The organism is Paenibacillus sp. S-12 (assembly GCF_030363895.1).
Lineage (GTDB): Bacteria > Bacillota > Bacilli > Paenibacillales > Paenibacillaceae > Paenibacillus_B > Paenibacillus_B alvei.
The window spans coordinates 1-57671 of sequence record NZ_JASIUF010000016.1 but is presented as its reverse complement, the minus strand read 5'-3'; the positions used below and the strand labels follow the sequence as shown (position 1 = coordinate 57671).

Below are 57671 nucleotides of genomic sequence, written 5' to 3'. Positions count from 1 at the left end.
ACGCGCAAGTTTCTATTTGTACAACACGGAAGCAGACATTGACCGGTTGGCGGAAGCCTTGCGGGAAACGAAGGAGTATTTCAGCGATGCAATTGGATGATCTGTATCGCCGAGTCATCATGGATCACTACAAAAAGCCGCGCAACCGCGGCACGTTCGAGGACGACACGGTTACCGTTGACCTGAACAATCCGACTTGTGGTGATCGCATATCTCTGCAGCTTAAGTTGAACGATGGCATTGTTGAGGATGCCAAATTCACAGGCGAGGGCTGCTCGATAAGTATGTCTAGTGCATCAATGATGACGGAAGCGGTCAAAGGTAAAACGTTGGAGCAAGCACATGAATTGGCTGAGCGCTTCTCTGCCTTGGTAAAAGGCGAGAACGCTACGTTTGATGAATATGAAGATATCGAGGCTCTATCTGGTGTAAACAAGTTCCCAGCCCGCATTAAATGTGCGACATTGGCTTGGAACGCGCTTCGCAAAGGGATCGATAAGCCTGAATAGGCGATCAAGTGCGACGTTCGCACAGAGGAGGTACAACAACTATGGCGAAAAAGATGCCTGAAATGGAAGAATATAAATATGGCTTTCGCGATAATCACCAAGCAGTCTTCCAATCCGGTAAAGGGCTGACGCCGGAGATCGTTACTGAGATCTCCCGTATTAAGGGCGAGCCTGACTGGATGCTGGAATTCCGCTTGAAGTCGCTTGAGCAATTTAACAAAATGGCAATGCCTCGTTGGGGCGGCGATTTGGATGAGTTGGACTTCAACGACATTCAATATTATGTGCGTCCTTCTGAGAAGCAAGGTAAGACATGGGAAGAAGTTCCGACTGAGATCAAGGAAACATTCGATAAGCTCGGCATTCCAGAAGCGGAACAAAAGTTCCTTGCTGGTGTATCGGCTCAGTACGAATCTGAGGTTGTTTATCACAGCATGCAGAAGGATCTCGAAGAGCAAGGCGTTATCTTTATGGATACGGACACTGCACTTCGTGAGCATCCGGAGATCTTCCGCGAGCACTTCGCATCTGTCGTTCCTCCGGCGGACAACAAGTTCGCTGCATTGAACAGTGCAGTATGGTCGGGCGGAAGCTTTATCTACGTGCCAAAAGGCGTAAAGTGTGAAATTCCGCTTCAAGCATATTTCCGTATCAACTCCGAGAATATGGGTCAGTTCGAGCGTACGCTCATCATCGCAGATGAGGACAGCTTCGTACATTATGTTGAAGGTTGTACAGCACCTATCTACAGCACGAACTCCCTTCATAGTGCGGTCGTTGAGATTATCGTGAAGAAAAATGCGCGTGTTCGTTATACAACAATCCAAAACTGGGCGCCGAACATTTACAACCTGGTTACGAAGCGTGCTGTTGCGGAAGAGAATGCGAACATGGAGTGGGTTGACGGCAACATCGGTTCCAAGCTGACTATGAAATATCCAGCAGTCGTATTGAAAGGCCGCGGAGCAAAAGGCTCTGTACTGTCAATTGCGGTAGCAGGTAAAGGTCAGCATCAGGATGCTGGTGCGAAGATGATTCACCTGGCTCCAGATACAACGTCGACCATTATTTCCAAATCGATCTCCAAGCATGGCGGTAAGGTTTCGTATCGCGGCTTGACATCGTTCGGTCGTGATTCTGACGGTGCAAAATCAAACGTAAAATGTGATACTTTGATTTTGGATAACGAATCTACGTCTGATACAATTCCGTACAACGAGATCCGCAACGACAATATTCAATTGGAGCATGAAGCTACTGTATCCAAGGTATCCGAGGATCAGCTCTTCTACCTGATGAGCCGCGGCTTAACTGAAGATGAGGCGACTCAAATGATCGTTATGGGCTTCATCGAGCCGTTCACGAAGGAACTGCCAATGGAATATGCGGTTGAGATGAATAGATTGATCAAATTCGAAATGGAAGGCTCTATCGGCTAAGGATTGCTTCGGCAAAGAGCCAATCAGCCTTGTTTCGTTGAAGGAAGATACGTGCCCTTTTTGCTTGATGTACGATGTGCATCAAGCAGAGGGCACGTATTTTTTTATAAAGAAGTTTTTGTTTTTCGCTCATTTTCTCCGTGTTTGTCCCCATTTTGCTTTTATCCGCATGGTACACCCCAAAATTGGCATACTAATCCTTATGCTGATGTTCAACTTGCTTGCAGCGGGTTCGCATCTATGTTATCTCATCACGCAACAGGAGGATTGGAAATGGTTGACCCTATCCAACAGGAGCGAAAAATACGGCATATTTGCCGTAAGCACAGATTCTGTATCATGATGCTAATCGGATGTATGATTTTAAGTGTATTTGCACCAGTTAAGGCAAGTGCCATGTCCGTAGCGACACAAATAGACACACATCATGAGAGTGCGCCAGCTCGCAGAGATCGTGCCTATTATGAAGGACGAGGAGACATTGTGTGGGAAGTGCCGTCTGCTGGCAAGCGGATTGCACTCACTTTTGACGATGGCCCTGATCCAACCCGTACTCCGGTTATCTTAGACCTGTTAAAGCAGTATAATGCCAAGGCTACCTTCTTCGTCGTAGGATGGAGAGTAAAGTCGCACCAAGAATTAGTAAAGCGCACAGTTCGTGAGGGACATGAAATTGCGAATCATACGTACCACCATAAGTATTTTCGCAAAGGGGTAACGAAGGCAGAAATTGAAGAGGAAATCATGAAGGCGCATCGAGTCATTGAAGAGGTGACGGGCACGCCGCCCCAATTATTCCGACCGCCAGGCGGGTATTATAATGAACGGCTTGTAGAAATTGCACGGGAGAAGGGGTACCGCGTTATTTTATGGTCGTGGCATCAAGATACGAAGGATTGGCGTTCACCAGGAGTAGATCGAATTGTCAATAAGGTGCTGGGACATGCAAGAAACGGTGACATCGTACTAATGCACGACTTAGTAGAGGGAAGCACACAGACCATTCAAGCGCTGAAGAAAATACTGCCCGAATTGAAGCGGCGGGGCTATTCATTTGTCACCGTTTCTGAATTAATGGCACATCGGGTCAAAGCGAAAACATCCTGAGCGCGTCTTATAAATACGTTAATCATGACGCGCTTCACTTGAAAAAGCAGGCTGTAAACGAATAAATCTAGTACAGCAACTTACATGTATACCTTTTCAATATGCAGATTGCGGAATTGCGTTAAATCAATGAATTGATTATCAACTTGCACGAGCGGCCGGAAAAATTCAGTATGATGGTTCATGATGATTGTTCCGGTTCGCCCGTCGCTTAGGCGTGCCTGCTTATGAACGAAGTTAGGCAGCATGTGGCGAATGAAGGTATGGACGATTTTGGGATCAAGTCCAGTATAGCTCAACGTATGAAGCTCTTTCAGAACCGTAAATAAATCCTGCTTGCTCCGATAAATTCGTGTGCTTGTCATCGCACTATATATATCTGCAACGGTAATGATGCGAGCAACTGGATGAATCTCAAGATCAGAAGTGCCATAAGGGTAACCGCTTCCATCAATGCGTTCATGATGCTGGAGGGCAGCGACCGCAAGCCATTCATCATCATAAGCAGCACGAATAATCTCATATCCGAGAACAGTATGAGATTTCATTTGTTCGAATTCGGAAAATGTCAGCATCTCTGGTTTGTGTAACAGGTGTCGATCAATTTGGGACTTGCCGATATCATGCAAAAATCCAGCCTTGCAAATACGAATCGCTTCTTCTTCCCCGTAATGCATCCACTTCGCAATATAGTAGGACAGCATACCGACTTGCACGGAATGCTGATACGTATAATCATCCTTTGAGTCCAGCAGAAGCAAGAGGGAGACAACATCATGCTGCTTCTCCATCTGTTGAATAAGCGGTGTGATGGATTCTTGAACAAGCTCATCTTGCACAAATCCATGTTGGACGACATCTTGAAATATTTTCTCGACATTGTGAATTGCCGTATTATAGCTGTTCTGCATCCCTTGATGGGCACTGTGATAGGTTTGCTGCCCTTCATTCGTAGAATAAGGGGACTCTACTGCAGGTTCTGTGCATGCTCTGCCCTCGATATTGATCATTTCCAAATGATGACGAATGAGAAGAGCAATGTCCCGCTGCTTCATGACGGTTCCTGCAGACAGCACCAACAGACCATTATCATTGAAAATATCCTTCGAGAGAATGTCCCCTTCTTGAATTTCTGTGACATGTATCCGCACGAAATGTCACACCTTTCTAGTCATATTGACCTACATGTATCTTTTATCATACCAAAGTCTGACAAAAGATAACAATAACATTTTCCAGAATATTGTGAAAAATTGGTGCTGAAATTCATCCGCTGCTCGTATACAAAGAACAAGATACTTTGTCCGATTTCGGAGTGCTCGCATTAGATGAACTCGAGTAACTTCGTATGAGGAGGAAAAGAGGGATTTATCCATGTTCTATGTCATCGTTGCAGTTGTTCTTGGTATTGTTGAAGGATTAACTGAATTCATACCTGTATCCTCGACAGGCCATATGATATTAACAACGAAGCTAATGGGGATTGAGGAGCAGGCTAGCTGGCTTAAAACGTTCGAGATCGTCATTCAGCTAGGCGCGACACTGGCCATGATGGTCGTATATTGGGATCGGATCATGGGGATGTTGGGCTTGCGCAAACGAACCGTTCAGCAAGGGAATGTCGTCTGTCAACGATTGAATCTGCTCCATGTCGCCATTGGAATAGCTCCCGCGTTAGGTGTGGCCTACCTAGCAAAAGATCATATTAAGCAGTTGTTTGACAGCACCTCAACGGTATTGTTGGCGCTTGTCGTCGGAGGCGCATTTATGTGGTTCGCGGAATGGTACGGTTCTCGCAGAGAGCCATCAGCGAAGACGATGGATGATATTAGCTATAAGCAAGCCTTTTCTATTGGTTTGTTTCAAATTCTGTCTGTGTTGTGGCCAGGCTTCTCCCGCTCAGGATCTACGATGTCGGGAGGTATGCTGAGCGGCGTTAGCTACCGAGCTTCTGCGGATTTTTCCTTTCTCATCGCGATCCCGATTATGTGTGCAGCGAGTGGATATGAGCTGCTTGACAATTATAAGATGTTTACCCTCGATATTCTCGCTTTTTTTGTGCTCGGTTTTTTAGTATCTTTTGTGGTAGCCTATGTAATTGTTGTTGTCTTCCTCAAGCATATTCAGCGGATTAAACTTCGCCATTTCGCAATTTATCGCTTCGTTTTGGCAGCGTTATTCTGGTACTTCATCATGTAGCTGCTGTTCCTGATTGACAGGGGCAGGACATTTTGAAAATTTTATTTTAGGAAAATTCAGAAGTATGCAAAAGATGTATACTTTTATTCATCCGAGATCCATGGATAATAGCGGAGATCGCCAGCGAATTCTGCCAATTTCCCAACTTAGATAAAGGAATGTATGGCAGTGACTCGCTAGTCTAGCGAGAATTTGATATGATTAATTCGATGCATTTTAAGTGAATGTAAATATCATAACTTCAGGGGTTGACTCTGCTTGCGATGGGTACCTATACAAGCGTGCCGAGCCGGCATGCGATTAGCAAAAGAAATATATAATGAAGAAGGTCTTGTGCTGCTCAAGGAGCAAGTCGAGCTTAGTACTGCGTATATTCAGCGCTTGGAAGCGATGGGCGTCTCCTATGTGTACGTGGAAGATGCGCGGACAGAAGGTATTCATGCACCGAATGTGTTGAGCGGGGATACGAGAAAACTTGCCAACGCGACGATTCGCAAGCAATTCAAACGATTGATTGAAGAAGCAATGACGCGTAAGCGTTCAGCTTCGCACACGACACTGAAGCGGGAGTTTTTTGAGGTGTTGGATGCCATAATAGGCGATTTGTATGGTCACCATAAAGCGATGGTTATGCTGAATGATATGCAGACGACAGATCATTATTTGTTTCGACATTCCCTGAACGTGTGTGTATATACGACTTTGCTAGGGCTTCATCATGGGTATCCTCGAAATGAACTTCGGACATTGAGCATGGGTGCGCTCCTTCACGACATCGGCAAAACGCAAATTAATCTGAACATATTGAACAAGCCAGGTTCATTATCGAATGATGAGTTTGCACAGATGAAGAAGCATACAGAGATTGGATACTACATGTTGAAAAATGAGCCGAATATTCCGCTGCTGGCGGCTCATTGTGCTTACCAGCACCATGAGCGATTGAACGGTTCCGGATATCCACGCGGCATCAAATCGGCGGATATTCATGAATATGCGAAATGGGTTGGAATTACAGATTCTTATGATGCCTTGACAACGCATCGTGTGTATCGTAAAGCGATGCTTCCTCATGAGGCGCTGGAAATTCTTTATACCGGTTCAGGAACGCAATATGAGCAGCGTATGCTGGAACTGTTTCGAGACCGTATGGCTGTTTATCCGATAGGGATGTCGATTCATTTGAATACAGGTGAGTCAGGTGTTATTGCCCGCATACATGCTGAATACCCACAGCGTCCTGTTGTAAGAATACTGTACGATGCTGAAGGCAATCCATTGAAGATCCCCCATGAAATTGATCTATCCAAGAAACTTCACGTTATGATCGTGGGCTATCACGCAACCGATTAAGCGCTTTGCGAACATCATATGCTGCGATGCTATTTAAGCTATTATTCATTATTATCATCCCTTCATTCAGTCTACTAGCGAGCAGGAGGTTCGTCACGTGAGGGAAGCAGCCAGACAAGGTTGGTTGTGGCATTGGGGAAAGTGGATGTATCGATGGCGTCATGCAGTATGGATCATCTGGACGATTTTGTTTGCATTGACCTCCATACTGGCCGTACAAGTGCCTTCCATGCTCAAGAATAATGGATTCACGCCGACTGGCAGTGAATCTTATACAGGTTATGAACTGCTGCGAGATGAGCTTGGCATTTCTTCCACGACGATGGATATTGTCTATGAGAGCAGGGACAGCAGCTCCTTGTCCACGAAAGATTCCATCCAGCAAATTGAGCGCTCACTTGCAGATCTGAAGCGGGATTCGGCCGTCGGAAACATTCAACTTCGGACACAGGATCGAACGGGCAAGCGGAGCGATGTTATTGCAGCTCATGTCCGTATCAATATGGACACGGATGAGGCGCTTGATCGATATCCCGATCTTCGCAAGCTTATAACGGATATTCCGATCGCTAAGGCCTATGTGACAGGCACTACGCCGGTCTACTATGATATTCAGACAGCGAGCAAGAACGATATTGTAAAGTCTGAACTGATCGGGCTTCCTATTGCGCTGCTCGTCCTTTTGTTCGTATTTGGAACATGGCTTGCAGGAGTGCTGCCGCTTATAATTGGGCTTTTTAGTGTTACGACGACACTGGGGATTATCTATGGAATTGCCCAAATCACTGACACGCTCAGTAACTTTTTGCCGAATATGGTGTCTATGCTGGGTCTAGCCGTTGGCATCGATTATGCGTTGTTTATCGTAAGCCGATTCCGTGAGGAGCTTGCCAAGCAATCTTCTGTAGAGCATGCGATTGCGATGACTGCGCAAACTGCGGGCCAGTCGATTGTATTTTCGGGTGTTGCGGTGCTGATTGGCTTAATTGCGATGCTTTTTATTGATTTATCTCTATTTCGTTCGCTGTGCATTGGCGGTGTCATTGTGGTCATGATGTCGGTCACAGCGGGAAATACACTTCTACTGTCACTATTGAGTCTACTTGGCCATAGGGTGAATCAATTCCCTGTCATTCCTGCACGATGGAGACGCAGCAAGAAGGCAGAGGGCAGTGAATTGTGGAGCCGCATTGCATATGGGGTTATGAGGCATCCTGTATTGATTGTGCTGCTGCTCACTGCAATCCTGGCTGCTTGTGCTTGGCCAATCGGCAGCATGAAGATTGGGATACCAGATGCAGAGATGCTTCCGCCCAAGTATGAATCGCGCTATGGTGCGGAATTGATGAAGGAAGCCTATGATGAGCAGGCATTGAATCCAATTCAGATCGTCGTGCAGACGGACAAGCCCTATTTTTCTGTGGATGCAATTCGATCGATAGAAGGTCTTTCGACCCGCATTCATAACCTAGATGGCGTCCAACGGGTCGACAGCTATGTGAGTGCATTGGCGCAATTGAATATACAGGGAGCTGAAGCGCAGGCTGCTGCGTTGTCTCATCCAGAGCTGCGCAGCCAGATGGAGTTGAAGCTGCCGCTTCGTGACAAGATGCTGGTTATCCAAGTCATTCCGAAGCCTCACACGAAGGGCGACGCTGCGTTCCAGTTAGTGGACGAGCTGCGTCAAATTGAATCTGGTTCGGGACTGAAGGGGAAACATGTAACCGGCGGCCCGGCAGTTCAACGGGATATCATAGAACGAATAACAGCTGCACTGCCGTTCGTAATCGCGTTTATTCTTGTCGTGACGTATGTGGTTCTCTTTGTCGCGTTTCGATCGATTCTTCTGCCACTGAAGGCGGTTATGATGAACATGCTGAGCTTGGGAGCAAGCCTTGGCATCGTCGTTCTTGTCTTCCAGCACGGTCATTTGGCTGACCTTTTGCAGGTCACCTCAACTGGTATGGTGGTGGCGATGCTTCCCATCATCATTTTTTGTGTCGTCTTCGGCATATCTATGGATTATGAGGTGTTTCTGTTGTCCCGAATTGCTGAGGAGTATGATCGCACGAAGGACAATGAACACAGTACCGCACAAGGGTTGATGAAGACAGGAAGTATTATTACAAGTGCGGCCTTCATTTTGATTGTTGTTGTGGGTGCTTTTATTTTCACCGATAATGAGATGATGAAGGCTATCGGGCTTGGGCTTGCGGTATCGGTATTTTTGGATGCGACGCTTATTCGGGTGCTGCTTGTTCCTGCATTTATGAAGCTGATGGGCCGTGCCAATTGGTGGGCGCCAAGAATGTTTCGACGCAAGGAGCGGCGAAGTATGCTATAAATATGTAAGCAATTATTTTTTCAACGAAGGCTGAAAGCAGGCAACTAGAAAGTTAGGTGGAATGAATCATGAATCAATTGCAAGCGGAGAAGATAGTGAACACGGAGCAAGGAGGGACAGCAGGACTAAGAACAATTAGTCCAGCCTACGATCCATGGGATCCGATTCGTTCTTTGCAGCAATATGGCCGTCATGTATTGACAAGTGTGGAGATGACTGTGGCGCAGGCGTGCAATATGCGCTGCGAACACTGTGCGGTTGGATACACACTGGTCGCAAATGAGCCTCCCAAGCTGTCGCTTGATCTGATGCTGCAGCGTCTCGAAGAGGTTGAGCATTTGGAGACGATAAGTATAACCGGCGGTGAGCCGATGTTCCATGAGAAGACGGTTAAGGAGTATATCGTTCCCCTGTTGCGATATGCGCGCGAGCGCGGGGTACGTTCCCAGATCAACTCCAACTTGACGATGGACATGCGCAGATATGAAATGGTAGCACCTTACTTGGATGTCATGCATATTTCGTTCAACTATACATGTATGGAGGATTTCCATGCGGTTGGATTCACGCATAGCAGCCATGAGGTGAAGTCCGGTGCGGCAGGCCGACTGTATGAGCGCATGATTGAAAATACACGCAAGTTGAGTGAAGCAGGCATGTATATTTCCGCTGAATCCATGGTCAATTATCGGACACACGACAAGCTGAGTGAAATTCATCGACTCATCGATGAAATGGGATGCAAGCGCCATGAGGTTCATCCGATGTACCCGAGCTCCTTTGCGGAGAACTTGCCTGTGCTTCCAATTGAGCAGCTGCGCGCAGCTATTCATAAGCTGTTGGATACTCGCAATAAAGAGATGTGGATGCTGTTCGGCACGCTGCCTTTCTTCTCCTGCAATAGGAATGAAGAGGATCAGGCATTGCTGCAACGTCTTCATAAAGAACCAATGGTGACTGTTCGCAACGACCCGGATGGCCGTAACCGATTGAATGTCAACTTGTTTAGCGGGGATATCTATGTAACGGACTTCGCGGATATTCCGGCGTTCGGCAGCATCTATTCCGGCAAGCTCGATGACACATTCAATGCTTGGCTGAATGAACATCCGCTTTCCAGAACGGTGGATTGCCATTGTCCGCAGGCTTCCTGCTGCGGGCCGAATTTGCTCGTTGCCGATATGTATTATCGGGGAGTGAACTTCAAGGAGCGGACGGCTGTGCTGTCCTAGATCATTCATGAAGAGGCGGGTGGGTTGTTACCCACCCGCTGCTCTTAACGGGATTGCTGCTTCAAATGATCAGCAATTAATTTCCCATGATAGCGGCCAGACTCAATGAATATCTCGTTGGCATCTCGCCCTGATGAGATAACCCCAGCTACATATAATCCAGGCACATTCGTCTCCATTGTCTCCGGATTGAATACGGGCTTTTCGCGGTCGGTTTGCAGCTCAATTCCGCTTGCAGTCAGCATCGTGCGATCCGGTCTGAATCCGGTCAAGGCGAGAACGAAGTCGCTTGCGATGACTTCCGTGCCCCCCTCATTATGCTCAATATGTACCCGATCTGGTTCGATTCGAACGACTCGGGAATGATATTTCATTCCAATGACTCCCTTTGCGATCATGCTGTCAAAGATCGGACGAACCCAAGGTTTGATATGAGCAGTCAACTCATCACCGCGGTAGACAACCGTAACTTTAGCTCCGACTCGCATTAACTCAAGTGCAGCATCAACAGCTGAATTGTTTCCGCCAATAATCACGACATTCATGCCCGCATAAGGATGGGCTTCTTGGAAATAGTGAGATACGTGCGGCAGGGACTCTCCCGGGATGCCAAGCATGTTCGGATGATCAAAATAACCTGTAGCGACGACTACATAACGCGCACGATGTGTGATGGATGAGCCGCTGCGTGCTGTAGAATGAATTGTAAACGTTCCGTCTTCTTCTTTGTGAATAAACTTTACCTCTTCATAAGAACGAATGCGGAGCTGGTATCGTTCTGCTACCTTGCGGTAATAGACGAGTGCTTCATCTCGGTATGGTTTGTCGTGTGGGCTGGCAAATGGCATGCCGCCGATTTCGAGCATTTCCGGCGTACTGAAAAATTGCAGATGGGTAGGATACCGATATATTGAGTTCACGAGACAGTGCTTCTCAATGATGAGCGGATTCATACCAATCCGTTGTAATTCTATAGCAGCAGATAGTCCGCATGGACCTGCTCCGATAATGATCGCCTGTTCCAATTGATTCGCCTCCGTATGACAAGTTGTTTGCTGTGTAATTCGATAATCTAGTCTCTAGTATATTCCACATACTTATCATATCGAACGGGAATGGAATTGGCTATCCTCATCCTTACATATGGATTACAAAACATTTACAATATTGCTAATGAATCATGGATTGATGTTGTGTACAATGATGTATAGTCTGTGCAATGACAACTATAGAATTGGAGGGAAAGGAATGACTACTTCTGATGTATCTCGTTCCACTGGCACGTTGAAGCGCCCGGAGGCGATGATTTTTGATATGGATGGTACGTTGTTCAAGACGGAGACGCTGTTGATTCCAGCGTATCATCGTACGTTTGATCAGCTTCGAAATGAGGGCTTATTCGAAGGGCCAACCCCGCCGGAGGAGCGCATATTAAGCTCTCTTGGCATGCTGCTTGCAGATATATGGAAGCGAGTAATGCCGGAGTCCAGCGAGGAAGCAAGACTGCGTGCGGATGATCTGCTGCTCGAATATGAACTGAAAGGCTTGCAGGAAGGGGAAACGGAACTGTATCCGCAGGTTAAGGAAACACTTGCCAATTTGCGCGAATCTGGTGTAAAGTTGTTTGTAGCCAGCAATGGATTGGAAGAATATGTGCAAGGTGTGTCCGATGCGCACGGATTGACTGAACTGTTCACGGAGCTGTATAGTGCCGGAGGGCGCCAGACTTCGACGAAGGTGGAGCTTGTAGAGCTTCTGTTGAAGGAACACGGCATTTCCTCGGCGTGGATGGTTGGTGATCGCTCTTCGGACGTGGAGGCCGGCAAAGAAAATGGACAAACGGTTATCGGTTGTCAGTATGCTGGTTTCGGTGCGGATGAGGAATTGAAGGGTTCGGACGTTCTGATCCATAACTTCGATGAGCTGCTTGATTTGTATGCTTCATCGCAATAATAACAATCTTGAAGGGAAGACAGTAATGAAGAAGTAACGTCGAATTGTATCGTGGTGGGCCAGACCGCCTCCATTGCTTCTAGTAGTTGAAACAAATGCGTACGCGCGTAACTACTTAAACAATATGGAGGCTGATTCGAATGAGTAAACCTGAAATGAATGTTGCTATTGTGTGTGGACCGGATTGTGATATGGAGACGCAAGCGCTTCGAGCTACTTTGGAGTACTTTGGAGCTCGGGTGTTCATGTATTGGGTGGGAAGACCAAACGATTTTACTGACGTTCTGTCTGGCAAGGATTTGTTCCCCGACACCGATCTTGTCATCTTAAATTTCCATGGCGACGAGGGCCGCTTCGTGATGCCTGAGATTGGAGACGATGTGTATGATGACGGGGAGCCGCGCGGCGATTTCAGCAGCGAGGAAGTTCGGAAATTCGCCAAGCTCGATGGCCGGACAGTAATCGCCAACGGCTGTGATCTGGGCCATAAGGAAATGGCCGAGGCATTCTTGGACAGTGGCTGCCAAACGTATATTGCACCTAACGATTATCCATACGGGAACAGTACGTTAATGTTTGTTACCCGTTTCTGTTATGAGCTGATCCAGAACCAACGAAGCATTCAGCAGGCTTATGATCTCGCTCGTGCCGCTGACGAGGATACATTGATGTATCAACTGTATACGAAGTAAGGAAAGCCGACACCGCATTGATTTGCGGTGTCGGTTTTTTATGTATGGAAAATATAGGATTGACTCCTAGTTGCATCAGGAATAAAATTAATGGAAATTTAGGAGGTATTTATATGCTTAAGCCAAAGCGACTGCAACGTGGCTCTAAAATTGCAATCATTTCCCCTTCGAGCGGCCTTCCTTACTTATTTCCGGATACCTATGAGCTTGGTCTGCGCAATTTACGAGAACTGTTCGGTCTTGAAATTATAGAAATGCCGACTGCTAGAATGGAGCCGACGGAGCTGTATCGCCACCCTGAGCTGCGCGCGCAGGATATGAATGAAGCCTTTGCTGATCCGAGCATTGACGGCATTATTTGTTCCATTGGAGGATATGAATCGATTCGGATCTTGCCCTTTTTGGATATTGAACGGATCAAGAATAATCCGAAAATGATCATGGGCTTTTCGGATGCGACAACCTTTTTATCATATTTGAATCAGCTTGGCATGATCACTTTTTATGGTCCTTCGATATTGGCAGGAATCGCGCAGCTGAAGCATTTGCCCGATGCGTATACCGCTCATCTGGATGCACTATTGTTTTCAAATGATTATCCATATGCCTATGCGCCATACATGAAATGGACGAATGGATATCAGGATTGGAGCAACCTTGATACGCTAGGTCAATGCCAGGAGTTCATCTCGAATAAGAAGGGATGGATCTTTCTGCAAGGGGAAGCCGTCCAACAAGGGGATTTATGGGGCGGCTGTATTGAGGTATTGGAGTTTATGAAGTCGACTCCATATTGGCCGGAAGCTTCGTTCTGGGCGAATAAAATTCTCTTTTTTGAAACCTCAGAAGAGAAGCCGTCGCCAATGCAAGTTGGCTACATGCTGCGCAATTACGGGATGCAGGGTGTATACGCGAAGGCAAAGGGGCTGATTTTTGGCCGGGCGAAGGACTACAGTGAGGAAGAGACGCGGCGGCTGTATGATCTTATTGTCGACATCGTCAAAGGGGAGTTCGGCGCCGGGGAATTGCCGATTGTGGTCAATTTTGACTTCGGTCATACAGATCCGAAGCTTATACTGCCGCTCGGTGGTCAAGTTGAGCTTCGACCAAGTACGAATGAAGTTGTGTTACTTGAAAGTCCATTTAAGGACTAACTGTAAAAGGAAGCACCACCGTGTCCGCATTGCGAGGATTACGGTGGTGTCTTGCAGAACTTGAATCGATAAGCTGTTTACCGTCGTCACGATTGCGGTCTAGGCACTTGAATCTATTTACTCTGAAGTTGAAGGATCGGTTTCTTCTACGATTGATATTGTCACATCCCCATGACGTTTGCCTTTTTGGCGATGCAGCCAGGCTGCGTATTCAATTGGCCGGGAGATAGCAGCCCGATACGTCTCCCGATCTCCAATCCGACTGAATACTTCTCGTGCAGGTTTTGGGTTCACCTCAAGCAGCCATATGTGGCCCTTGCGATCAATGGCGAGATCCAGCGCCAATTCACATAGAGCGCCATATTTTTCTTCAAGATATTGAGCAATTTCAAGGCTGATTCTTTCTGCTTCTTCCTTCACTTCGGTAATGCGCTGCTCGTCACCAATCCATTTTTTAAGCAGCTCATCCATACGTACAGCTTTCCCGCCTCCGTGGAGATTCGAAGTGATGCTCCGATTGGCCCCCACTCTACCCGCACAGCCGGTCACTTCCCACTTCCCGTTACCGTTCTTCTGCACGAGCATGCGATAATCGTGTACGCGCCCATTCGACAGCTTCAAGGATATCCCTTGCTGCACCAAGTAACGATCCACGGCTCTCCATGCAGCTAGCTTCGTGGCCAGTTGGTTAAGGGTCAGTTTCTGTGGCTGTATAATTCGCCGTTGATGATCGCGGCCTTGAACGAATACGGTGGAGGGACTGCTCAGCGAACGTTCAATACGCAGGATGCCCCTTCCTCCAGTCCCGTTGATAGGTTTCAGGTAAATTAGGGAGTTTGTGCGCAGCATGCTTTGCAAGTCTTGAATTGAACGGTATAAGCGAGTGTTGGGGAGGTGTGGCTTAATGGAAGCTACCCCTGACAAGACTTGATGGATCGTCCACTTGTTGCGTAAAGGGCGATTCAAGAACAGAAGATGTTTGTATTTGTTGCGAAAGCGGCAAAGCTGCTTAAAGCGATAGCTATTTTGGATGCGGCACCTGTCAAATATCATGTGGGGAAATCGAGTCCATTTTCGAGTCCAGCGTCCTGTCTCTGGATTGTAGCACATCGCGTTGATGCGGCGTTGCTGTTCATCAACATCCTGTGGAGTGAACACATATACCTCGAGTCCCACTTTTTTGCCAGCTGCAATCATCTTCTGATACACGGGCCGTTCTTCGAGATGACGCCGTTCATTCAAATACAATGTCAATATACCTAGTGTAGGTTGACTCAAGCGTACTCACCTTCTTCCTGTCCATCATCCGCTCTGCTTTGCAAGATATTGGCAGTATTGAAATATGCGCTCAAGCGAACGATGCCGAATATGAGGCTCATCGAACTTCATTGGCTTTGCGTTTGCCTCGAAGAACCAGATGCTGCCGCTTGCATCGACACCTAAGTCCATTGACATCTCGCCATGTAAATGACCTGAGGCGCGCTCAATCTGCCTTGCAATAATAAGTGCAGCATGTCTGGCTCGAGTCATGATGCGCTTGGACTGTCCAGTACCGAACACGGAAATAAGGAGCTTTTCTGGATCGTCTATGCTTCCGCCGCGCGGTACATGTGTCGTAATACTAGATGAACCGGCGACACGCGCGCCAACGCCTGTAATTTCCCAATGTCCCCGTCCATTTTTCTGAATAAGGACTCGAAGATCGAAGGGACGTCGATTGCTGGCGGCTAGTGGAATGCCTTGTTGCACGATATAGTCATGCATTCCTGCCTGCTTCTGTATCCGACTCCATAGCTTCGTAATCGTTGCACACTTGTAGGATAGACTTTTCTTTTTATCCTGAATCTTAAGGCGGTATTTCAGTGCTTTGGTATGGTTCACGCGGAGAGTCATAATGCCGGCACCCGCCTTGCCGGATTCCGGCTTCAGGAACAAATATGGATGCTTATGCAACATTTTTCCTAACGTACTGGATGTTTTTAGCCGCTTCGTTGATGGAATATACTTTTTCGTGATCTTGGATTTTTTTAACCATTCAAATAAATTCCATTTATTGAAAAAATAAGGGTTAAATATGCGTATAGTTGGATGGGCGAGCACTTCCTTGATTTTGCTGCTCACTGCAGGCAGACTTTCATCTTCCCGAAGAGGAATGCGATTGTAAATGACATGCGGAAGCGGGAACCACTCCTGCTTCCACATATTGTTGTCGTTAATCGTATATCCGATGACCCGCTTGGCATTAAGCTTCAAGTCTTTTACGGTAAGGAGATAGACGATAAATCCCATGCCTCTTCCAGTTTGAATGATGTCGGCAAAATTATCGCGATTGCCGCGGAAATGCTCTTTGGCATCATCCATTGTTAATATGGCGACGACCGGCGTAGGTGTTGCTTTCTCTTTGCCGCTCACACGATCTCCCCCCTGCGGAATTTACTTAGGTACAGGCAGTGATCCAATATGTGTTCAATCGATGCTTGCCCTTCATTCTTAAGGGAAGGGTGCTTAAAAATGGAGCGTCCAGGTTTGGCGTTTGCTTCGAACATCCAGACATGCTCGTCACGATCAATGCCGATATCGAATCCGAGCTCTCCCAGCAAATGTGGATGATTGCGTTCAATGGCTTCTGCCAAAATAATGGCAATCTTTTTCGCCTTCTCAAGGACTTCGTCTGAGCGGTTCCCGAAGGCGCGTTGAAGTGCCTGCGAAGGGGTCATCAGTTTGCCGCCATTTTTAACATGTGTGGTTACACTGCCCTTGCCTGCCTTTTTGGCACCGATGCCGACAACCGCCCATTTATCGTCTCCGTTCTTATGCATATGGAAACGGAAATCAATCGGACATCCGTCAATTTCAATTAAGCGAACACCTTGCTGAATCACATAATTGCGAAGGTTGCGGCCATGTCTTGCTTCCAGCATGCGCATCAGGCTGGCAAAGGTTCGAAAGCGGAGCAGTACGTTTTTTCCATTTGTTGTATAGCGTGCAAAATACCCTTTCTTAGGCAGGTAGGTAAGTCGATAAATGCCGATTCCGAGGCTGCCACCGGATGGCTTATAATAGGCAAATTGATGACGTTCCAGCATCGAGCGTATTGTATCGGTTGAGGGATTCATAACGGATTCCGGGACATATCGATTCGCTTCTATTTCATCCTTCAGCAAGGCATACACATCTGATTTATTGAAGAAGCTCCAATTGAAAAAAGGTATCTTCTTACGGGTAAAGCGTTCCCGAATCATATTGTAAGAGCCAGAGGTTTCGGCTCGCCTGCTTGGCAAGCGGTTGTATACGACGTCGGGGAGCGGGACGGTTCGTCTTACCCAGCCTCCGGAAGGACCTAGGAAGTAGCCAAGCACGGTTTCGTTTTGCCAATTGATATCGCGTGGGGCAAAAGCGAACACATAAGCTTTTTTATTGCCTGTTCGCAATATTTGTCTAATGAATCCTGTTCGGTTACCGAATGGAGCCACAGGAGATCTTGAAGCTCCGTCTGACATAATGCCTATAAGGGGGCCGAGCTGCAGATCACCCTCTGTTTCACTAAACAAAAGCACGGATCCTGACTTAGGGACGCGAATTGAAGAACGCAATCCAGCTGTAACGTAGAGATGCTTGCCGGGCCTACGGATCGGTTTGACCAATGCTGGAGTGACTGATTTGCCGAGTTTAAGCCTTACCGATCGTTTGCCTGTAAGCTTAAGTTCTTTCAATAGCGAGTTAGAGACATATAAAAATTTACCGGAATTTGGCGTCAAATGGACGTTGCATACCGTCAAACTCATGAACTGACCCTCCTAAGGTACCGAACCAACATGTGGCGTGCGTACAAAATCGGATTTTCCACTGATTTTAAAGCGGCTTCGTGCTCACCCGTTTGTCTGAAGACAGATCTGCCAGGTTTGGAGTTGACTTCAAGCAGCCAGAGGCGAGCATCGAGGTCGATACCGAAGTCGAGGCCAATCTCGCTTATTCGCCCATACTGAGCCTCCAGAAGCGGTGGAATGTACTTGCTATATTGACGTAGCTGTTTGATAAGCCGCTGTCCGTGATTCGGTTCAAATTGGCTTGCCAAGAACGGAATGACCGGGACGGCTCGACCGCCCCCGTGCAGGTTCGAAGTGACGCTGTTAGGCTGGCCTATTCGTGCAGCCATACCCGTGAAATCCCAGCGCCCATTTTCGTCTTTTTGCATGAGAACGCGTATGTCGAACGGCTCTCCCTCTTGGGTGGCCAATGATAAATAGGGTTGAATGATAAACTTTCGATTGCCTACAAACCGTTCAATCCAGGCGAATCCCTCTTGAGGATAAGGGAAAAGATGATGGATCGCCTCGTTGTTGTCATCTCGTCCTCGCAGTTCCAGCGGAGAGGATATGAGTTTCGAACCTGTCTCCTCCTCGCTGTTGCGGTGGAGGTGAATATGGAGTGTAGATTTCCCGTGAGTTCCACCATGCGGCTTCAGAAATAGTCCTTCTTGAAAACGACTCAACTGATCAACGAGGTTGGCGACGCCTGTGAACAGCCGAGTAGGGGGCAGTATGGGAGATAGGTAGGAGTCATTATGCAAGGAACGATAGATCTCCCATTTGCCTCGTAAGCCGACACCTAGCAGCCTTACATTTGCTTGCTCCATCATGCGAGCTATCGCTGCCCGTGTTTTTCTGTATTGGCGGTTATCGGTGTAGGTGCACCTGTCGTAAGCGAGCGCAGGCAGGGGGAGATTTTGGCGTTCCCACCCCGATTTGGTATATACAAATGCATGTACGGTATGGTTATTCCAATGGATCCATAGCGGGGAGAACACCATAACATGAATGCCGTGCTTGCGTCCGGCTATGGATAATCTGCGGCAATACGCTGCCTCCGTGAATGGCAGCACGCCTTTCGCTTCGCATTGCAGAACGCCAAGTGTCGGATATGAAGCTTCTGAAGCGTTCATTGCTGCCACCTCCTTAGATTCCGGTCAGAAAGCGAGCGTAGTCAACGATTTTACGTACAGACGGACGGATCTTGTTATCGCTTAATGGGGTGTTGTCGTTTTTGGATGGCTTAGAATTGACTTCAAGCAGCCATACTTTACCAGAATTATCAACAGCGAGATCAATCCCTAGCTCGCCGAAATGAGCGGGGATGTGTGTATCTATTCCTTGGGCGATGTCAAGTGCTGCCCGCTTCAGCCGCGCACTTACATCGCTTTTCACCGAAGTAGGCAAATTGGAACGATGAATCGCTTCCCTTACGGTGCTAAGCGAACCGCCGCGTGCCAGATTAGATACAAAGTGTTGATTACTTGCGATGCGTGCGACGATGGAGGTGATGGTCCATTTTCCAGATGCATTTTTCTGTACGAGTGCGCGGAAATCGACGGGTCGCTTGCTATGATCAATAAGGGTCAGACCCTGTTGAATTTGATAGCGATTCGACTTGATCTTGCCGGATAGGCTGGAATATATCTTTACCAAACTGCTGAATTGCTGGCGCTTTGTTCCGTTCAAGGTGGTATACAAGGCTTGATAGCTGTGGTCTGGCATGCGGGTAATGCGAATTATTCCTTTCCCGAGGCTGCCGCGAGCTGGTTTTAAGAATACCGTTGAGTAACGGCTGCACATGTTTTTTAAGGTAGAGTAGCTGCGGAGTGAATAAGATTCTGGTAAATATTTTGCAAACTCGGGGTGAGGCCGTAACGCCTCGAACACTTCTGTTTTATCCAGAAATTTTTCGTTAAAGACGACAGACTGATAACGTGATTTTACTTCTTTCATAAAATGCTGTACGCTAGGTTTGTTCTCCAGCTTGCGGGATGTCAATCGGTTGTTAATAATGTCTGGAATTGGCATCGTTACTCGCTGCCAGCTGCCATTGCTATGAACCCACGCTCTTACGTTGTGGAGATCTTGAATATGATCGGGTGTGAAGAAGCACACCCACGCCCCTTGTAGCTGGCATGCATCGACCAACTCTTTGCAAAAGGATGTTATTGACCCGAATGGCTTATCAGGCATACTAGGATGATCGCGGCTTATTAATACACCAATTAGCGGTCCAAGGCTCAGGGTTTGGTTAGACGTTTTGTAGGCGGCACGCAATGACAGGCCGTTAATAAGTCCCATCTTCCGTGCAAGAGAATGACTCATTCTCAGCCCATCGAAGCGGGTGGCGGATATTACTGTTATGCGCTGCCTAAAGGAACCGAACTTTACCGTCAACGGCTGATTGACAGGAACCTTCCACAGCTTGGCGTAGGCCTCTCCCAACACGAGCACATCGTCTTGCAAGATGCTGGAACTGATCAACTGGAGCGTCGCTTTTGATTTAGACATGGAGGTTCTCCTTCCAACAACAACTTGCAGTCATTCATACGATTCCATCTGCATGGGTCGATACAAATAGAACGTATACGTTAATTCATCATATGAGGACATATTTCCCTTGGTGATTGACCTAGAGAAGGAAAAAACAGGAGGGGATGAGTATGCCGGTTTGGCTATTTATTAGTTTTAGTGTTGCCGTCGCAGCAATCGTAGGCGGGGTAACGAACCATTTTGCGATTAAAATGCTCTTTCATCCACGGAATGCTATATATATTGGGCGCTGGCGAGTTCCATTCACGCCAGGGTTGATTCCGAAAAGGAAGGATGATATTGCGGCTTCCTTTGGCGAGGTCGTATCCGAATACTTGGTGACAAGTGACGGTCTTCGTACGATGTTGAATCGTCCAGAAGCCCGCGAGAATGCCGTTCAAGCGGTGCTTCGGATGACACGTGATTGGTCTGAAGACGACAGAACGGTAAAAGAGTGGGCAGCACATTTGTTCCCGGACAAGGAGTGGGATGAGATTCGGGATTATTCTGCGAGTCGATTGAATGAATGGACGAGCAATGGGGTTAAGAAGTGGCTGGAGAGGAAAGGCTGGGATGAGCGGCCTCTTGTGGAATGGTTGCCGGCAGGCTGGGAGCAATCTTCTGCAAAATGGGCGGATAAAGCAGCTGCTGCGATGCTGTCTTCATTCGAGAAGGAGTTAACATCGTTTCAGGGACAGCTGCTCATGACGAAGCTGGCTAAGGAAGTTATTGATCGCGCTTCCGGATTTTTTGGCGCGATGGCAGCCATATTCGTGGATGAGGATAAGCTGGTAACGAAAATGACGCCTATTCTTGTTGAGCAGCTGCGTTCTCCGAAGATCCGTGCAGCTGTTGCAAGTTTCATGTTGACCAAACTTAATGAATGGCTTCAAGAAACGCCTTCTCAACTCGTACGCTCTTGGGCAGAGCTTCCAGAAGAGGCGAATTCGCTTGATTATATCGTAGGTCATGCTGCTGAATTCATTCAGTGGCCTAAGCAAATTGAGCGCCTCGGTGCAGTTCAACCAGGCCAATTAGTCGGAAAATATGAATCCGTATGGAAGGAATATGTCCCCAGCGTGGTGAAGGCTGCCTTTGGCTTGCTTGATCGTAATCTGGATTCTATCGTGCGGGCAGCACGTCTAGAGGATGTCGTGCGTTCACAGGTGGAACAGTTCCCAATTGAACGTCTGGAGACGATTATTTTAAGCGTGTCAGGCAAGGAATTCCGGGCCATTACATGGTTAGGGGCGCTGCTTGGTGGTATTATCGGGTTAGTGCAGTCCTTTGTTTTATTAGCTGTCGGATAAACGCCATATTTGGACGAGGACAGCAGTGAGGAACTATGTTATGCTGAAGATTGTATTTTTTTGCGGGAGGTAATGGATGATGAGCGTATATGACAAAGCGCACGACTTGGCTCGTGCATTGCAGGCTTCTGAGGAGGCCAAGGCAGTAGAAGAGGCAATGAAGGCAGTGGAAGCGAATCCTGAAGGCAAGCAGATGCTGGATGATTTCCGCGCGCGTCAAATGGAATTGCAGCAAAAGATGATGACGGGTGAAATGCCAGAGCAGGATGAAATGGAAAAAATGGAAAAGTTATTCCAAGTGATTAGCATGAATACTGATATCGCTAAGCTTTTCGATGCAGAACGTCGACTTGCTGTCGTCATTCAAGATGTGAACAAGATCGTCTCCGAATCGCTTGGACACCTTTATCAATAGGACAAGAAAGAAGTCATGGGATTCATATAACCGGCATACGCTCTAGTATAGGACAAGATTAGAGATGGTCTACCGAATGGCGGCTCATCTCAAGTAAGGAGCGTAACGGAATGAAAACGGAACAAAATAAGGCAACTGCGAAACCACGGAACAACTGGAAACACGTAATATCCATCATACTTGTTGTAGCTATGCTGATTTATGTACTGCCTACGTTGAACTTTAAGGAGGGCTGGACGCCTTCCTCTACGTTTGGAGTAGTATGGATTGCGTTTGCCTTGCTGATCGTGGCTGCTCATCTGCATCGCTTGCTGCGTGTGGACGAGGAAATGGAGCAGCGTCTGCGGGAAATCAAGCGCGAGAAGTATAATCGCCTTGAGGCGCGTTTGAAAGGTCAGCCTGCCAGATTGAAATAATCGTACTTGCTTGGGAATAGGGCCCTCCACTAGGAGAGGCTCTATTTTTTATGTTCTGAAATCCAGTGGACACACATAATTGTGTCAAGATAGGGTTGCTTTTAATCGGTTGTTTGACTGTTTCTAAAGGCGGAACAGACGTGTTTCATTGGTAGGTTGTTTTCTTGTATAGTAGGTTGGATTGGTGTAATAATTGGAAATTGAAATACTCAAAATGGTGGGTTATAATACTCGCATCTGTCAGATGAGAACCACATTAATAATTTGGTCAGTCGGTCAATAAGGAGGTGACAGCGTGAAAAGTATTCGTTTTTTCTGGTCGGAATTCGTCGCGAATATCCGAACCAAAGAGGTGCTTGTGCCTGTTTTGGGTCTGCTTATCATCCCGCTGCTGTACTGCGGTGTATATTTGGTTGCGAATTGGGATCCGTATAGCAATGTCAAGCATCTGCCTGTCGCTGTCGTCAATGAAGATCGACCGGTGATGTACGAAGGAAAGGAGATTGCGATTGGTCGGGAATTGATCGAGAAGCTTCATGATAATGACAAGGTTGCCTTTCATTTCGTAAGCAGGCAGGAAGGGGAACGGGGGTTGAGTGAGAACAAGTTCTACTTGATGATTCGCATACCAGAACAAATGTCTCATAATGCAACGACGATCCTTGATCCACATCCGCAACCGATGAATCTGATTTATACAGAGAACAGCAGCTATAATTTTATTTCTGGTCAAATTGCAGATAAAGTTGTACAGAATATAAAGGCTGAATTGTCGCAAAAGGTTACGGAAACCTATGTAGAGCAAATGTTCAACGCACTTGACAAAGTAGCGGATGGGCTATATGCGGCAAGTGAAGGTGCAAATCAAATCGAGCAGGGGCTAGGCAAGCTTGGGGAAGGTATTGAGAAGTTCAGAGATGAACTGAATGCTAAGGTGGATTCCAAAACTTCGCAGGCTGGAACATTGGTCGAACGCGCTCTGGAAGATAACAAAGAAAAGCTTGATAAGATGATTCATAAAGAGATCGATGCAGCGATCCGTAACAACAAGCCGAAGATGATGGATAAGATTCATCGGGAAATTGATGCACAATCGGATAAATACTACGATATTGTACACGATTCGCTACATACCAAAATTGATGAACTCATACGTTCGAAATCGATGCCGGCGAAGGAAAAAGTGCATCAACAAATCGACGAGCAGGCTGAGCAGTATGGCGAGCAAATTCGAGAGAACATGCATCGGGAAATTGATCAGGCTTACGATGCAAATTTAAACAAGGTGCTCGGAAAGATAAGCACTGAGCTAAATGATTCGCTTACGGAGATGGAGCCTGCAGCCCGTGCCAAGATGCATACTATCATCGACAATGAATACAGCAAGCTGGACAGTACCATTCGTTCCTCTATTTACCGGTATATCAATGAGAAGGTTGATGCTATTTTTGACGGTACAATTCAGCGGGGCAAGGATGAAATGAACAAGATCCAAGAGGATCTGAAAATGCTTGAAGAGAAGCTCAAGCCATTTGAAGATCAAATCCCGCCTAACATGAAAGCACCTTGGGATGAGCTCAAGAAAAAGCTTGTGGATGTGCGAACGAAGGTGGAGAACCGGCTGAACGGTGAACAATTGTTGGCGTTGAAGGAGAAGGTGAAGCAGGATCTTACCGAGCTTGCAGATCGAGAGCTAAACAAGGTAGGGAGCTCGCTCGTTAAGAAGCTGCACGAGGCAGCAGATCAGAAGTTTAGTGAGGTCTTTCCTCAAATTCGTGCATTGGCCAATCGTATGGTGCTGACGAAGGCGAATGAGCTGGCTCCTCAACTGCGGGATAAGGCGCATGAGCTAGCGGACAATATGTACCAGCAGAAATCGAAGCAGCTTGTGGATAAGCTGCATACACTGGTCGACGAAAAGTGGAAGCAATACGAGCCAAAAGTTGTGAACGGCATTCATCACAAAGTAAATGAGGAGCTAAACCGCTTGGCTCCGGAAATTACGAAGAAGCTGCATACGGCGACAGATGACAAAGTAAATTCGCTAGAGCCAATGGCACGCGACATGCTGCATAATTTGGCTGATATGAAGCTGGATGAGGCAGGGGGGCATATACAGAAGATCATGTTCCAGAAGATGAGCGATATGCTGAATCAAGTGGATAAGGCGAAGGCCTCCATCAACAATGGATTTGCAATGCTTTTGGATGGTCAACAGCGATTGATGAACGGCGGGGCTGAATTGCGCGACAAGCTTCGAGAGGGAGCGCAAAAGGCGACTCAAAACCCTACCGACAAAACGTACGAGATGATATCATCGCCGGTTGGCAGCGACAAGCTGCAGAATCATGATGTGACTACCTATGGAGTCGGAATGGCCCCTTATTTCCTGTCGCTTGGCTTCTTTGTGGGTGCGCTTATGTTCTCTATGGTTTATCCGTTGAAAGAAACAAGCGCGAGACCACCGTCCGGAATGGCGTGGATGGTCAGTAAATTTGGTTTCATGACCGTCGAGAGCATGCTACAAGTGATTATTTGCGGTACAGTCGTTCTGACGGTCATTAAGCTGCCTGTAACGAATCTTCCAATGTTCTTTCTAGTATGCTTGACGACCAGCTTGACCTTCTTTGCTCTGATTCAATTTTTCATAACGACATTTGGCAATGTAGGCCGGTTTATTATTATCATCCTGCTTGTCCTACAGTTGTCATCAACGGCTGGTACTTTCCCGATTGAATTGACGCCGCCATTTTTCCAAATGCTTCACCCATGGCTGCCGATGACCTACACGATCCGGGCCTTCCGCGGTGTCATCTCATTAGGAGATATGAGCTATGTTTGGATGAATGTTGGATTTCTATCGGTATATATTGCATTGGCGCTGACAGCGAGCAGCGTATCGTTCCAATTATTCTATCGCAAGCTGGTGAAAAAAGAAAAAACAGCCGTCGCATCTAATGTAGCTTCAGGATGACATTTGATAGCTGCTCCTTCCTCTGCACATATAGAAACATCACAAGTTGGTATTTGCAAAGTCAAATGCCAACTTGTTTTTTTTGCAGTTTATTATAAATATATGGTAAACTAAGCACAGAATACAACAGTTCGGAATATAGGGGTGTAACAGATGGATGGCCATGATGCGACGCTAACAAAGCATGAACAATTGCTTCAGCATATTGAGAGCTTGAAGCCAGGGACTAAAATATCGGTTCGTAAGCTGGCAAAGGAAATGGGAGTTAGTGAGGGAACCGCCTATCGTGCCGTGAAGGAAGCGGAGAGCATCGGGATTGTCGTTACGAAAGAGCGGATCGGCACAGTTCGGGTAGAGAAGAAGCCGCGCAATATGTCCGAGCAGCTTACGTTTGGCGAAGTTGTTGATATATTAGGCGGGCATGTACTTGGCGGTAGCCGCGGTTTAATGAAGACGCTGAACAAGTATGTAATCGGAGCGATGAAGCTGGATGCTATGGCTCGTTATATTGACGCTGGGAGCCTGCTTATCGTCGGGAACCGTGAGGATGCCCATCGACTTGCGCTTCAACATGGTGCAGGTGTACTTATTACGGGGGGATTCGGGACAAGCCGAGAGGTGAAGCTTCTTGCAGATGCGCTGGATTTGCCAATCATCTCATCGAAGTACGATACCTTTACGGTTGGTTCTATGATTAACCGTGCGTTGTTCGACCGATTAATTAAGAAGAAAATCATGATTGTAGAGGATATTGTCACCGCAAAAGACAAAATGTTCGTTCTGCGACCATCCAGCACAGTAGATGACTTCCAGCGACTGCGTGAGGAAACAAACCACACGCGGTTCCCAGTAGTAGATGAATGGTATCGGGTAATTGGGATGATCACATACAAGGATGTGCTGGGAGCTGAATCGGGTACGAGCATCGATAAGCTCTATACGAGGAGCCCGATAACGGCAACGCTTCAGACAACACTAGCTTCGGCTGCCCATACTATGGTATGGGAGGGGGTCGAATTACTTCCGATCGTTGATCGCAATCGCAAGCTGATCGCAGTAGTAACAAGACGACAGGTGCTGCAAGCGATGCGTGATGCCCGCAAGGAGCCGCAGCTTGGGGAAACCTTTGATGACCTCATTTGGCATGGGTTTGAAGAAGAGCGAGATGATAAGGGACAGCTTTATTTCCGTGGCGTTATCACACCGCAGATGGTAAATGGATTCGGCTCTGTATCAGAGGGGATTTTATCCACAATTATGACGCAGGGCGCTTTGAGGGCAGTAAAGGACGTTCGCAGCTACGACCACGTTATGGAAAATATGACGACCTATTTCGTTCGCCCTCTTCAAATTGAGGATATCGTTACCATGCACCCAGAATTTATCGAAATGAGCCGCAAATTTTGCAAGCTGGAGATGTCTATTCGCCACGGCGAACACCTCGTAGCCAAAGCCATGATGACTGCGCAGTCGATTGATCACGACTAACCGCCTGACCAATATTATGAAGTTATGAAAATAGCTTCATACAAACTTCAAGAAGGCGGGAAGCGTGTGTCGTCGTGAGAGATTAACATATTAACCATAACCTATAGCGGGTTTTGATAAAATCTAATGAAATTGATAAAAAAGGGATCGCTTTTCTACCGTTACGCGGTGGAGAAGTTGCAATCCCTTTTTGTTGTTGATGTAGTGATTATTTTTTACCTGCTGAATAAATGGCTTGATAATGACTGTGGTTCCGTATTCCTGCGAATAAATTGAACAGTCCGATTACGAGCAATACAGCCCCTACAATAACTCTTACGGTCGATGCTGTGAACATGAAAATTTGAATTGATGCGATAAACAACAACATAAATCCCATACAAATATTCATTTTAGCCGCATACAAGCCACGAAGTGCCGTAGCCTGCTCACGTCTTGAACGAAAGCTGAAATACACAGACAATCCTGATGTCATACAAATCAAGATAATTAGCACCCATTGGATAGTTTCCATCGATTAAGCAACTCTCCTTCTACGACAATAGGGAAACAAAACAACACTAAAGCTCCTTTATATTACCATATTCAAAGGGACAGTCCTACAAGATTTAACAATCCAATATAGGAAAAGACCTATTAGCTTAGTGCCATTACTCGAAGATTGCTATTCAAAGATTGCTGCTCAAACATCGCTACTCAAACATCGCTACAAAATCATCGTTATTCAAATATCGTTGCTCAAATGTCATTACCCAACCCAAGTGTCTTCAGACTTATTGTTGTTTTGCAAAAACAGCCTCTTTCAATCACCCCAATTTCTAGGTTCTTTTTTGCCCTTTTCACCACTATCCCATTGGGTCAGTTATCGTTTCGTAATCAAATTTAAAAGCAAGACAAAGCATTAACGGTTAAAGGCCTTGTTGTTGACGCGAGCAGAAGGATAAATGAGTCATAAATAACATCAAAGAATAGACATAAGAAAAGCACAGCGAAATTTAGTGTTCCGCATGCTTAGTTTAGAACATCTAAATATAAAAACGTGTAGTAAATGCTGCAATAGTCTTTATAAATCTGTACAGCAATGTCTGAAAACGTAAAAGTAATAGCAGTAAAAGGCGCTACAAAAGCAGTAAGCAGTAAAGAAAGAAGAAAGGCAGTAAAAGCAGTAAAAGAAAGAAGTAAAAGAAGTAAGTAAAAGAAGTAAGTAAAAGAAGTAAGGCTGTTAAAACAGTAAATGCTGCAAAGACTGCAAAGGCTGCAAAGGCTGAAAAGACTAAAAAGACTAAAAAGACTAAAAAGACTAAAAAGACTAAAAAGACTGAAAAGACTGTAAAACATATAAAATCCTATAAAAAATGTAGCAGCAACCAAGTAGAGTGAACGAATCGGGAGACAAAATGTGTATTAATAAACTATGAGCTGGGTATAAAATGGTCAAGGGTTTGGTGAAAACAAATTAAAACAAATTAAGGCATACCAAAAGATACAAGTAAATAATAGATATGAGTCTAGTCGAATATTTGATAGGAAAGGGTGTAGAATTCGAGCATTGGTTACCCTTCGTAATGAACCTGATTTAAGCACAACATTTCAGCTTGGGGATTGATATTGAACTCGATGTGAAAAGAGGCCTACAGAATTGGCAGAACAACTCCGAAGCAGATTTATACATATACGAAATATTATAACGAAAACAATACTCGTCCAAATATAGCTGTAGATATTTTGAGCCAATTCCGTGAAACGTTTCATTCAGCCAACGCCAAACTTGTTTAGACGATTGATACAAACGATCCTTTCGTTTAATTCTATAAAAATATCGATTAATAGTAGGTTCCATAGAAGAAGCAGCAACATGTGTATTAATAAATGCTTGGTGTTCAACATAGGAGAGTATTTTGTGATCTGGTCGAGCAAGACTAGTCATTTTCATTTTAAGTGCACTTGTGGAACCATTTGGGGTGACGGAATGCGCAACAATTACAGGGTGCTGTCGCTCTTTGAATGGACTGATCGGATGATATCCGTAAAAAGCCAGCAGGCCTCGTACATCACCGTGTAAAGGGCGAGCATTATCCGCACGGTTAATAGCGGTTCGTATTTTATGCAGCATTGACCAGGCTGTTTTATACGTAACTTGGATGATCGCGCTGAGCTGCACGGCGTTCAGGCTGCAATGAGGACGCGAAAGGTGCCATAATGCAGTAAACCATTTCTGCAGGGGTGTTCGACTACCTTCCATAACGGTACCAACGGTTAAGGAAGCCTGATAATGACAAGCCCGGCATTCATATAAAGGAAGCCTGCGTGTTGAAATGGTACATGCTTGTTGGTGCTGGCAGCGCGGACATACAAAGCCTTTTGGCCATTTCAATGTATATAAAAAAGAAGTGCAGGCGTCTTCATTATGCAATAACTTCTTGAGATGAGAGCACGAAGGATCTATAAGGTTTGTTCTCATAGCGATTCTCCTAAGATATAGACAAAAATGATGCATGAGATGATGATTATTTTAATTAGGTGAAATGAATTTTTGATCTATGTATATTGATAATATTTAGAGAGATTATATATGGGAACTAATGTTCCTGTATTGATTATATGGAATATATGTTCTTATTTCAATAGTTGAAATATAAATTTTAAGATTAAATCAGTGTACTTGATCGGTAGTAATGAAATGTACATGAGTAATTTTAGGGAAAAGCGCATTTGGGCACTGAGTCGAAGGGATAGTGGAGCAATATTGTTAGAAACACATACGGGGAGAATGGTTGTTAATGAAATATGCACGTAAAGATATAAAGTAGGGAGTGAAAAGACAACACGTAAAGATGACGCACAAATAGAAACGACATGAACGAAATATGGAATGAAATTTCGAAAAAAGATGTGAAAATGTTTGGGTTTAGAAGAGGTGCATATGTATAAGGTTGTTGGCTGTAGAATTTTTTACATTATGGTGATGTTGGAATGTAGGGATGGACGTCAATCCAGACGTGGAGCACACCTTCTGTGACGAGCATTGTTCTCAATTGAACTGCATAGTCTTTGTCGTTGATGTCAGGATATATTTTGCGGGATAACAGCCCTTCAACGAGTTTGCTGTATTCGTCAATTTGGAATACATTCCGGCCCTTTAGTACGGTTAGTTCTTTTAGTAATCGGCGACGAAGCTCCATTTCGTCAGCTTGTGGGATATTTACTCCGTTCTGCTGCTTGTAAATGTGCAGGTCGATGCTTTTAATAATGGTTTTCCGATTTTTGTAGCGAAGCAAATCCTCCGTTTCTGCTTTGTAATGTGCAAGACGATCGCGCAGGTCGATGTTCATCATCATGACTTCATTGAATTGGTGCAAGTAGACTGCATGATAAACGCCGGCACCTATAACGCTGCCGACTATGATCAGTGAAAGATTACTAAGCCACAATGGAGTTTTGCGTTGGCGCATCGTCTGTGTTCTCCTTCCTTGTGTTCTCCACATGTAACCAACCGTTCGAAAGGCTCAGAACAGTTGTAGCATAACGTTTACGAAAAGTTATAGACGGCTGCGGCATATCCAGTGGATGAGCTCTGTGCTGAAGTGAGCCCCCAGAAATGATACGAAGATATACAAGAGCTGCTTGAATACGGGATTCAAGTTACCCATCCAAAAGTTGCTTTCAATGACACGAATCGGATCGATTGTACCGCCAACAGCAGCGACAACTGCCCATATTTTGAGGTGTTCTGCAATATGGCGCATCGTATCCGCAGGAGGTTGAAGAGCGATTACGGATCCGATACCTGCTAATATGGCACCTCCGAGCACAATGCCGAAGGCGATAAAGAAGTCGAGCAGCGCTTTGGAAAGAAAAGAACCCATTGTTTAGCCCCTTTTCACATAGAATAACCCTTTGTACATGTATAGGACTTGCTGGCGGAATTATGATACAATAAGAAACGAAAATATGTTCGCATGATGTATCAGAGTAGGGAGTGAATGGTATGGAGCAGTTCGTGCATCTGCACGTGCATAGTGAATACAGCTTGCTCGACGGAGCAGCGCGTATTGAAGCGCTTGCTGCACGGGCAGCCGCATGCGGGATGAAGGCGTTAGCTCTCACAGATCATGGGGTGATGTACGGGATCATTCCTTTTTATAAAGCATGTAAGTCTCATGGCATTAAGCCAATTATTGGCGTGGAAGCGTATGTGACGACAGGAGGGCTTCATGAGAAGGTATCGCGCAAGGAACAGCCAATCTATCATTTGATATTGTTGGCGAAGAATGAGCAGGGATACCGGAATCTAATGAAGATTTGCTCCGTTGGCCATTTGGAAGGGTTCCACTATAAACCTCGTGTCGATATGGATACGCTTCGTAAGTATGCGGATGGGATTATTGCGCTTAGCGCCTGTCTTGGTGGCGAGGTGTCGCAGCATGTGCTTCATGGCAATGAAGAGGCTGCACGCAAAGCAGTTGAACGATATAAGGATATTTTTCATGATGGATTTTATATTGAGTTGCAGGATCACGGCCTTCCGGATCAAAAGAAGGTTAACATTGGCCTTATAGCATTAAGTGAGCAGACAGGAGTACCGCTTGTGGCAACGAACGATGTCCATTATTTACAGCGGGAAGATGCAGCGATGCAAGATGTCCTCATTTGCATTGGTACAGGGAAAACCGTTGACGATGAGGGTCGGATGCGTATGCATACGGATCAGATGTATTTTAAGTCTCAGGATGAAATGAGGGCATTGTACCGTCATGTTCCGGAAGCAATTACGAATACGGCTCGGATTGCGGATGAATGTAATGTGATACTTGATTTCGGCGGGCATGTGCTTCCTGCCTATCATCCGCTCCCCGAAGGCATGAATGCGGGACAGTATGTACGTCAGTTGTGCGAAGAAGGATTGGAGAGCAGGTATGGGTCGCTGCCGGAATGGCAGGATGAAGCCTTTCAACGCGAGGCGAAGGAGAGACTTGCTTATGAGCTGAATACCATTGAGAATATGGGTTTCTCTGATTACTTCTTAATTGTATGGGATTTCATTCGCTTTGCACATGAAAAAGGTATTATGACAGGCCCTGGACGGGGATCATCAGCCGGCAGTCTTGTAGCATACAGTTTGCGGATTACGAATGTTGATCCGCTCAAGTATCATTTATTGTTTGAGCGTTTTTTGAATCCAGAGCGGATTACGATGCCGGATATTGATATCGACTTTAATGATGAGCGGCGTGATGAGGTCATTGCCTACGTTGCGAATAAGTATGGCCCCGATCGGGTGGCGCAGATTATTACGTTCGGTACGATGGCTGCACGAGCGGCAGTGCGAGATGTTGGCAGGGCTCTGAATGTGCCCTATAACGAAACGGATCGGGTAGCTAAGCTCATACCGAACCAACTGGGAGTGACACTTGAGAAGGCATTGCGGACGAGCAATGAACTAAACAGCTGGAGAGAGCGGGAAGCACGCATTCGAGAGCTTATCGATATGGCGTCGAAAGTAGAAGGAATGCCGCGGCATGCTTCAACCCATGCAGCAGGGGTTGTAATCAGTGAAGAGCCGCTGACTCATTATGTTCCCTTGCAGGCAGGGACCGAGAACATTGCGCTCACGCAGTACTCTATGGAGAATTTGGAATCAATCGGCCTACTGAAAATGGATTTTCTTGGTCTGCGGACATTGTCGATTATTGAACGAACACTAGAATGGGTGAACCATCGAACAGAGAAGCCCCTGGATCTAGGAACGATCGACGATACAGATAAAAAGACTTATGAACTGTTGTGCCGGGGAGATACAACGGGATTGTTCCAGCTGGAGTCAGCTGGTGTTCGTCGTGTACTGCGGGAATTGAAGCCGTCTGTCTTTGAAGATATCGTGTCTGTACTTGCCCTGTACCGTCCAGGTCCAATGGAGTTCATACCAAACTATATTCAAAGTAAGCATGGGTTAAAGGCTGTCGAATATCCGCACCCTGATTTAAAACCGATTTTGCAAGACACGTATGGCATCATTGTTTATCAAGAGCAGATTATGCATATTGCCTCCAGAATGGCGGGATTCTCGCTTGGAGAAGCAGACCTGTTACGGCGTGCGGTATCGAAGAAGAAGCGGGAGGTGCTTGATCAAGAGCGCCGTCACTTCGTAGAAGGCAGCTTGAAGCAGGGCTATACAGAAGAAGAAGCTAATCGGGTCTATGATATGATTGTTCGCTTCGCTGATTATGGATTCCCGCGGGCGCACGCTGCTGCTTATGGTGTGCTTGCTTTCCAAACTGCTTACTTGAAGGCTCATTATCCGACAGAATTTATGGCCTCTATGCTGACAGCGAATATGGGCAGCCATCGGAAGATAGCAGAATACATTGAGGATTGTCGAAGATTGAGTATTGTCGTGTCGCCTCCAGATGTAAATGAAAGCTATGTACGCTTTACGCCTGTTGATGGCGCGATTCGTTTTGGCCTTGGCGCCATTAAGAATGTTGGTACGCTTGCCATCGAAAGTATATTGAAACAGCGAAAGGAGAAGCCGTTTGCGGATTTGCTCGATTTCTGTCAGCGGGTAGACCTTCGAGTATGCAATCGGAGAGTCATTGAATCGCTTATCCAAGCAGGGGCGTTCGATTCATTGCCAGGTCATCGTGCTCAATTGCTGGCTATGCTGGACGAGGCATTGGAAGCTGCTGCAAAATGGCGCAAAGAAAGGGATGATCTCCAAATCCAATTATTCGGCTTCGTTGAAGTGAACAATTGGACGATCGATTATCCAAATATTCCGCCATTCGCCATGACAGAGCAGCTCGAACTGGAGCGAGAATTGTTGGGATTGTATTTATCCGGTCACCCGTTGGATGACCATGCGGAGTTACTGGCATCTTCGGAAACAGATCGGCTAGTTGATTTGCACGAAGTGCCGGACGATAGTGAATGCACAGTTGCCGGAATGGTTGTATCGCTTCGTTCGATTATGACGAAGAAAGGAAAGCCGATGGCATTTATTGAAATTGAAGATCGGATAGAACGGGCTGAAGTAGTGCTATTCCCAGAGGTATGGCGTCGAGCAGAGTCTTTAATCGAGAAGGGGGCGTTGATCGCCATACGGGCGAAAGTTCAGCACCAGGATGAAGGTTATAAGCTGCTTGCTGACGAGGTCGTACCGCTCGAATCACGCGCAATTGCTGCGCTTACGAAGCGTGCTGCACATCGTAAGCGCGCGCCAGAGAATCAGGGGGGCCATATGCGTCAGCGCGCAGCTATCGACAATAAACGTGGAGCCGGGGCGGCTATTGATACGAATCTCCACGCAGGCGTCGTGTCGGATGGTTCTGGGTCATCCGCTGTGCATGTGCGAAACGAGGCTCCAGTTGGGGTAAATGAAGGAAGGGCGGATGCTGTACCTGCCTCCAGATCGAGTTCGCGCCTCCCGCACCGGCAGCGTGTATATATCAAGATTACAGCTGATCATGAGCGCCCAGATTTACTACAGCAATTGAAGCAGCTCTTGAAATCACAGCCAGGCCCATTGCCGACTGTGCTGTTCTATGAGCGCGATCAGCAATTGCTGGCGCTTAGCGAAGCCTATGCGCTGAAGCCCTCGCCTGAACTGTTCAAGAAGATTGAATCCATGTTCGGAGCTGGAACGGTACGCGTGAAATGAAAATAGTCGTGGCCAGATCCTCTCTCGCAAGTAGCACAATTCCCCTCCCACCTGCATAGAGTGGTCATACACCCTATTCGCAACAAGACGAGATCGAAGGGGTGAAGGGAGGGGACGCCATGACCTTCAATATGGCGGAGCAATGGTTAGTTAAACGAGGTGTATCACTCGAATCCATCGCGGAGATTGTGCTCCATTTACAGCAGCCATACAATGCAGCATTGACGCTGGAGGACTGTTTGGACAGCGTACGAGCCGTAACTCGCAAGCGTGAGGTGCAATATACGCTTATTACCGGCATCGCATTAGATATACTTGCGGAGCAGAAGCTGCTGCCGGAGCCGCTCCAAGCGATTATGGAAACGGATGAATCCCTTTATGGCGTAGATGAAACACTTGCGCTTGGCATCACTAGCGTTTACGGAATGATCGGCCTCACCAGCTTTGGGTACTTGGATAAAGCCAAGCTGGGAATCATTCATCATCTCAATTCGGACACCACGCAGATTCATGTGTTTCTAGATGATATTGTTGCGGGATTAGCAGCTGCGGCATCTGCAAGAATTGCACATCACAACAAGCGTGCGCAGCAGTACGGCGAGGGTGGAGCTTGCGGATCCGACGATGAGAATGCAAATTCTTAAAGAAGTCGCCAAGCCGAGATAGGGTAAGGCTTGACAGCCGTTCTACTCTGTTTATTGAGCTGCTCATTCCAGCAAGTCTGTTGGAATTTGTTGCGGTGAAATTGACAATTATGATATCATAATGGCATTATATGAGCCGTTTCTGGAACGTTAGGGGGGTCAATCGCGCGTGTGGACTGTTATCTACATCGCACCGACTGCCAATTTAGCAGATAAAATTCAGCGCAAGCTGACAGAGGAAGGATTTCTCATTCAGATCCGTCCGATTCATCTGTCTAAACAACAGTTTGAAATTCTAGTGCCTTCCGGAGAAGTTGAAGAAATTCAGGAAGTGCTTAATTCGATCTTGCATGCATGATGCGGCTGATGAATGAACGATATTCGTTCAAACAGCCGATTTTTGTTGTCTATGGTTAGGACAATCTCTAATTTGAAGCAATAGGATTCTGTCCTATTTTTCAATTGGAGAAATCACGCCTAAAGAGGTGTATCGGGTGTTTAAAGACTTATTTCAAAAGAAAAAGTACGCAACGGTGCCGTCCGGATCTGTACACGATGACCGTCCCAAACGCGAGATACCCGAAGGTTTGATGAATAAATGTCCAAAATGTGGCTCGATTCAGTATCATAAAGAGCTGGATAAAAACCTGAAGGTATGTACGCAATGCGGATATCATTTGCGCTTGAGTGCAAGAGAGCGCATCGAGATGACATTGGATGAAGGCCGATTTTTTGAATATGATGCGGATGTCGTATCCGCGGATCCGCTTGATTTTCCAGAATATAAGGACAAGCTGGAGCAGCAAAAGGCTAAATCTGGCTTGGATGAAGCTGTTATTACGGGCGAGGGGACAATCGGAGGATTTCCTGTCGTCGTAGCGGTAATGAGCTTTGATTTCTTCACAGGCAGCATGGGATCGGCAACAGGAGAAAAAATAACACGAGCTATTGAAACTGCAATGCAGAAGCAATATCCGTTAATCATCTTCTCTACATCTGGCGGCGCAAGAATGCAGGAAAGCATCTTGAGTCTGATGCAGATGGCCAAGACGAGCGCAGCGCTTGGAAAATTCCACGAAGCAGGCGGATTCTATATTTCAGTATTCACGGATCCGACTATGGGCGGAGTATCTGCAAGCTTTGCCATGCTTGGCGACATCATTATAGCTGAGCCTGGGGCAAGAGTCGGCTTTGCCGGCCGTCTCGTAATAGAGCAGACGATTCGTCAGAAGCTTCCGGAAGAATTCCAAACGGCTGAATTCAACCAGAAGCATGGACAAATCGACCTGGTCGTGCAGCGTAAGGACATGAAGTCCACGTTGGCGAAACTTATCGATCTGCATACGGTGAAAGGGGATGTAGCTCATGGCGAATGAACTTCCGTTCGAGCAGCCTTTGGTGGAGTTGAAGCAGAAGATTGCTGAATTGAAACGGTTCGGCGACGAGAAGCAAATTGACTTTACTGAAGAAATCGCCCGCTTGGAGGAGCGTTACGCCAAGTTAGCTGCAGAAATTTATGCTAGCATCTCCCCATCGCAGAAGATGCACTTGGCAAGACACCAACAGCGACCGACCACACTTGATTTTGTTCAGCATATTTTCACTGATTTCATTGAACTCCATGGTGACCGATTGTTCGGCAACGATCTTGCTATTGTGGGCGGATTGGCGCGTCTGAACGGGGTGCCGGTAACGGTAATCGGACATCAAAGAGGCAAGGATACAAAAGACAATATTGCAAGATTTTTCGGCAGCCCGCATCCAGAAGGCTTCCGTAAGGCGCTTAGGCTCATGCAACAAGCGGACAAGTTTGGTCGTCCAATCATTACTTTCATCGATACGAAGGGCGCATACCCGGGCAATACAGCTGAGGAACGAGGACAATCGGAAGCAATTGCACGCAATTTGCGAGATATGGCCCTGTTCGGTGTGCCGATTATTTGCGTCGTAATTGGTGAAGGCGGAAGCGGCGGTGCGCTTGCGCTCGGCGTTGGCAACCGAGTCCTGATGTTGGAGAATGCGATCTATTCGTGCATTTCACCGAATGGTGCTGCGTCGATCCTATGGAAGGATGCGTCCAAAGCCGACCAAGCGGCAGAAGCAATGAAGATTACAGCTTCTGACCTGAAGGAACTCAATGTGATCGAAGAGATCATTCCGGAGCCTCAAGGCGGTGCTCATAAGGACGTTGCAGTGGCTTCTGCCAACTTGAAAGATGCGATTTGGCGTCATTTGACCGAGCTGATGGGGATGACCCCAGAGCAGCTGCGGGAAGATAGATATGACAAATTTCGCAATATTGGCGAGTTCGCCGTTCTGCAGCACGGTTAAGTTCAGTGGCGTCTGTGTCGCAGATCCACGTCCTGACTGGTATGGCGCGGTTTTCTTGAGTTCATTGACTTAAAATCCTGTCTGCTGGTAAAACTTATCAATATGATTATCTTCATATACAAATTTTCTTGAATGTAGTAAATTAGATAGTTGAGAGCCTTGTTTTTTAGCAATGCCATATAGAGATACTTAGAGAGACACACATAATTGGAGGAAGCCATATGCGTAAAACTAAAATCGTCTGTACTATCGGTCCTTCCAGCGAATCTTTAGAGAACACTAAAAAATTGATTACGGCTGGCATGAACGTTGCTCGTCTTAATTTTTCACATGGTGATTTTGAAGAGCACGGCAACCGAATCAAAAACATTCGTCAAGCATCCCAAGAATTGAACAAAACGGTTGCAATTCTCCTTGATACGAAAGGCCCAGAAATTCGTACGGGTAAGCTTGCTGTTGACTCCGTTGATCTCGTTGAAGACGAGTTCATCACATTGACAACAGAAGAGATCCTTGGTGATAAAGACCGCATTTCCGTAACTTACGAGAACTTGCCTCGTGACGTAGAAGTCGGTTCCACAATCTTGATCGATGACGGCCTCGTTGGTTTGACGGTTGTTGAGATTCAAGGTACAGAAATCAAATGTAAAATCGTTAACGGCGGCACAATCAAGAGCAAAAAAGGCGTTAACGTTCCTGGGGTGAAAATTTCCCTTCCAGGTATTACAGAAAAAGATGCGAACGACATCCGCTTCGGTATCGAGCAAGGCGTTGATTTCATCGCTGCTTCCTTCGTTCGTAAAGCACAAGACGTTTTGGAAATCCGTGAATTGCTTGAAAAGCATAATGCAACTCATATCCAAATCATTTCCAAAATTGAAAACCAAGAAGGCGTGGACAACCTGGATGCAATCTTGGAAGTGTCTGACGGCTTGATGGTTGCTCGTGGTGACCTTGGCGTTGAAATTCCAGCTGAAGAAGTACCACTCGTTCAGAAGCGTATGATCGAGAAGTGTAATCTGGCTGGCAAACCAGTTATCACAGCTACACAAATGCTTGATTCCATGCAACGCAACCCGCGTCCTACACGTGCGGAAGCAAGTGACGTAGCGAATGCAATCTTCGATGGTACGGATGCAATCATGTTGTCCGGTGAAACAGCTGCAGGGAAATACCCAGTTGAATCCGTAATGACAATGTCCCGTATCGCAGAAAAAGCTGAATCCGCGCTTGAATACCGTGAAATCTTGGTAAAACAAAGCTTGAGACAGCAAACAACAGTTACGGATGCAATCAGCCAAGCAGTTGCTAACACAGCTCTTGACCTGAACGCTAAAGCAATCATCAGCTCTACACAAACTGGCTACACAGCGCGTATGGTATCCAAATACCGTCCGAAAGCTCCAATCATCGCTGTGACTCCTTCTGAGCAAGTAATGCGCGGTTTGTCCTTGACTTGGGGTGTTACTCCAGTTAAAGGCGATCAAGCTACTTCTACTGATGAAATGTTCGACGTTGCTGTTGCAGGCGGCGTGAAAACAGGCATCGTTGCAGAAGGCGATCTGGTTGTTATTACAGCTGGTGTTCCAATGAGCTGCGCAGGTTCCACGAACCTTGTGAAAGTAAGCCAAATCGGACAAGGCCGTTATTCCTAAGAACAGGCTTATCCAATTGAATATATAAGCGACAGCAGACAAGAGCAATGGACGAACCATTGCTCTTGCTGTATTTGTGAACGTACTCTCGAATGCGCTACAATGGAGGAGGAATGGTGATGTCCCCTGACGTAAAGGAAGAAGATCAATCCGTATGGTTTGGTTATCCGCTGCGCGTGCGTTATCAAGAAACGGATCGAATGAATGTTGTATTCCATGGCAACTATATAACCTGGTTTGAGGTCGGAAGAACCGAATGGATACGTTCCTTAGGTATTAGCTATCGGGATCTTGAGGAGCGCGGACTTCTACTTCCTGTAGTCGACCTTCAGGTGAAGTTCAAGCGGCCGGCCTTGTATGATGATCAAGTTGTCGTATATACGCGCCTCCAGCAATTGTCGCCGCTGCGAGTTACATTTGCTACTCAGGTTTGCAGAGTAACTGAACATTTGTTATCTAGTCTGCCTGAATCAGGCTGGGTATCCCATCCTGCCGGAGAACTGCTGGTGGAGGGGACGACGACGCTTGCTTGGTTGAATGCAAAATGGCGGCCGATTCGCCTTGAACGGGAAGCGAAGGATGTATGGACGTTGCTTGAGAAAATGTGCTCAACAGACTGATTCATTTCCATGTAGGCTGTATTATAGTGCATGATGCAACGCAAATGTCATGATGCAAGGGAGGGAATGTCTTATGAATCCGATGGTATGGGTGCTCATTGTGCTGACATTGATTCCTGCGTTAGAGGTGTATGGCTTCGTACTGATGAGTAACTGGGTAGGCGGATGGAATACGTTCCTGTTGATATTGCTAACCGGTGTCATTGGTGCAGTCATTGCCCGCTACGAGGCGAATCAAGTATGGGCAGATGCCCAGAAGCAAATGCAGGCAGGGCAAATTCCGGGTAGAAAGGCTGTAGAGGGCTTGTGTATTCTAGCAGGCGGGATTTTGCTCCTTACGCCGGGATTCTTTACCGATATTATTGGCTTTACACTTGTATTTCCACTGACACGACCGATTTACAGATACTACTTACTAAAATGGTTAGAGAAAAAGATGAAGGACGGCAACTTTATTTACTTTCGCCGTTTCTAATCCAACAATAAACACGCCCGCTATATGGTGTAGAACCATGTTGACGGGCGTGTTTTGCATATGTTCTCCACAATTGAGTCAGATCGCTTCCCGCTTGCCGGGGCGCAGCACGGCTGAACCAATGCCAAGCCGTACAATGCCGAACAAAATCAGTACGCCAATATGCAGCAGGATTGTAGTCCACGTTCCTCCGGCAGCCAGCAGCTCCATTGCATCCATCCAGCTTCCAAGGAATTCCCCATTCAACGCCCAACAGCCAGTGAGTCAAAACAATGATGCTCGCTGCTTAAATGAGTGCGAAAAGGGTATTGTTCGCCAATTTTTCCGCGATATACTGATAGGACGTACTAGTGTTGAAGCATTGGTCGAAGGTGTGGATCTGTTTATCCGACATAGTATTCGTAGGATCATCCCCTTGCGAGTTGGGGCAGACAAATGCAGTGACAAGCTCACAAAGGAGAGAAAGCAGATGATTCACTTTCTTATTGTAGATGATGATCCCTTTATTCGAGAGAGCTTGATGCTTATCGTCGGCTATGGGTAATTATCCTAACTACCTTCGATGATGATGAGTACATTGCGGAAGCGATGCAGTATAGGGCAAGCGGATAAGTGTTTGCTTAGTTTTTTCCGTTCATGATGAATGTTCGTAAATCCTGAAAGACGTTCGCCCGCTTCATCGCAGACAGCAGCACAAGGGCAACAGGACCTACAATAAGTCCAAGAAAGCCGAATAACTGCATGCCGACAAACATCGCAACCAGCAAAAGAAGCGGGTCAAGTCCAACCGTTGAAGCGAGAACTTTGGGCTCCATAATCTGCCTTGTGAACAGAACGATGCCATACACAATGCTTAATCCAATTCCGAGGGAAGTTTGGTCAATTGCAAAGCAGTATATAATCCACGGAATCATCACAGCGCCGACGCCGAGATACGGCAGCAGATCGACAATGCCAATAAGAAGTCCAATTGTGATGGCATAGTCAACTCGCAACACAATTAGTCCTGCCGTAATAATGAACATCGTAATCGAGATTAGAAATAACTGGGCGCGCAAATATCCGAACAGAGCCTGCTTCAAATCACTCCAGATCGTACGCAATGGCTGACAGATGGAGTCGGGCATTGCTTTTGCGGGGATGTTCATCCAGCGTGTCCAGTCTTTGCTTATAAAAAAGGCGGATAACAGGATGATGATGGAGATGGACGCCACATTCGGCAGACTGGACAGCAGGCGAACGATCGCATCCAGAAATGACGTGATGAGATTGGTGACTACCGTTGTTATTTTCTCGGCTGTGCTTGATAGGTTGCTGTTGATTGAGCCCTGAAGGTTAGGGTTATCCTTGTATAAGGAACCGAGCGTATCCAAAAAGATACGAACCTTATCATTTTCGAACAGCCGTATAAAGAATTCCCGCCACAATTGCAGAAAATGATCCATGGAGACCGACAAATTATAGATTTCCCGCACGATACGCGTCACCGCCGCTGCCGCGACAGTTAGCATCGAAGTGATGAACAAGGTTAAACAAATCGTGACGCTCAGCCAACGCGGCATCCGGAACTGTTCAGACATCCATTGAACAACCGGATTAAGCATGAGGGCGATCATCCAGGCAATGAGAAACGGATAAATCAGTGGGATAAGGATATAGCAGGATAAGATCATGAGTAGACCAATGGTCAATACCCACCCCCCACGAAGAATACGCTTAATGATGTGCTGCTCCATGTTCCCGCTCACCTCCATGATCTCTCCATAAATTTTTCACATACGAGCACGTCCGATTGAGAAGGACGACCCTCTCCTTATATGCTATGCACAATACGTCCGTTCCTTGTTTTTTTCTTTTCTAAATCCCCAATTCACAGGACTTTAAAAAACGTTTATACCTCTGATAAAGCATTTCTATCCATATTTTTCTACTGAAACCGTTCACATTTCCGACATTATCCATTATCATCTTTATAGAAAAACTTGCCTTTTTTTCCGAGGCGGGTCACATCATGAGATTACAGGGAAAAGAAAGTTGGGATGGTATTAGGTTACATTGCAAAGGAGAGAGGACAGATGACAGCAACGAAAGGATTGGAAGGCATAGTTGCAACGACTTCTTCTATTAGCTCAATCATCGATGGTGTGCTGACATACCGCGGTTATAATATCGACGATTTGGCCGAGCATTCGACATTCGAGGAAGTTGTTCATTTGTTGTGGTTCGGCAAGCTGCCAAATCAAGAGGAACTTTCGGAGTTACACACGCGCCTGGAGAAGAACGCTGCAATTCCTTCAGCCGTTGTTGAACAAATGAAATTGTATCCGTCTGATGCGAATACGATGGCTGTTCTCCGTACTGCGATTTCCGCATTAGCTTTATATGATGAGCATGCGAATGACACGGGGCATGATGCGAATGTTAACAAGGCTATAGCGTTGCAAGCGCAACTGCCAACTGTGGTCGCGGCTTTTGCCCGCATTCGTGCAGGGAAGGAGCCAGTTCCTCCAAAAGCGGGTCATTCCATAGCCTATAATTTCCTATATATGTTGACTGGTGAAGAGCCTTCTGCCAGCGCGGTATCCGCAATGGATAAGGCGCTCGTCCTACATGCAGATCATGAGCTGAATGCTTCGACGTTCGCTGCACGGGTTACAGTTGCTACCTTGTCGGATATGTATTCAGGCATTGTATCGGCGATTGGCGCACTGAAGGGTCCGCTGCATGGCGGAGCAAATGAAGCTGTTATGATGATGTTGGAGGAGATTGCTGATCTGGATCATGTGGATGATTACATCCAGAGTAAGCTTGACAACAAGGAGAAAATCATGGGCTTCGGACACCGTGTATATAAGAATGGAGATCCGCGTGCGAAGCATCTGCAGAAGATGTCACGTGAACTGGGTGAAGCAAGCGATAACCTGAAGCTGTATGACATGTCCACTCGCATCGAAGCGCTCGTTACGGGCCAGAAGGGGCTTAAACCGAATGTTGATTTCTATTCGGCTTCGGTTTATACGATGCTGGGCATTCCAAGAGATTTGTTCACGCCTATCTTTGCAATCAGCCGCGTATCCGGCTGGACAGCTCATATTTTGGAGCAGTTGGACAATAACCGTATTATTCGCCCTCGTGCGGAATATACAGGACCGTCGAATCAACTTTTTATCCCGATCCAAGCAAGGTAATTTTGCACTCATTTGAGATATATGTAGAAGTTTTTGAAAACTTAGGTTGTCTTACAAATTGACGGGTTGCTACAATAGAGGAGTAGCTCCCGTTAGCTGTTTGTGTGACAATGACATTGAAGGAGGAACATCTGTGATTCAATTGGACAAATTTGCACCACCGACCGAAGGCGAGAAAATTAACATTGTGGATGGCAAGCTTCAAGTGCCTGCTCATCCAATTATCCCATTCATTGAAGGGGATGGTACAGGCCGTGATATTTGGCGCGCGTCCAAGCGTGTATTGGATGCAGCTGTTGAGAAGGCATACAACGGTGAACGCAAGCTTGCTTGGTACGAGGTATTCGCTGGCGAAAAGGCATTCAACGAATATGGTGAATGGCTGCCAAATGATACGCTGGAATCGATTCGCGAGTATATTGTGGCGATTAAGGGTCCATTGACGACGCCAATCGGCGGCGGCATCCGCTCCCTGAACGTTGCACTTCGCCAAGAGCTTGATCTGTACGTGTGCTTGCGTCCAGTACGTTATTTCGATGGTGTTCCTTCCCCTGTTAAGCATCCGGAACTGGTGGATATGGTTATTTTCCGCGAGAACACGGAGGATATCTACGCAGGTATCGAGTATGCTTCTGGCTCGGAAGATGTGAAGAAAGTAATTCAATTCCTTCAAGAAGAAATGGGCGTGAAGAAGATCCGCTTCCCTGAGACATCTGGTATCGGCATCAAGCCTGTATCGTCTGACGGATCCAAGCGTCTTGTTCGTGCCGCAATCGAATATGCGATCAAGCATAAGCGCAAGAGCGTGACGCTCGTACACAAAGGGAACATCATGAAGTTCACTGAGGGTGCGTTCAAGAACTGGGGATATGAAGTGGCTGAACAAGAATTCCCAGCGCACACATTCACATGGGGGCAATACGACCGCATCAAAGAAGCTGAAGGAACAGAAGCTGCGAACAAGGCGCAAGCGGAAGCAGAAGCGGCTGGCAAGGTTATCATCAAGGATGCGATTGCAGACATCGCGTTGCAGCAAGTATTGACGCGTCCGAAGGAATTTGATGTCATTGCGACATTGAACCTGAACGGCGATTACTTGTCTGATGCGTTGGCTGCCCAAGTTGGCGGCATCGGTATCGCACCTGGTGCGAACATCAACTACGTGACTGGACATGCAATCTTCGAAGCTACTCACGGTACAGCTCCGAAATATGCGGATAAAGACGTTGTTAACCCAGGCTCTGTGATCTTGTCCGGTGTTATGATGCTTGAGCATTTGGGCTGGCAGGAAGCAGCAGACTTAATCTATAAAGGAATGGAAGCCGCCATCAACAACAAGACGGTTACTTATGATTTCGCGCGCCTTATGGAAAATGCGACAGAAGTTAAATGCTCGCAGTTTGCCGACCACATCATCAATCACATGAACTAGGAGGTCGAATCCGAATGGCTATTCGACGCAATAAGATCACAGTCGTTGGTGCTGGTTTCACTGGGGCGACAACTGCTCTCATGTTGGCTCAAAAGGAACTTGGAGATGTTGTATTAGTTGATATTCCTCAGTTGGAGAATCCGACAAAGGGCAAGGCGCTTGATATGCTTGAGGCTGGTCCGGTTCAAGGGTTTGACAGCCGCATTATAGGAACGTCCAACTATGAAGACACGCAAGATTCCGATATCGTCATCATTACTGCAGGTGTGGCTCGCAAGCCTGGTATGAGCCGTGATGATTTGGTAAATACGAACGCAAGCATTGTGAAGTCGGTATGTGAGAACGTAAAAGCTTATTGCCCGAATGCTTACGTGATTCTTTTGAGCAATCCGGTAGATGCGATGACCTATGCTGCATTTGAAACACTCGGATTTCCTAGAAATCGCGTAATCGGCCAATCCGGCGTTCTGGATACGGCTCGTTACTGCACTTTTATTGCAGAAGAACTGAACGTATCTGTGGAAGATGTGCGCGGTGTCGTGCTTGGCGGTCATGGAGATGATATGGTGCCGCTCGTTCGTTATACGAGTGTGGGCGGAGTACCGATTGAAAGTCTCCTTCCGCAAGAACGCATTGCGGAAATTGTACAGCGTACGCGTGTAGGCGGCGGCGAAATTGTCAATTTGCTTGGCAACGGAAGTGCTTACTATGCGCCAGCGGCTTCGATCGTGCAAATGGCGGAAGCCATATTGAAAGACAAGAAGCGGATTCTTCCGGTCATTGCTTATCTGGAAGGCGAATACGGGTATGACGGCTTATTTATGGGTGTGCTGGCTGTACTCGGTGGAGACGGAATCGAGAGAGTGATCGAGATTGAATTGACTCCAGAGGAGAAGGCTGCATTGGATAAGTCAGCCGAATCGGTACGCAGCGTCATTCAGGTAGTTACTGGAGAACACGTGTAACACAATAATGCAATTATTTTATAATGTATCAACATTGTGACAAATGTCATTGAGATAACAAGAAAGACGCCGAATTTTTCGGTGTCTTTCTTTGTGTTAGCAAGAAAATTTTAGTATAATGGAACGAAGAATGATACATATCATGGCTATGGAGGGAATGTATTTATATGTACAGTGCCTTTAATCTTTTGCACATTTTAGGTGCGGTAGCAATGGGGTTCTATGCCATTGTTCCATTTGTCGTAGGGAATTTGAACAAGCTGTCTACAGCAGGCCAAGAGGGGCTGCTCGTGGGCGTGGGAACGGCGAATCGTTTATCTCAGTATTTCTTGATCGTTCAGTTCATTACAGGCGGTTATCTCATGAGCCAAGCGAAGTACAGCGTGCTCTGGATGGTACTGACGACGGTTGTCTTCCTTGCGATTGCAGCATTTAGCGGCATCATGGGCAAGCAAATCAAGCTTGCAGCTCAATCCGCAAAGAGCGGTCAAGCAAATGATACAGCTACCGGCAAGGTTCGCACATTCAGTACGCTTATTTTCGTATTGTTCATTGTCATTGTACTTCTGATGGTATACAGTTATAAGTTTATTACTGTACCGACTGCATAATAGAATCGCCTGGTCAGACTAATGTCTAGCCGGGCGATTTTTTTAGTAGATTATGATTCAAGATTGTTTCAGTTGGGGAGGAGCTCCCGTTCTGCGAAACCCTCATGAAGAATCAAGTCGGTTGTTTAATCAATGAGCGATACAGCAGCTTGATCCTCCTCATTGCTGAAGAAGGAGCCGGTCATAATATAGCGCCATACATCGCGGAACACATGTGCCTTCTCTAGTGCTGTAAGTACGACAAGGGACAAAATTCCGATGATAATGCCAGGCACGCCGAACAGCTTCAATCCGGCATACAGGAAGAAGAGCAGCATGAGCGGGTTTAGTCCAATGCTGTCCCCATATACTTTAGGTTCAAAAGCATGTCGTGTAACAAGGATGATCGGCCACATGATGAGCAGCCCCGTCCCTAAAAAAACATTTCCCTCCACATAGGCGAATATAGCCCACGGCACTACGATGGCAGGTATGCCGACCAGCGGAATTAAATCTACAAGACCGCCAATCAGTGCAATGGTGAAGGCATATTCAACACCTAGCACAAGCAAGCCTAGGAAGAAGACGAGTGCAGTAATACTGGACAGAATAATATGTCCCTTAATATAACCGAACACAGCATTCTGCAGATCGCTTGTGACGACTCCAAGAGAGCGGCGTACACGTTCAGGAATCATAGCCGTGCCCTTGGAAGAAATCATGTTCCATTGTTTGCTGATCAGGAATGTAGCGACCAAGACGATGACCGTAATAACTGCAAGCTTAGGCAGGAACAAGACAGTAGCTTTTAAGAAATTAAATAGGTAGGCGACAATTAAGGTGCCCCCGCTAGCAATCGTTCCTGTATATTTTGATAGTGAAGACTTCAAATCTGCAAAATTGAATGTGTCATTCAAATCAGACAGAAGATGCTGGAACTCAGCCGAATAGAAATAGGCCTCGGCCTGTGCTCTCCACTCCATAATTTGATTTTGTACGATCCCCATAATATGCCACGATTCGGATATGATCTTCGTTGTGAAGATATATAGAACACCTGCAATGATGGCTGCAAAGAGCAATAAGGCCGTCATAACGGCAAATCCGCGGCGGAACTTCCAGCGATTCTCCAAAAAGCGGACGATTGGATTCATCATGTAGGCTAACAGCCAAGCGATCAGGAAGGGACAAATGATCGAAAACCCGAAATAGAATACCGCAGCAACGGCAGCAACAAGGATTAGCACCCATGCTGCACGGAAGATGCGATGAACGAGGGTGGTATTAAAAATAGGCATCCATGACTTCCTTTCTACAAAAATAATCTTGAATGTGGAGTATGTGAGTGAATATGCAGCCGTTCAGGTTGTTCTTTTCATTATTGTAACAAAAGAATCAATTCATACTCATCCAAATGCATGTCGCTAGGACATAGGATCCTCGGCATGCTCCTCTTCATCTGATAGAGAAATTTCATCCAACGTCATGTTAAAGCTTGGTGCAAGTGCAGTCAGGAAATAGTGCACCTCTGGCATATCCAACTGCTTTAATTTTTGCTCTGTTTGGCGTTTGGCGATTTCGAATTCGCGGTTGCCGGCAGCCAGTTCACTAATACACTTTACATACGCATCAAGCAGATCAGCAGCTTTCACATAACTACGCAGCTCATGATCGCCCTGCGGATCAATAAGGGGTGAATATACGCGTTGCAGTTCGGCAGGAATCATTCCGACCAATCGTTCGGCTGCAAGCTGTTCAATTTCACGGAAATTGTTCAATAACCGGCTGTTATGATGCTTGACGGGAGTTGGAATATCGCCAGTAAATACCTCGGTTGCATCATGGAACAAGGCGAGTGCAACAGCTTGCCCGGTATCTACCTTCTTATGGAACACTTCATTGGCAATGGTGCACAGCATATGTGTGGTCATCGCAACATGAAACGTATGCTCGGCAACATTCTCTTTGTCTGTATTTCGCATAAGGCTCCAGCGCTCGATATGCTTGAGCCGGTACATATAAGCGAGAAAATGATGGGGTTTGGCAGTTGAATTCTCAGATGTACTCATAGGTCTCTTCCTTTCACAGTAATATCATGACATTCTTTTCATTAAGAAAGAATGATTGTGTGTTGTTTGTATCAGCATGGCATGGAAAATGGTTCGATAAGGTGCATGCCATATGATATTATAATAGCATGGAACTTATTTGACGAAATTGAAACATAAAACTACTTCCCGATGCTTCCGAGATCTGCATCAAGAACGCTCATTTCCCGGGATGGTAAGAGATGAGAGGAGCAAGTTCATGATGACATCATTTTTGCAAAGTGTGTATGAATTAATTGTGGAAACGTCTACAAATTTACCTGGAGATGTGAGACGGGCGATTCAGCAGGCGCAAGCTCGTGAGGATGCGGCAACGCGTTCAGGCTTGTCCTTAAGCACGATCGCTCGCAATATTAACATGGCTGAGAAAAACGTGTCGCCAATTTGTCAGGATACAGGCATGCCAACCTTTATTGTACATACACCAGTTGGGGCGAATCAAATCAAAATGAAGCAGGACATTCACGAAGCAATCAGCCGGGCTACAAAAGAAGGCAAGCTTCGTACCAATTCTGTCGATTCCTTAACGGGGGCGAACAGCGGCGATAACTTGGGACCGGGTACGCCTGTCATTCATTTCGAGCAGTGGGAACGCGATGAGGTGGAAGTTAAGCTTATTCTGAAAGGCGGCGGCTGCGAGAACAAAAACATACAGTATAGTCTGCCTACAGAGTTGGAAGGGCTGGGCAAGGCTGGCCGTGATTTGGACGGAATACGCAAGTGTATTCTGCATGCTGTCTATCAGGCTCAAGGTCAGGGATGCAGTGCAGGCTTCATCGGTGTTGGCATCGGGGGAGATCGTACGACAGGATATGAGCTTGCAAAGCATCAACTGTTCCGCAAGGCGGATGACGTGAATTCTCATCCGGATCTGGCGCGGCTCGAGCAGTATATTATGGAGAAGGCAAATGAGCTGGGGATCGGCACAATGGGCTTCGGCGGTGAGGTCACACTGCTGGGCTGTAAAATTGGCGTTATGAATCGATTGCCGGCGAGCTTCTTCGTATCCGTCGCATACAATTGTTGGGCATTCCGCCGTCAAGGTGTTCTCCTTGATAGTGATACAGGCGCGATCCGCGATTGGATCTACGAACGCGGTACAGAGGTTGCCATGGCGACACCGCAGGACACGGAACGCAAAGAGCAAGTCGCGGCTGCCTCTGAGCAAGGGTCAAGCCGTCAAGTGGTGCTCACGACTCCGATTACGGAAGAGGCAATTCGTTCATTGCGCGTCGGTGACGTTGTTATAATTAATGGAGAAATGCACACAGGCCGTGATGCACTCCATAAGCATTTAATGGATCACGATGCGCCATTAGATTTGAATGGGGCGGTCATTTACCATTGCGGTCCGGTCATGCTGAAGGATGAGGCAGGCTGGCATGTGAAGGCGGCTGGTCCGACAACAAGTATTCGTGAAGAGCCTTATCAAGGCGATATTATGAAGAAGTTCGGCATCCGTGCTGTTATCGGCAAGGGCGGCATGGGGGCGAAGACGCTGGCTGCACTGCAGGAGCATGGCGGAGTATATTTGAATGCGATCGGCGGCGCTGCGCAATATTATGCAGAGTGCATCAAACAAGTCAACGGTGTTGACTATATGAACTTCGGCATCCCAGAGGCGATGTGGCATCTGGAGGTGGAAGGCTTTGCAGCGATTGTAACGATGGATTCCCATGGGAACAGCCTGCATGCAGATGTGGATCGGAGCTCGCTTGAGAAGCTGGCTCAGTTCAAGGATCCGGTATTTTAATGAGTTAGAATAATAAGTTCGAGCGCAATGTCGGTCTGATGATAAACAATTGATTCGAACAGTATATGTATTTGCTTATCCCCAGTTGCTTGTTGCTGGGGGTTCTTTGTAGTGAGGCGCTTCTTCCGTTTGTACGTATGTCCTATGGATGTTCGGGCTTGCAGCCTTTGTTGATGGGACTGGACTAGGGTGCGGATGGTCTGATGTGATGGGGGAGCTACATTGGGATTTGCTTCAGGCATGCTCAATATTCCCCTCGGCTTGGTGCTTGCAATGAGGTATTTCGGTCAGAAACAGCGATTGCATTTATGCTTGCGATCCTGGTTCAGCAGCCTGATGCGACGGTAATTACGCAAATTTACAAAAGCTTAATAAACTTTCTGCTAGTCAAATGGAAACGGGATAAGTAGGATTAATACGTAGACCGTACAATGAACGAAAAGCAGAAAGAAGGAGTAGAACCATGTCACGTTTTCGCACAAGGTTGACCTTTGTGTTTGTCTTGCTTATCGGTATTTCCGTGCTCACGGCGGGCATATATATGGCATCTACATTCAAGACGAGTCATATTCGACAGCTTGAGCAAAATATGTCCCGGGAAATTATGCTTATCGAACAGACGCTGGTTTGGAAGCAGAGCACGCAATTTGAAGAACTGTCAACCTATTATTCAGGCTGGGCACAGAAGCTGCACGACAGTGCAGATGCGAGGGTTACGTTCATTTTGGCGGATGGAACCGTAGTAGGAGATTCCGATCGCTCTGTGACGGGAATGGATAACCACTTGAATCGAGAGGAGATCGCAGCCGCCAAGGAACATGGACTCGGATCCAATATTCGCTATAGCGACACCCTTCGGCAAAACATGCTGTACGTTGCCACTCCTGTTCATACCCAGAACTTTGATGGGTATGTCCGACTCGCAATGAGCTTGGCTGATGTAGAGAGCAGTGTTCGCGAACTATGGGCTTATTTAGCGATTGGTCTTGCGATCCTCTTTTTTGTAGCTGCTATCGTCAGCTATCGCATCGCCTTCAACATGACTCGGCCTATTGAAAATATGACCCGGGTAGCGATGCGCATCGCCCAAATGGACTATCGGGCACGAACGCAATCTGTCGGAAAGGATGAGATTGGGCAGCTCGGATCTGCGATTAATGCGATGGCGGATAGCCTGCAGGTTCAAATGTCGGAAATCCGTGAGAAAGAAAGCCGGCTTCAGGCAGTATTGGAGCATATGATCAACGGCATAGTGATGATTGATGCGAAAGGGCATGTCGGTTTGCTGAATCGGAAGGCAGAGCATATTTTGGGCATTAAGAGCACAGAGTGGATCGGGCGGGCTTTCGAGGATGTGCATGCTCCGCTTGAGATGCAGCAGATGGCCGCAGAGGTGCTGGAGCGGAAAATTTCGAGCCATGATGAAATTACCCTGTACTATCCGGAAGAACGTTTGCTCGATGTAAGTGTCGTCCCTGTCTATTTTACAGACAATGAATGGGCGGGAGCGCTGCTTGTCATGCAGGATGTCTCGGCAATCCGCCGCCTTGAACGAATGAGAAGCGAGTTTGTCGCGAATGTATCTCATGAGTTAAAGACACCGATTGCTGCGGTGAAGGGGTTCGCAGAAACACTCATGAATGGCGCGATGAATGATCCCGAAATTGCATCGTCATTCCTGCAAATTATTCATGATGAGAGTGAGCGCTTGAATCGTCTTATTGGCGATATATTAGAGCTTTCTAAGATCGAATCGAAGCGGGTTCCGCTGCAATATTCTCCGGTTCAGGTAGATCTGTTCCTTGAGAGGACCGTGGAGATGCTCTCGAAGGAAGCAGAGAAGAAGCGGATTGAAGTGATGTTAAGTTCGGAGCAGGATCTGTATGTGGAGGCCGATGAGGATCGCTTCCGGCAAATTGTCCTTAATTTATTGTCGAATGCGATCAACTATACGCCAGAAGGCGGACAGGTGAAGATTGTTGCAGTGCCGATTGAGCATGGAGAAGATGGAGAGGCGGAGTGGATTAGGCTGACCATTTCCGACACGGGTATTGGCATTCCAAAGAAAGACTTGCCGCGCATTTTCGAACGATTCTATCGTGTCGATAAGGCTCGATCTCGAAGCTCCGGCGGGACTGGTCTTGGCTTGTCCATCGTGAAGCATCTTGTCGATGCGCATCATGGCCTCATTCGTGTAGACAGCGAACTAGGGGTAGGTACGACGTTTACGATCGAGCTGCCTGTCGTGCAGGATATTCAGATGCTTTCAAATCGTGTGAAGCAAGGTTAATGAAGAGGTCGGCAGCTTTCCATTTATTTTCAACATTTTTGAAAAATGCTTGGTCAATCGGACAGGATCTATGTTACGATAATGTTGAGATATGGTGAAGAAAGACGATTGCGTATAATCGATTCGACTTTCGGAGGAAGATTATGTCAGAAATTAAAGTATTGGTAGTGGAAGACGAACCTACACTAGCGCGATTGCTGTCCTACAACCTGACCTTGGAAGGGTATGAGACAACGGTAGTCGATCATGGGACGCAAGGGCTGCAGATGGCGCTTCATCGCAAATTTGATTTAATCGTGCTTGATATTATGCTTCCGGGAATGAATGGATTCGAAATATTGTCGCGAGTAAGGCAGGCAGGAATCCGCACCCCAGTCATTATTTTAACGGCTCGAAATGCGGAAGAAGAGGTCGTCCAAGGCTTGAAGTGTGGCGCTGACGACTATATTACGAAGCCGTTCGGTGTTGCTGAACTATTGGCAAGAGTGGGGGCGGTGCTGAGACGAACCTCCAGCGACGGAACGGGCTTGCCATCACCGGAGGAGTCGGATGACAAGCTGATCGCACTGGGTGATCTCCGGATCTATCCAGAGAAATATGAAGTTACGCTTCATAATGATCTCATTCCGCTGCGTCCTAAGGAATTTGAAGTTCTGCTGTATCTTGTACAGCGGCCTGGAACGGTTGTTACACGGGACGACCTGATGAATGCCGTATGGGGATTCGACTATATTGGCGGTCAGCGCACAGTAGATGTTCATGTCAGCTCCCTGCGCAAGAAGCTGGAAATGAATCAGCAATCCGTACAGATCGATTCGATTCGTGGCGTTGGCTACAAGCTTGTCGTTCACAAGAAGCAAGGTGTGCTTCCGTCTTAGGAAATAAGAGGTGCACAATCATATATGTTAAATATAGAAGGGTTGTCCCTGTCACTTTCGAGTGACTTTTGGGACAGCCCTTTTTTACTTTTATGTACCATTTCAAATTCCTTTATTTACATTCACAGTAATATGGGTTATGATTAACCTATGTTACTAGTAACCTAATGAGGTGCTTTTTATGTCAATCAAATATGCCATATTGGGGCTTCTGAGCTGGAAGCCTGCTTCAGGATATGAACTGAAAAAAATTTTTGAAGACTCTACAACGATGTACTGGTCAGGCAATAACAATCAAATTTACAAATCGCTTGTACAACTATTGAATGAGGGGTTGGTCACGAATGAAGTTCAACATCAGGATAATTCCCCTTCCAAGAAAATCTACAGCATTACAGATGAAGGGCTGGCGAGATTGAAGGAATGGGTTCTGAATGAACCGGAGCTTCCAGAGTTCAAGAGCACGTTCCTCATTCAATTGGCGTGGGCGAATCAACTGAGCAACGAGGAATTAGATGAACTGCTGGATCGATATGAGGGCAGAATTCATATGCAAATTGCCTACCAGCAGGAAAAAATGAAGCGCGGGGTTCAAGCGCCGAATCGTAACGATCGGGAAGTCTTTTTGTGGGATAAAATCTCAGAAAATCTGCTGTCCTGCTATCACAATGAGTTGAAATGGGTGCAGGGTATCCGCGAGGAGCTCAAAGACAAAAACAAAGATAAAAATCGAATGGAGGAGAGTACGACCATGAACTATAAAATAATAGAGACCGGAACGAAGAGGTATATGGAATTGCTATCGAGTCAGACCCCGTTAAGCACAGAGCAGGATGTTGTGGATCTGGTAGCCTTATGCGGAGAAAACGATGCTGACTTGCTTATGGTGCATGGGGATGCGCTTGTAGAGGATTTTTATAGTTTGCGAACGGGTGTAGCGGGAAGAATGATACAGAAATTTACGAACTACGGCGTCAAAACGGCGGTCATCATTCCCGATCAAGCGTTGAACAAAGGCCGGTTTACTGAAATGGTGGTCGAATCCAATCGCAGCAATCATTTTGGAGTTTTTGAAACGCGTAAGGATGCTGAAAGCTGGCTTATTCGATAAAATAGCCGGGGGGATAGGGTAGGTAGGTATAGGCAATGAAGAATGAAGCTTCGATCCAACTATGGATAAATATACGAGGGCTGTTTCCAGGTAGTTGATCACTACTTCGGAAACAGCTCTTTTTGTTATGCAGATAAGCATTCATTCAAAATCCCACGGAAAAAAGTTTCCTCAAAACTCAAAATAGTCAAATCAAGGAAAAATAGGATATTATTACTTTATGTCCTAGAATAATGAAGGAGGAAGAGCGGTTGTTCGAATAAGTGGGACGGTCATCTATTTCAGAAAGGCAGGGCGAAACATGAGGTGTGCAATTGTGTTCGTAGTGCTGTCATTGTTGACGTTTTCCGCAGCTAGCGTTAGTGCTTATGAATCGGAGTATCGTTATGACAAGAATGGGAATCTAACGGTGATCACGCAAGATGAAAAGGAAATTGTCTATCAGGCAGATAACAATGGAAACATGACAAGCAGAAGTGTAAGAGAGAAGACGTATATGAATACGTTGACAAACGGCGATTTTCAAGAAGTAGACAATGGTGGCAAAGTGGTAGGCTGGTCATATATGACGGACAACAGGGCTGTATCCAGCTTCAATATTCAAAAAATAGGGTCAAGAAATCATCAGCAGATTCAAGCCAGTAATATTCCACTGGGAGGTTTCATTGGGGTCAAGCAAGCACTGTCGATTCCAAAGGAATCCAGCCGGGAGTTCGATGTGAAAGCTTCTTTGAAGATTGAACACTTACATAATGCAGAAGCTGTAATGATGGTCGATTTTGTAGATAACACAGGAAAGGTCATTCGCAAAAAGAGCCAAAAAAGCACGTTGCAGAGCGATTTCTTCTTCACGATGAGTCTCAGAGAGAGTGTTCCCCAAAAAGCAGAAAGAGCGATTGTGCAAATCGCGATCCATTCAACTGGCGACAATGCGGCCGGCACGATAGTAATTAAGGGCGTCGATGTCACCTATGGTTTAGATTATTATTTTAATATGCTCATGAATCATGATTTTCAGGGCAGAGAAATTCAAGCCGCGGAGGGAACAATTCCAGATTACTGGGGAATTTCAGGGGATAAGGACTCCGTCAGGTTCAGATTGAAGACTACTAATGAATATAAGAAAAGGCAGATAATTTCCAATAATTCAGAAGGCACTAGTAAGGAAACCTATCTGATACAGCATCTATTAATTGATGAATCGAGAAATTATCAAATGAGAGGGATATTTCGTCGAATTGGAGGCACTGCAAACACAAAAACTCATTTAAAAATCTTGTTTTTTAATGAGAAGGGGACATTGCTGGGAACGAATTATACCACATCAAATAGTTTATCTGACCAGACGGCATCACTAAGAGGGAGTATTCCAAAAGGCGCAGTCTATGCAAACGTATACGCAGGGGCGCATTTTAGTGGGAAAAGCGACAGCGACGTTGATATTGCGCATGTTTCATTCGAGTATAGTACAGAACCGCAGGCATTATGGAACTCGTTATTTACGTTGTTTGATCAAAATAGCGATATCGCTCAGGGCTGGACTAAATGGACAAATATTGCAGGAGCTGTTTTTGGGAAAAGCAGTAACAATGGAGGACAATATATTGCTGTACCCTATGGAACATGGGGGAATAATTCCGCTGAAATCCACCAGTCGATGAAAATGGTACCGGATACGATGAGAGGAAAGTTCTCTTTGCACGGGGAAATCTCCATTCTAGACAGCAATAATGCAAAATTGGAGGTTAAAGTATTTCTATCCAGAGGATTTGGTGATCAACATAAAAGTTATAAAGAAACCTATACGTTACAAAATGAAATACAGGTAATACATTTACAAGAAGATATTCTACCAAATACTTGGGCAATAATAGTGTCTGTTCGTTTATTGCCGATTGATCCCAACAAAGCGTGGGCAGAAAAAGTCGTGGTTCATAATTTGCGATTTAACCCGAACTACAACCCTTCAGCACCAGTAGAAATGTCCCTTCCGGAAGAGATGGAATGAATGAAGTATGGTAACCGTTTATATTTATAGGAGGAGGAAGTAGCTTTGAAAAAATGGTTGTCAATGATTCTTGCATGTACGCTATTGTTCACAAGTATACCTATTACATCAGCAAAAGACTCTCCTAAGTCTTCGAACCAAACATCCAATAGAACCGTCACCTCTAGCGTATACGGCGCAAATGAAACCTTATCGGACTCAGATGAGCTAATCACCGTCACCTCGATTACGGAAATGTTTGGCGTAGCAAGGGATTGGGTGGTCAATGAAATCGTGAAAGGCTACCCGCTTCATCATATTTATCAAGGGCTGCTTCTTCAAAAGCAGGGCGGATCGTATGAGCAATTTATGGAACAGCAGTACCCCTCGCTAGTTACGGATCCCCTACATGCTCATAATGCGAGTGTAACTGCTGCCGTATATGATCCCATCTCTGTAACGGATCAAGTATATGGAGGAGAAGAACCTCTATCGGTTACCGATCTAGTATACAATACCCAGCGTCGAGCGAAGAGATCGCTAAGCGACGATAGCCCATACGACAAGGTCGCGCTGCAGCGTACAGCGATTCGCTTGGATCAAGCTCCGTATGCGGTCGGTTCGGAAAGCGACCATATTTCGACCGTGGACGCTTCCTTGCGCGTGGAGACAACGGATCTGGTCATGCCTGGATACAACGGTTTAGATTTTGCGCTGCGACGCGTATACGACAGCTCTCGAGCCAAGAACGATATTACTTACAACCCGGAAAGTTATAAGGAGAATATCACGAAACATTCAACCGATGAAGAAGGCAGATTCAAGCTCGGAAAAGGGTGGATTTGGGATATCTCCTATTTCAAAAGAGTAGACGGACAGATGTATCTTTATATTTCCGGCTTGGGCACTTACCGAATAGATGGATCTAATATTGTGGGGTATCCTTTTCATGATTTGAACTTTTCCGAATCAGAGAATGTAAAGATAGGAAATGAAAAGTCTGCGTATGAGCTTGCCAATTATAAAACAGGGGTACGGCAATATTTTAATGCCGTGGG

Annotated in this window: 48 protein-coding genes and 1 pseudogene (1 of these 49 running past the window's edge); 34 read left to right on the top strand and 15 right to left on the bottom strand. The window is 46.4% G+C overall.

Features of this window, described 5'->3' with window-relative positions; translation table 11 throughout:
* From NO352_RS15700 to NO352_RS15685, 4 genes are all read left to right on the top strand, one after another.
* Nucleotides 1-100, top strand: partial view of a cysteine desulfurase gene (locus NO352_RS15700; protein WP_005551262.1) — the 3' portion only. It extends 1127 nt beyond the left edge of the window; the window shows 100 of its 1227 coding nt (coding positions 1128-1227); its start codon lies beyond the left edge, outside the window; its stop codon occupies nt 98-100.
* Complete coding sequence (gene sufU, locus NO352_RS15695) at nt 87-509, top strand: Fe-S cluster assembly sulfur transfer protein SufU (RefSeq protein WP_005551261.1); 423 nt, start codon at nt 87-89, stop codon at nt 507-509. The genes NO352_RS15700 and sufU overlap by 14 nt, the downstream gene beginning before the upstream one ends.
* 41 nt (nt 510-550) lie before the next feature.
* The gene (gene sufB / locus NO352_RS15690; RefSeq protein ID WP_005551259.1) at nt 551-1948 is read left to right on the top strand and encodes a Fe-S cluster assembly protein SufB; all 1398 of its coding nucleotides are present in this window, start codon (nt 551-553) and stop codon (nt 1946-1948) included.
* A 273-nt stretch (nt 1949-2221) separates the two neighbouring features.
* A complete protein-coding gene (locus tag NO352_RS15685) occupies nt 2222-3055 on the top strand; it encodes a polysaccharide deacetylase family protein (protein ID WP_005551723.1) in 834 nt (277 codons plus the stop codon).
* Between the two features lie 80 nt (nt 3056-3135).
* Here the strand turns inward: NO352_RS15685 and NO352_RS15680 are convergent, their stop codons facing one another.
* Nucleotides 3136-4206: an HD-GYP domain-containing protein gene (locus tag NO352_RS15680; RefSeq protein ID WP_289356083.1), complete on the bottom strand. Its 1071-nt coding sequence runs from the start codon at nt 4204-4206 to the stop codon at nt 3136-3138.
* Between the two features lie 223 nt (nt 4207-4429).
* On the opposite strand from NO352_RS15680, the gene NO352_RS15675 reads away from it, so the two are divergent.
* The 4 genes from NO352_RS15675 (at nt 4430) to yfkAB (ending at nt 10183) form a co-directional block, all read left to right on the top strand.
* Nucleotides 4430-5254 carry an undecaprenyl-diphosphate phosphatase gene (locus tag NO352_RS15675; protein WP_268600453.1) on the top strand — a complete coding sequence of 275 codons (825 nt, stop codon included), beginning with the start codon at nt 4430-4432 and terminating at the stop codon, nt 5252-5254.
* A gap of 258 nt (nt 5255-5512) precedes the next feature.
* The gene (locus NO352_RS15670) at nt 5513-6607 is read left to right on the top strand and encodes an HD-GYP domain-containing protein (RefSeq protein ID WP_289356082.1); all 1095 of its coding nucleotides are present in this window, start codon (nt 5513-5515) and stop codon (nt 6605-6607) included.
* A 97-nt stretch (nt 6608-6704) separates the two neighbouring features.
* Nucleotides 6705-8951: an MMPL family transporter gene (locus NO352_RS15665; protein ID WP_268621764.1), complete on the top strand. Its 2247-nt coding sequence runs from the start codon at nt 6705-6707 to the stop codon at nt 8949-8951.
* 68 nt (nt 8952-9019) lie between these two features.
* On the top strand, nt 9020-10183 hold the full coding sequence (gene yfkAB / locus NO352_RS15660; RefSeq protein WP_171419144.1) for a radical SAM/CxCxxxxC motif protein YfkAB: 1164 nt from the start codon (nt 9020-9022) through the stop codon (nt 10181-10183).
* Between the two features lie 44 nt (nt 10184-10227).
* On the opposite strand, the gene NO352_RS15655 is transcribed toward yfkAB, so the two are convergent.
* Complete coding sequence (locus NO352_RS15655; protein WP_289356081.1) at nt 10228-11208, bottom strand: YpdA family putative bacillithiol disulfide reductase; 981 nt, start codon at nt 11206-11208, stop codon at nt 10228-10230.
* 223 nt (nt 11209-11431) lie between these two features.
* Between NO352_RS15655 and NO352_RS15650 the strand changes: the two genes are divergently transcribed.
* The 3 genes from NO352_RS15650 (at nt 11432) to NO352_RS15640 (ending at nt 13982) form a co-directional block, all read left to right on the top strand.
* The gene (locus NO352_RS15650) at nt 11432-12136 is read left to right on the top strand and encodes an HAD family hydrolase (RefSeq protein ID WP_289356080.1); all 705 of its coding nucleotides are present in this window, start codon (nt 11432-11434) and stop codon (nt 12134-12136) included.
* A 140-nt stretch (nt 12137-12276) separates the two neighbouring features.
* Complete coding sequence (locus NO352_RS15645) at nt 12277-12828, top strand: delta-aminolevulinic acid dehydratase (protein ID WP_289356079.1); 552 nt, start codon at nt 12277-12279, stop codon at nt 12826-12828.
* A 113-nt stretch (nt 12829-12941) separates the two neighbouring features.
* Nucleotides 12942-13982 (top strand): S66 family peptidase, encoded by a 1041-nt coding sequence (locus NO352_RS15640; RefSeq protein WP_289356078.1) that lies wholly within the window; start codon nt 12942-12944, stop codon nt 13980-13982.
* Nucleotides 13983-14099: 117 nt separating this feature from the next.
* On the opposite strand, the gene NO352_RS15635 is transcribed toward NO352_RS15640, so the two are convergent.
* The 5 genes from NO352_RS15635 to NO352_RS15615 are packed head-to-tail and all read right to left on the bottom strand — an operon-like array spanning nt 14100 to nt 20305.
* Nucleotides 14100-15260 (bottom strand): YheC/YheD family endospore coat-associated protein, encoded by a 1161-nt coding sequence (locus NO352_RS15635; RefSeq protein ID WP_289356076.1) that lies wholly within the window; start codon nt 15258-15260, stop codon nt 14100-14102.
* A gap of 24 nt (nt 15261-15284) precedes the next feature.
* Nucleotides 15285-16394 (bottom strand): YheC/YheD family endospore coat-associated protein, encoded by a 1110-nt coding sequence (locus NO352_RS15630; RefSeq protein ID WP_268621776.1) that lies wholly within the window; start codon nt 16392-16394, stop codon nt 15285-15287.
* Nucleotides 16391-17767 (bottom strand): YheC/YheD family endospore coat-associated protein, encoded by a 1377-nt coding sequence (locus tag NO352_RS15625; protein ID WP_289356075.1) that lies wholly within the window; start codon nt 17765-17767, stop codon nt 16391-16393. Before NO352_RS15625 ends, NO352_RS15630 begins: the two co-directional genes overlap by 4 nt.
* Nucleotides 17764-18924 (bottom strand): YheC/YheD family endospore coat-associated protein, encoded by a 1161-nt coding sequence (locus NO352_RS15620; protein ID WP_289356074.1) that lies wholly within the window; start codon nt 18922-18924, stop codon nt 17764-17766. The genes NO352_RS15625 and NO352_RS15620 overlap by 4 nt, the downstream gene beginning before the upstream one ends.
* 13 nt (nt 18925-18937) lie before the next feature.
* Nucleotides 18938-20305: a YheC/YheD family endospore coat-associated protein gene (locus tag NO352_RS15615; RefSeq protein WP_268621783.1), complete on the bottom strand. Its 1368-nt coding sequence runs from the start codon at nt 20303-20305 to the stop codon at nt 18938-18940.
* A gap of 152 nt (nt 20306-20457) precedes the next feature.
* Here NO352_RS15615 and NO352_RS15610 point away from each other — a divergent pair, with 152 nt between their 5' ends.
* The 5 genes from NO352_RS15610 to NO352_RS15590 all read left to right on the top strand — a co-directional run bounded on the left by NO352_RS15610 (nt 20458) and on the right by NO352_RS15590 (nt 26929).
* Entirely contained in the window at nt 20458-21636 is a 1179-nt protein-coding gene (locus NO352_RS15610) for a DUF445 domain-containing protein (protein WP_289356073.1), read from the top strand.
* 79 nt (nt 21637-21715) lie between these two features.
* Nucleotides 21716-22051: a YlbF/YmcA family competence regulator gene (locus tag NO352_RS15605; protein ID WP_005551702.1), complete on the top strand. Its 336-nt coding sequence runs from the start codon at nt 21716-21718 to the stop codon at nt 22049-22051.
* Nucleotides 22052-22161: 110 nt separating this feature from the next.
* Complete coding sequence (locus tag NO352_RS15600; RefSeq protein WP_005551700.1) at nt 22162-22467, top strand: hypothetical protein; 306 nt, start codon at nt 22162-22164, stop codon at nt 22465-22467.
* Between the two features lie 295 nt (nt 22468-22762).
* On the top strand, nt 22763-25441 hold the full coding sequence (locus tag NO352_RS15595; RefSeq protein WP_289356072.1) for a YhgE/Pip domain-containing protein: 2679 nt from the start codon (nt 22763-22765) through the stop codon (nt 25439-25441).
* A 153-nt stretch (nt 25442-25594) separates the two neighbouring features.
* Nucleotides 25595-26929: a DRTGG domain-containing protein gene (locus NO352_RS15590; RefSeq protein WP_005551697.1), complete on the top strand. Its 1335-nt coding sequence runs from the start codon at nt 25595-25597 to the stop codon at nt 26927-26929.
* A 208-nt stretch (nt 26930-27137) separates the two neighbouring features.
* Here the strand turns inward: NO352_RS15590 and NO352_RS15585 are convergent, their stop codons facing one another.
* The 4 genes from NO352_RS15585 to NO352_RS15570 form a co-directional block, all read right to left on the bottom strand.
* Entirely contained in the window at nt 27138-27443 is a 306-nt protein-coding gene (locus tag NO352_RS15585) for a YtpI family protein (RefSeq protein ID WP_005551696.1), read from the bottom strand.
* A gap of 1062 nt (nt 27444-28505) precedes the next feature.
* The gene (locus NO352_RS15580) at nt 28506-29390 is read right to left on the bottom strand and encodes an IS1595 family transposase (RefSeq protein ID WP_289356071.1); all 885 of its coding nucleotides are present in this window, start codon (nt 29388-29390) and stop codon (nt 28506-28508) included.
* A 496-nt stretch (nt 29391-29886) separates the two neighbouring features.
* Nucleotides 29887-30381, bottom strand: a complete 495-nt coding sequence (locus NO352_RS15575) for a sporulation membrane protein YtrI (RefSeq protein WP_005551694.1) — start codon at nt 30379-30381, stop codon at nt 29887-29889.
* A gap of 87 nt (nt 30382-30468) precedes the next feature.
* Complete coding sequence (locus NO352_RS15570) at nt 30469-30795, bottom strand: YtrH family sporulation protein (protein ID WP_005551693.1); 327 nt, start codon at nt 30793-30795, stop codon at nt 30469-30471.
* Nucleotides 30796-30917: 122 nt separating this feature from the next.
* On the opposite strand from NO352_RS15570, the gene NO352_RS15565 reads away from it, so the two are divergent.
* From NO352_RS15565 to NO352_RS15530, 8 genes are all read left to right on the top strand, one after another.
* On the top strand, nt 30918-34586 hold the full coding sequence (locus tag NO352_RS15565; RefSeq protein ID WP_289356069.1) for a DNA polymerase III subunit alpha: 3669 nt from the start codon (nt 30918-30920) through the stop codon (nt 34584-34586).
* Nucleotides 34587-34705: 119 nt separating this feature from the next.
* Nucleotides 34706-35230, top strand: a complete 525-nt coding sequence (locus NO352_RS15560; protein ID WP_289356068.1) for a phosphatidylglycerophosphatase A family protein — start codon at nt 34706-34708, stop codon at nt 35228-35230.
* Nucleotides 35231-35399: 169 nt separating this feature from the next.
* A complete protein-coding gene (locus NO352_RS15555) occupies nt 35400-35588 on the top strand; it encodes a hypothetical protein (protein WP_005551689.1) in 189 nt (62 codons plus the stop codon).
* A gap of 136 nt (nt 35589-35724) precedes the next feature.
* Nucleotides 35725-36606 (top strand): acetyl-CoA carboxylase, carboxyltransferase subunit beta, encoded by an 882-nt coding sequence (gene accD / locus NO352_RS15550; RefSeq protein WP_171418897.1) that lies wholly within the window; start codon nt 35725-35727, stop codon nt 36604-36606.
* Nucleotides 36596-37561 (top strand): acetyl-CoA carboxylase carboxyltransferase subunit alpha, encoded by a 966-nt coding sequence (locus NO352_RS15545; protein WP_005551686.1) that lies wholly within the window; start codon nt 36596-36598, stop codon nt 37559-37561. The genes accD and NO352_RS15545 overlap by 11 nt, the downstream gene beginning before the upstream one ends.
* A 221-nt stretch (nt 37562-37782) precedes the next feature.
* Nucleotides 37783-39216: a pyruvate kinase gene (gene pyk, locus NO352_RS15540; protein ID WP_005551685.1), complete on the top strand. Its 1434-nt coding sequence runs from the start codon at nt 37783-37785 to the stop codon at nt 39214-39216.
* A gap of 119 nt (nt 39217-39335) precedes the next feature.
* Entirely contained in the window at nt 39336-39836 is a 501-nt protein-coding gene (locus NO352_RS15535; protein ID WP_289356067.1) for an acyl-CoA thioesterase, read from the top strand.
* Between the two features lie 73 nt (nt 39837-39909).
* On the top strand, nt 39910-40311 hold the full coding sequence (locus NO352_RS15530; RefSeq protein WP_005551683.1) for an FxsA family protein: 402 nt from the start codon (nt 39910-39912) through the stop codon (nt 40309-40311).
* Between the two features lie 78 nt (nt 40312-40389).
* Here the strand turns inward: NO352_RS15530 and NO352_RS15525 are convergent, their stop codons facing one another.
* Together NO352_RS15525 and ytvI (NO352_RS15520) are read right to left on the bottom strand one after the other, a co-directional pair.
* Nucleotides 40390-40557 (bottom strand): hypothetical protein, encoded by a 168-nt coding sequence (locus tag NO352_RS15525; RefSeq protein WP_289356066.1) that lies wholly within the window; start codon nt 40555-40557, stop codon nt 40390-40392.
* A 374-nt stretch (nt 40558-40931) separates the two neighbouring features.
* Nucleotides 40932-42047, bottom strand: coding sequence for a sporulation integral membrane protein YtvI (gene ytvI / locus NO352_RS15520; RefSeq protein ID WP_005551681.1), 1116 nt, complete (start codon nt 42045-42047; stop codon nt 40932-40934).
* Nucleotides 42048-42386: 339 nt separating this feature from the next.
* Here ytvI (NO352_RS15520) and citZ point away from each other — a divergent pair, with 339 nt between their 5' ends.
* The 4 genes from citZ (at nt 42387) to NO352_RS15500 (ending at nt 46507) form a co-directional block, all read left to right on the top strand.
* Complete coding sequence (gene citZ, locus NO352_RS15515) at nt 42387-43499, top strand: citrate synthase (protein WP_005551680.1); 1113 nt, start codon at nt 42387-42389, stop codon at nt 43497-43499.
* A gap of 133 nt (nt 43500-43632) precedes the next feature.
* Nucleotides 43633-44931, top strand: a complete 1299-nt coding sequence (gene icd / locus NO352_RS15510) for an NADP-dependent isocitrate dehydrogenase (RefSeq protein ID WP_005551679.1) — start codon at nt 43633-43635, stop codon at nt 44929-44931.
* 14 nt (nt 44932-44945) lie between these two features.
* Entirely contained in the window at nt 44946-45896 is a 951-nt protein-coding gene (gene mdh / locus NO352_RS15505; RefSeq protein ID WP_005551678.1) for a malate dehydrogenase, read from the top strand.
* A 167-nt stretch (nt 45897-46063) separates the two neighbouring features.
* Nucleotides 46064-46507 (top strand): hypothetical protein, encoded by a 444-nt coding sequence (locus NO352_RS15500; RefSeq protein WP_268593846.1) that lies wholly within the window; start codon nt 46064-46066, stop codon nt 46505-46507.
* A gap of 125 nt (nt 46508-46632) precedes the next feature.
* Here the strand turns inward: NO352_RS15500 and ytvI (NO352_RS15495) are convergent, their stop codons facing one another.
* Complete coding sequence (ytvI, locus tag NO352_RS15495; RefSeq protein WP_005551675.1) at nt 46633-47784, bottom strand: sporulation integral membrane protein YtvI; 1152 nt, start codon at nt 47782-47784, stop codon at nt 46633-46635.
* Nucleotides 47785-47910: 126 nt separating this feature from the next.
* Nucleotides 47911-48555, bottom strand: coding sequence for a 5'-deoxynucleotidase (gene yfbR / locus NO352_RS15490; RefSeq protein ID WP_005551674.1), 645 nt, complete (start codon nt 48553-48555; stop codon nt 47911-47913).
* Between the two features lie 241 nt (nt 48556-48796).
* Between yfbR and NO352_RS15485 the strand changes: the two genes are divergently transcribed.
* From NO352_RS15485 to NO352_RS15460, 6 genes and pseudogenes are all read left to right on the top strand, one after another.
* Nucleotides 48797-50347 (top strand): fumarate hydratase, encoded by a 1551-nt coding sequence (locus tag NO352_RS15485; protein ID WP_268621839.1) that lies wholly within the window; start codon nt 48797-48799, stop codon nt 50345-50347.
* 463 nt (nt 50348-50810) lie between these two features.
* Nucleotides 50811-52637, top strand: a complete 1827-nt coding sequence (gene pnpS, locus NO352_RS15480; RefSeq protein ID WP_289356065.1) for a two-component system histidine kinase PnpS — start codon at nt 50811-50813, stop codon at nt 52635-52637.
* Between the two features lie 143 nt (nt 52638-52780).
* On the top strand, nt 52781-53515 hold the full coding sequence (locus NO352_RS15475) for a response regulator transcription factor (RefSeq protein ID WP_289356064.1): 735 nt from the start codon (nt 52781-52783) through the stop codon (nt 53513-53515).
* Nucleotides 53516-53696: 181 nt separating this feature from the next.
* A complete protein-coding gene (locus NO352_RS15470; protein WP_289356063.1) occupies nt 53697-54626 on the top strand; it encodes a PadR family transcriptional regulator in 930 nt (309 codons plus the stop codon).
* Nucleotides 54627-54942: 316 nt separating this feature from the next.
* Nucleotides 54943-56634, top strand: a complete 1692-nt coding sequence (locus NO352_RS15465) for a hypothetical protein (protein WP_289356062.1) — start codon at nt 54943-54945, stop codon at nt 56632-56634.
* A gap of 45 nt (nt 56635-56679) precedes the next feature.
* Nucleotides 56680-57671, top strand: a pseudogene (locus tag NO352_RS15460) (polymorphic toxin-type HINT domain-containing protein); the annotation flags it as partial.

Bases quoted from the DNA above. Each gene is read 5' to 3' on its own strand.
- NO352_RS15545 (WP_005551686.1), top strand. From the start codon at position 36,596: ATGGCGAATGAACTTCCGTTCGAGCAGCCTTTGGTGGAGTTGAAGCAG.
- ytvI (WP_005551675.1), bottom strand. From the start codon at position 47,784: ATGCCTATTTTTAATACCACCCTCGTTCATCGCATCTTCCGTGCAGCA.
- NO352_RS15640 (WP_289356078.1), top strand. From the start codon at position 12,942: ATGCTTAAGCCAAAGCGACTGCAACGTGGCTCTAAAATTGCAATCATT.
- ytvI (WP_005551681.1), bottom strand. From the start codon at position 42,047: ATGGAGCAGCACATCATTAAGCGTATTCTTCGTGGGGGGTGGGTATTG.
- pnpS (WP_289356065.1), top strand. From the start codon at position 50,811: ATGTCACGTTTTCGCACAAGGTTGACCTTTGTGTTTGTCTTGCTTATC.
- NO352_RS15500 (WP_268593846.1), top strand. From the start codon at position 46,064: ATGTACAGTGCCTTTAATCTTTTGCACATTTTAGGTGCGGTAGCAATG.
- NO352_RS15610 (WP_289356073.1), top strand. From the start codon at position 20,458: ATGCCGGTTTGGCTATTTATTAGTTTTAGTGTTGCCGTCGCAGCAATC.
- NO352_RS15475 (WP_289356064.1), top strand. From the start codon at position 52,781: ATGTCAGAAATTAAAGTATTGGTAGTGGAAGACGAACCTACACTAGCG.
- NO352_RS15530 (WP_005551683.1), top strand. From the start codon at position 39,910: ATGAATCCGATGGTATGGGTGCTCATTGTGCTGACATTGATTCCTGCG.
- pyk (WP_005551685.1), top strand. From the start codon at position 37,783: ATGCGTAAAACTAAAATCGTCTGTACTATCGGTCCTTCCAGCGAATCT.
- sufU (WP_005551261.1), top strand. From the start codon at position 87: ATGCAATTGGATGATCTGTATCGCCGAGTCATCATGGATCACTACAAA.
- NO352_RS15685 (WP_005551723.1), top strand. From the start codon at position 2,222: ATGGTTGACCCTATCCAACAGGAGCGAAAAATACGGCATATTTGCCGT.
- mdh (WP_005551678.1), top strand. From the start codon at position 44,946: ATGGCTATTCGACGCAATAAGATCACAGTCGTTGGTGCTGGTTTCACT.
- citZ (WP_005551680.1), top strand. From the start codon at position 42,387: ATGACAGCAACGAAAGGATTGGAAGGCATAGTTGCAACGACTTCTTCT.
- NO352_RS15585 (WP_005551696.1), bottom strand. From the start codon at position 27,443: ATGGAAACTATCCAATGGGTGCTAATTATCTTGATTTGTATGACATCA.
- NO352_RS15485 (WP_268621839.1), top strand. From the start codon at position 48,797: ATGACATCATTTTTGCAAAGTGTGTATGAATTAATTGTGGAAACGTCT.
- NO352_RS15615 (WP_268621783.1), bottom strand. From the start codon at position 20,305: ATGTCTAAATCAAAAGCGACGCTCCAGTTGATCAGTTCCAGCATCTTG.
- NO352_RS15625 (WP_289356075.1), bottom strand. From the start codon at position 17,767: ATGAGTTTGACGGTATGCAACGTCCATTTGACGCCAAATTCCGGTAAA.
- NO352_RS15620 (WP_289356074.1), bottom strand. From the start codon at position 18,924: ATGAACGCTTCAGAAGCTTCATATCCGACACTTGGCGTTCTGCAATGC.
- NO352_RS15560 (WP_289356068.1), top strand. From the start codon at position 34,706: ATGACCTTCAATATGGCGGAGCAATGGTTAGTTAAACGAGGTGTATCA.
- NO352_RS15570 (WP_005551693.1), bottom strand. From the start codon at position 30,795: ATGGGTTCTTTTCTTTCCAAAGCGCTGCTCGACTTCTTTATCGCCTTC.
- NO352_RS15650 (WP_289356080.1), top strand. From the start codon at position 11,432: ATGACTACTTCTGATGTATCTCGTTCCACTGGCACGTTGAAGCGCCCG.
- NO352_RS15605 (WP_005551702.1), top strand. From the start codon at position 21,716: ATGAGCGTATATGACAAAGCGCACGACTTGGCTCGTGCATTGCAGGCT.
- NO352_RS15565 (WP_289356069.1), top strand. From the start codon at position 30,918: ATGGAGCAGTTCGTGCATCTGCACGTGCATAGTGAATACAGCTTGCTC.
- NO352_RS15535 (WP_289356067.1), top strand. From the start codon at position 39,336: ATGTCCCCTGACGTAAAGGAAGAAGATCAATCCGTATGGTTTGGTTAT.
- NO352_RS15590 (WP_005551697.1), top strand. From the start codon at position 25,595: ATGGATGGCCATGATGCGACGCTAACAAAGCATGAACAATTGCTTCAG.
- sufB (WP_005551259.1), top strand. From the start codon at position 551: ATGGCGAAAAAGATGCCTGAAATGGAAGAATATAAATATGGCTTTCGC.
- NO352_RS15580 (WP_289356071.1), bottom strand. From the start codon at position 29,390: ATGAGAACAAACCTTATAGATCCTTCGTGCTCTCATCTCAAGAAGTTA.
- NO352_RS15645 (WP_289356079.1), top strand. From the start codon at position 12,277: ATGAGTAAACCTGAAATGAATGTTGCTATTGTGTGTGGACCGGATTGT.
- NO352_RS15575 (WP_005551694.1), bottom strand. From the start codon at position 30,381: ATGCGCCAACGCAAAACTCCATTGTGGCTTAGTAATCTTTCACTGATC.
- NO352_RS15470 (WP_289356063.1), top strand. From the start codon at position 53,697: ATGTCAATCAAATATGCCATATTGGGGCTTCTGAGCTGGAAGCCTGCT.
- NO352_RS15675 (WP_268600453.1), top strand. From the start codon at position 4,430: ATGTTCTATGTCATCGTTGCAGTTGTTCTTGGTATTGTTGAAGGATTA.
- yfkAB (WP_171419144.1), top strand. From the start codon at position 9,020: ATGAATCAATTGCAAGCGGAGAAGATAGTGAACACGGAGCAAGGAGGG.
- yfbR (WP_005551674.1), bottom strand. From the start codon at position 48,555: ATGAGTACATCTGAGAATTCAACTGCCAAACCCCATCATTTTCTCGCT.
- NO352_RS15600 (WP_005551700.1), top strand. From the start codon at position 22,162: ATGAAAACGGAACAAAATAAGGCAACTGCGAAACCACGGAACAACTGG.